General features: G+C 34.0%; 48 protein-coding genes and 2 pseudogenes (1 of these 50 running past the window's edge). 25 read left to right on the top strand and 25 right to left on the bottom strand.

Annotation, left to right across the window (positions count from 1 at the left end; all coding sequences use genetic code 11):
- Both ACQY44_RS02165 and ACQY44_RS02170 read left to right on the top strand, forming a co-directional pair.
- Positions 1–786, top strand: a 786-nt coding sequence (locus tag ACQY44_RS02165) for an aminotransferase class I/II-fold pyridoxal phosphate-dependent enzyme (RefSeq protein WP_428228788.1), incomplete at its 5' end; no start/stop codon positions are given.
- A 119-nt stretch (positions 787–905) separates the two neighbouring features.
- The gene (locus ACQY44_RS02170; protein WP_428228789.1) at positions 906–1,388 is read left to right on the top strand and encodes a hypothetical protein; all 483 of its coding nucleotides are present in this window, start codon (positions 906–908) and stop codon (positions 1,386–1,388) included.
- Between the two features lie 70 nt (positions 1,389–1,458).
- On the opposite strand, the gene ACQY44_RS02175 is transcribed toward ACQY44_RS02170, so the two are convergent.
- Entirely contained in the window at positions 1,459–2,577 is a 1,119-nt protein-coding gene (locus ACQY44_RS02175; protein ID WP_428228790.1) for a GTP cyclohydrolase, read from the bottom strand.
- 51 nt (positions 2,578–2,628) lie between these two features.
- Complete coding sequence (locus tag ACQY44_RS02180; RefSeq protein WP_428228791.1) at positions 2,629–3,606, bottom strand: transporter; 978 nt, start codon at positions 3,604–3,606, stop codon at positions 2,629–2,631.
- A gap of 123 nt (positions 3,607–3,729) precedes the next feature.
- On the opposite strand from ACQY44_RS02180, the gene ACQY44_RS02185 reads away from it, so the two are divergent.
- From ACQY44_RS02185 to ACQY44_RS02220, 8 genes are all read left to right on the top strand, one after another.
- A complete protein-coding gene (locus ACQY44_RS02185) occupies positions 3,730–4,014 on the top strand; it encodes a DUF4834 family protein (protein ID WP_428228792.1) in 285 nt (94 codons plus the stop codon).
- Between the two features lie 51 nt (positions 4,015–4,065).
- A complete protein-coding gene (locus ACQY44_RS02190; RefSeq protein WP_428228793.1) occupies positions 4,066–6,501 on the top strand; it encodes a YfhO family protein in 2,436 nt (811 codons plus the stop codon).
- Positions 6,502–6,574: 73 nt separating this feature from the next.
- Positions 6,575–6,742, top strand: coding sequence for a hypothetical protein (locus ACQY44_RS02195; protein WP_428228794.1), 168 nt, complete (start codon positions 6,575–6,577; stop codon positions 6,740–6,742).
- Complete coding sequence (locus ACQY44_RS02200; protein WP_428228795.1) at positions 6,739–7,212, top strand: DUF6036 family nucleotidyltransferase; 474 nt, start codon at positions 6,739–6,741, stop codon at positions 7,210–7,212. The genes ACQY44_RS02195 and ACQY44_RS02200 overlap by 4 nt, the downstream gene beginning before the upstream one ends.
- A gap of 75 nt (positions 7,213–7,287) precedes the next feature.
- On the top strand, positions 7,288–8,577 hold the full coding sequence (locus ACQY44_RS02205) for a glycosyltransferase family 4 protein (RefSeq protein ID WP_428228796.1): 1,290 nt from the start codon (positions 7,288–7,290) through the stop codon (positions 8,575–8,577).
- Between the two features lie 60 nt (positions 8,578–8,637).
- Positions 8,638–10,107, top strand: a complete 1,470-nt coding sequence (locus tag ACQY44_RS02210; protein ID WP_428228797.1) for a lipopolysaccharide biosynthesis protein — start codon at positions 8,638–8,640, stop codon at positions 10,105–10,107.
- Positions 10,108–10,202: 95 nt separating this feature from the next.
- Positions 10,203–11,855 (top strand): mechanosensitive ion channel family protein, encoded by a 1,653-nt coding sequence (locus tag ACQY44_RS02215; RefSeq protein ID WP_428228798.1) that lies wholly within the window; start codon positions 10,203–10,205, stop codon positions 11,853–11,855.
- Positions 11,856–12,095: 240 nt separating this feature from the next.
- On the top strand, positions 12,096–12,395 hold the full coding sequence (locus tag ACQY44_RS02220; protein ID WP_428228799.1) for a hypothetical protein: 300 nt from the start codon (positions 12,096–12,098) through the stop codon (positions 12,393–12,395).
- A gap of 139 nt (positions 12,396–12,534) precedes the next feature.
- Here the strand turns inward: ACQY44_RS02220 and uvrA are convergent, their stop codons facing one another.
- Positions 12,535–15,330, bottom strand: coding sequence for an excinuclease ABC subunit UvrA (uvrA, locus tag ACQY44_RS02225; protein ID WP_428228800.1), 2,796 nt, complete (start codon positions 15,328–15,330; stop codon positions 12,535–12,537).
- 366 nt (positions 15,331–15,696) lie between these two features.
- On the opposite strand from uvrA, the gene ACQY44_RS02230 reads away from it, so the two are divergent.
- From ACQY44_RS02230 to ACQY44_RS02270, 9 genes are all read left to right on the top strand, one after another.
- On the top strand, positions 15,697–18,498 hold the full coding sequence (locus ACQY44_RS02230; protein ID WP_428228801.1) for a triple tyrosine motif-containing protein: 2,802 nt from the start codon (positions 15,697–15,699) through the stop codon (positions 18,496–18,498).
- 241 nt (positions 18,499–18,739) lie between these two features.
- The gene (locus ACQY44_RS02235; RefSeq protein ID WP_428228802.1) at positions 18,740–21,802 is read left to right on the top strand and encodes a SusC/RagA family TonB-linked outer membrane protein; all 3,063 of its coding nucleotides are present in this window, start codon (positions 18,740–18,742) and stop codon (positions 21,800–21,802) included.
- A gap of 11 nt (positions 21,803–21,813) precedes the next feature.
- Positions 21,814–23,295, top strand: coding sequence for a RagB/SusD family nutrient uptake outer membrane protein (locus ACQY44_RS02240; protein WP_428228803.1), 1,482 nt, complete (start codon positions 21,814–21,816; stop codon positions 23,293–23,295).
- 12 nt (positions 23,296–23,307) lie between these two features.
- Positions 23,308–24,915 (top strand): hypothetical protein, encoded by a 1,608-nt coding sequence (locus tag ACQY44_RS02245; RefSeq protein WP_428228804.1) that lies wholly within the window; start codon positions 23,308–23,310, stop codon positions 24,913–24,915.
- Positions 24,916–24,929: 14 nt separating this feature from the next.
- Positions 24,930–26,591: a family 16 glycosylhydrolase gene (locus tag ACQY44_RS02250; RefSeq protein WP_428228805.1), complete on the top strand. Its 1,662-nt coding sequence runs from the start codon at positions 24,930–24,932 to the stop codon at positions 26,589–26,591.
- 83 nt (positions 26,592–26,674) lie between these two features.
- The gene (locus ACQY44_RS02255) at positions 26,675–27,433 is read left to right on the top strand and encodes a glycoside hydrolase family 16 protein (RefSeq protein ID WP_428228806.1); all 759 of its coding nucleotides are present in this window, start codon (positions 26,675–26,677) and stop codon (positions 27,431–27,433) included.
- Positions 27,434–27,752: 319 nt separating this feature from the next.
- Positions 27,753–28,337 carry an RNA polymerase sigma factor gene (locus ACQY44_RS02260; RefSeq protein ID WP_428228807.1) on the top strand — a complete coding sequence of 195 codons (585 nt, stop codon included), beginning with the start codon at positions 27,753–27,755 and terminating at the stop codon, positions 28,335–28,337.
- Between the two features lie 50 nt (positions 28,338–28,387).
- Complete coding sequence (locus ACQY44_RS02265; RefSeq protein ID WP_428228808.1) at positions 28,388–28,531, top strand: hypothetical protein; 144 nt, start codon at positions 28,388–28,390, stop codon at positions 28,529–28,531.
- 586 nt (positions 28,532–29,117) lie between these two features.
- Positions 29,118–30,182: a tetratricopeptide repeat protein gene (locus ACQY44_RS02270; protein WP_428228809.1), complete on the top strand. Its 1,065-nt coding sequence runs from the start codon at positions 29,118–29,120 to the stop codon at positions 30,180–30,182.
- Between the two features lie 15 nt (positions 30,183–30,197).
- Here ACQY44_RS02270 and ACQY44_RS02275 read toward each other — a convergent pair whose 3' ends face one another.
- A complete protein-coding gene (locus ACQY44_RS02275; protein WP_428228810.1) occupies positions 30,198–30,875 on the bottom strand; it encodes an endonuclease III domain-containing protein in 678 nt (225 codons plus the stop codon).
- A 295-nt stretch (positions 30,876–31,170) separates the two neighbouring features.
- Between ACQY44_RS02275 and bcp the strand changes: the two genes are divergently transcribed.
- Positions 31,171–31,623 (top strand): thioredoxin-dependent thiol peroxidase, encoded by a 453-nt coding sequence (gene bcp / locus ACQY44_RS02280; RefSeq protein WP_428228811.1) that lies wholly within the window; start codon positions 31,171–31,173, stop codon positions 31,621–31,623.
- A 273-nt stretch (positions 31,624–31,896) separates the two neighbouring features.
- On the opposite strand, the gene ACQY44_RS02285 is transcribed toward bcp, so the two are convergent.
- Positions 31,897–33,357 carry a TonB-dependent receptor gene (locus ACQY44_RS02285; protein WP_428228812.1) on the bottom strand — a complete coding sequence of 487 codons (1,461 nt, stop codon included), beginning with the start codon at positions 33,355–33,357 and terminating at the stop codon, positions 31,897–31,899.
- Positions 33,358–33,447: 90 nt separating this feature from the next.
- On the opposite strand from ACQY44_RS02285, the gene ACQY44_RS02290 reads away from it, so the two are divergent.
- From ACQY44_RS02290 to ACQY44_RS02300, 3 genes are read left to right on the top strand one after another with little or no spacing between them, the layout of a single operon-like run.
- Entirely contained in the window at positions 33,448–34,212 is a 765-nt protein-coding gene (locus ACQY44_RS02290; RefSeq protein WP_428228813.1) for an MBL fold metallo-hydrolase, read from the top strand.
- A 12-nt stretch (positions 34,213–34,224) separates the two neighbouring features.
- The gene (locus ACQY44_RS02295; RefSeq protein ID WP_428228814.1) at positions 34,225–34,728 is read left to right on the top strand and encodes a hypothetical protein; all 504 of its coding nucleotides are present in this window, start codon (positions 34,225–34,227) and stop codon (positions 34,726–34,728) included.
- 46 nt (positions 34,729–34,774) lie between these two features.
- On the top strand, positions 34,775–35,203 hold the full coding sequence (locus tag ACQY44_RS02300; protein ID WP_428228815.1) for a hypothetical protein: 429 nt from the start codon (positions 34,775–34,777) through the stop codon (positions 35,201–35,203).
- 50 nt (positions 35,204–35,253) lie between these two features.
- On the opposite strand, the gene ACQY44_RS02305 is transcribed toward ACQY44_RS02300, so the two are convergent.
- From ACQY44_RS02305 to ACQY44_RS02325, 5 genes are all read right to left on the bottom strand, one after another.
- Positions 35,254–35,847 carry a hypothetical protein gene (locus ACQY44_RS02305; protein ID WP_428228816.1) on the bottom strand — a complete coding sequence of 198 codons (594 nt, stop codon included), beginning with the start codon at positions 35,845–35,847 and terminating at the stop codon, positions 35,254–35,256.
- A 64-nt stretch (positions 35,848–35,911) separates the two neighbouring features.
- Positions 35,912–36,556, bottom strand: coding sequence for an alpha/beta hydrolase (locus tag ACQY44_RS02310; RefSeq protein WP_428228817.1), 645 nt, complete (start codon positions 36,554–36,556; stop codon positions 35,912–35,914).
- Between the two features lie 217 nt (positions 36,557–36,773).
- Positions 36,774–37,100: a hypothetical protein gene (locus ACQY44_RS02315; protein ID WP_394776715.1), complete on the bottom strand. Its 327-nt coding sequence runs from the start codon at positions 37,098–37,100 to the stop codon at positions 36,774–36,776.
- 5 nt (positions 37,101–37,105) lie between these two features.
- Positions 37,106–38,362, bottom strand: a complete 1,257-nt coding sequence (locus tag ACQY44_RS02320; protein WP_428228818.1) for a dihydroorotase — start codon at positions 38,360–38,362, stop codon at positions 37,106–37,108.
- A gap of 128 nt (positions 38,363–38,490) precedes the next feature.
- A complete protein-coding gene (locus ACQY44_RS02325) occupies positions 38,491–40,419 on the bottom strand; it encodes a BatA domain-containing protein (protein ID WP_428228819.1) in 1,929 nt (642 codons plus the stop codon).
- Positions 40,420–40,682: 263 nt separating this feature from the next.
- Between ACQY44_RS02325 and ACQY44_RS02330 the strand changes: the two genes are divergently transcribed.
- Positions 40,683–41,795: a lactonase family protein gene (locus tag ACQY44_RS02330; RefSeq protein ID WP_428228820.1), complete on the top strand. Its 1,113-nt coding sequence runs from the start codon at positions 40,683–40,685 to the stop codon at positions 41,793–41,795.
- 156 nt (positions 41,796–41,951) lie between these two features.
- Here ACQY44_RS02330 and ACQY44_RS02335 read toward each other — a convergent pair whose 3' ends face one another.
- From ACQY44_RS02335 to ACQY44_RS02380, 10 genes and pseudogenes are all read right to left on the bottom strand, one after another.
- The gene (locus tag ACQY44_RS02335; RefSeq protein WP_428228821.1) at positions 41,952–43,304 is read right to left on the bottom strand and encodes a DEAD/DEAH box helicase; all 1,353 of its coding nucleotides are present in this window, start codon (positions 43,302–43,304) and stop codon (positions 41,952–41,954) included.
- Positions 43,305–43,413: 109 nt separating this feature from the next.
- Positions 43,414–43,782, bottom strand: a complete 369-nt coding sequence (locus ACQY44_RS02340; protein WP_428228822.1) for a response regulator transcription factor — start codon at positions 43,780–43,782, stop codon at positions 43,414–43,416.
- 9 nt (positions 43,783–43,791) lie between these two features.
- Positions 43,792–45,300 (bottom strand): DUF4838 domain-containing protein, encoded by a 1,509-nt coding sequence (locus ACQY44_RS02345; RefSeq protein WP_428228823.1) that lies wholly within the window; start codon positions 45,298–45,300, stop codon positions 43,792–43,794.
- A complete protein-coding gene (locus ACQY44_RS02350) occupies positions 45,254–46,006 on the bottom strand; it encodes a DUF4838 domain-containing protein (protein WP_428228824.1) in 753 nt (250 codons plus the stop codon). The genes ACQY44_RS02345 and ACQY44_RS02350 overlap by 47 nt, the downstream gene beginning before the upstream one ends.
- A gap of 12 nt (positions 46,007–46,018) precedes the next feature.
- Positions 46,019–47,275: a YaiO family outer membrane beta-barrel protein gene (locus ACQY44_RS02355; protein ID WP_428228825.1), complete on the bottom strand. Its 1,257-nt coding sequence runs from the start codon at positions 47,273–47,275 to the stop codon at positions 46,019–46,021.
- Positions 47,276–47,282: 7 nt separating this feature from the next.
- Positions 47,283–48,719, bottom strand: coding sequence for a glycosyltransferase (locus ACQY44_RS02360; protein ID WP_428228826.1), 1,437 nt, complete (start codon positions 48,717–48,719; stop codon positions 47,283–47,285).
- On the bottom strand, positions 48,716–49,777 hold the full coding sequence (locus ACQY44_RS02365; protein ID WP_428228827.1) for a HEAT repeat domain-containing protein: 1,062 nt from the start codon (positions 49,775–49,777) through the stop codon (positions 48,716–48,718). Before ACQY44_RS02365 ends, ACQY44_RS02360 begins: the two co-directional genes overlap by 4 nt.
- 72 nt (positions 49,778–49,849) lie before the next feature.
- Positions 49,850–50,614 carry a TIGR02757 family protein gene (locus ACQY44_RS02370; RefSeq protein WP_428228828.1) on the bottom strand — a complete coding sequence of 255 codons (765 nt, stop codon included), beginning with the start codon at positions 50,612–50,614 and terminating at the stop codon, positions 49,850–49,852.
- Positions 50,615–50,723: 109 nt separating this feature from the next.
- A pseudogene (locus tag ACQY44_RS02375) lies at positions 50,724–51,170 on the bottom strand (ABC transporter ATP-binding protein); the annotation flags it as partial.
- A 219-nt stretch (positions 51,171–51,389) separates the two neighbouring features.
- Positions 51,390–51,602 (bottom strand): annotated as a pseudogene (locus tag ACQY44_RS02380) (ATP-binding cassette domain-containing protein); the annotation flags it as partial.
- Positions 51,603–52,016: 414 nt separating this feature from the next.
- Between ACQY44_RS02380 and ACQY44_RS02385 the strand changes: the two are divergent.
- On the top strand, positions 52,017–52,322 hold the full coding sequence (locus tag ACQY44_RS02385; protein WP_428228829.1) for a hypothetical protein: 306 nt from the start codon (positions 52,017–52,019) through the stop codon (positions 52,320–52,322).
- A gap of 56 nt (positions 52,323–52,378) precedes the next feature.
- On the opposite strand, the gene ACQY44_RS02390 is transcribed toward ACQY44_RS02385, so the two are convergent.
- The 5 genes from ACQY44_RS02390 to ACQY44_RS02410 form a co-directional block, all read right to left on the bottom strand.
- Positions 52,379–55,153, bottom strand: coding sequence for a T9SS type A sorting domain-containing protein (locus ACQY44_RS02390; protein WP_428228830.1), 2,775 nt, complete (start codon positions 55,151–55,153; stop codon positions 52,379–52,381).
- A 452-nt stretch (positions 55,154–55,605) separates the two neighbouring features.
- Positions 55,606–55,908 (bottom strand): DUF6787 family protein, encoded by a 303-nt coding sequence (locus tag ACQY44_RS02395; protein WP_428228831.1) that lies wholly within the window; start codon positions 55,906–55,908, stop codon positions 55,606–55,608.
- Between the two features lie 32 nt (positions 55,909–55,940).
- Positions 55,941–56,381 (bottom strand): DUF6146 family protein, encoded by a 441-nt coding sequence (locus ACQY44_RS02400; RefSeq protein WP_428228832.1) that lies wholly within the window; start codon positions 56,379–56,381, stop codon positions 55,941–55,943.
- Between the two features lie 197 nt (positions 56,382–56,578).
- Positions 56,579–57,142 (bottom strand): hypothetical protein, encoded by a 564-nt coding sequence (locus ACQY44_RS02405; RefSeq protein WP_428228833.1) that lies wholly within the window; start codon positions 57,140–57,142, stop codon positions 56,579–56,581.
- Between the two features lie 102 nt (positions 57,143–57,244).
- Positions 57,245–57,671, bottom strand: the 3' portion of a protein-coding gene (locus tag ACQY44_RS02410; RefSeq protein WP_194615445.1) for a D-2-hydroxyacid dehydrogenase. It continues 524 nt past the right edge of the window; the window shows 427 of its 951 coding nt (coding positions 525–951); its start codon lies off the right edge, out of view — the gene reads right to left on this strand; its stop codon occupies positions 57,245–57,247.

Below are 57,671 nucleotides of genomic sequence, written 5' to 3' on the forward strand. Positions count from 1 at the left end.
AATGATCTTGAAAGTATCGAAAAAAACCTGCAACGTGCTACTAAAATGGCAACTGAAACAGGCGGCGGAATTTTATTTATCACTGAAGGTGTTTTTGGAATGCGAGGACAACAAGGTAAATTAAAAGAAATTGTTGCCCTAAAAGAAAAATACAATTTCCGTTTATTAGTAGATGATGCACATGGTTTTGGTACTCTTGGTAAAACAGGAGCCGGAGCAGGTGAGGAGCAGGGAGTTCAGGACGGTATTGATGTTTACTTCTCTACTTTTGCAAAGTCAATGGCTAATATTGGAGCATTTTTAGCGGCTGATAAAGATATTATTGATTATTTAAAATACAATTTACGTTCTCAAATGTTTGCAAAAGCATTGCCAATGATTCAAACAATTGGTTCTTTGAAACGTTTAGAGTTATTGCGTAATCACCCGGAACTGAAAGACAAACTTTGGGAAAACGTAAATGCATTACAAAGTGGATTACGTTCCAGAAACTTCAATATTGGAGATACTAATACCTGTGTAACTCCGGTTTATCTTGAAGGTAGCGTTCCGGAAGCGATGGTAATGGTAAACGATTTAAGAGAAAACTATGGTATTTTCTTGTCGATTGTAATTTATCCTGTAATTCCAAAAGGAATTATTTTGTTAAGAATGATTCCAACAACTTCACATACTTTAGCTGATATTGATGAAACCCTGGTTGCATTTGAAGCAATTCGTGAAAAATTAGAAAACGGTACTTATAAAGAGATTGCGAGCAGAACTAAAGTAGATTTAGACGCTTAGTTTCTTCTGAATAAATTCCTAATATGGGAATTATGTAAAAAAATCCATTCGTTATGCGAATGGATTTTTTTTATTTCTATTAAATTTATCCTTGTAAACCAAAGTAAAAAAGAAAAATTATGAAAAAAGTATTAGCCATAACCGTAGTTGTTTTAGTTGTTTTTGTTTCTTGTAAAAAGACAGCACCTGCACCGGAAATTGTTCCAAGTGCTCCAAAAGCGGCTGAAATTGTTGAACCTTCAGGAGACCAGTGTTTTGCTTTTGCAAATGACAGCAGTAATGTCGAATTGAGTTTTAATGTTAATTCGCATCAGGAAGTAAACGGAAAACTAAGCTATAAGTTATATGGAAAAGATAAAAATGAAGGAACTTTGATTGGGAATATGAAAGGAGATACTCTGATTGGAGATTATACTTTTATGTCCGAAGGAGTCTCATCTATTAGGGAAGTTGCTTTTTTACAACGAGAAAATACTTTAATTGAAGGTTACGGAGATGTTGCAGAGGCAAATGGAAAAGTAATTTTTAAGGATAAAAAGAAATTGAAGTTTGATCCTAAAATGATGTTGACAAAAGTAGAATGTAAAGTTAAAGTAGAATAGTATTTAGATATAAAAAAAATCCAATTGCCGCGGCGATTGGATTTTTTTTATGTTAATAATGAAGACTTCCTTAAAGGTCCTTGCGATATGTTTTTCTCTGGCAGTGAATTTTTGGATCAAAGTTTTTCCATAATAGATGAATTGCAGTATTCTCTGCTAATTCAGGAGTTCTAATACAATTTTGAATTCCTTTTTCAGAGAAAGTTTTGAAATATTCATCAAAAATAATTGCTGTAACACCTTTGTTCTGATAATCCGGATGAACTCCGATTAGGTAAAAAACAACGTCTTTACTTTGTTTTCTGGCTTTTAATAAATGAATAAAACCAAACGGAAATAATTTACCTTTTGCTTTTTGCAATGCTTCAGAAAAACTGGGCATCACAATACTAAAAGCGACTAAATTATCCTCTTTATCGACTACAAACTTGATATATTCCGGATTGATAAAACTGATGTATTTTTTCTTGAAATAATCTTTTTGAACATCTGATATCGCGACAAACGACGCAAGATTTGCATAAGATTCATTAAACAAATCAAACATTTTGTCTACGTGAGGCATAATGTCTTTTGTCTTTGTGAAAGTTAAAGAGCGTAAATTATATCTTTTTTTGATGAGTTCCTGTGCTTTCAGGAAAAATTCAGGTTTAACATTCGAGAACGGAAAAATACTTTCGATATATTCTTTTTCTACCTCAAAACCTAATTGCTCAAAATGAGTTACATAATAGGGATTGTTGTACCAGGTAATCATGGTTCCCATTTGGTCGTAACCTTCTGTTAGTACACCAACTTTGTCCAAATTTGAAAATCCCATAGGGCCTTCAACATATTCAAGGTTGTTTTGTTTTCCTAACTCGTATACTTTTTCTAATAAAGCTTTTGTAACTTCGATATCATCAATTACATCAAACCATCCAAAACGAACTTTTCTTTTATGCTGGTTGTTTACTTCTGACCAATTTATAATAGCACTAATTCTGCCAACAATTTCATCGCCTTTATAAGCCAGATAGAAATAAGCTTCGGCATTGTCAAAAGCAGGATTTTTGGTTTTATCAAAAGATTCTAATTCATCTGCAATAATGGGTGGAACCCAATAGGGATTGTCTTTGTAAAGTGAGAACGGAAATTTGATATAGTTGGTTAATTCCTTTTTGGTTTTAGCTTCTTTAATTGTAATCATCAAGATTCTGTATGTAAATGTCCCTTTGTCGGGAGAAGTTGTTATTAATTATTATTCGTACTTGGCTTTACGTTTTCTTTCTTTTGCCTGATAATCGATTTCTCTTTGTTCTAACTCGTTATCTTTATTCTTTTTTGCTTTTTCACTCTTCTTGAACTCCATTTGTTTTTCTTTATAGCTTCCGTCATAACGCCATGAAACTCCAACTCCTCCGTATAATATTGAAGGGGTATTTTTGAAATTGGTACTTACTGAAGCATCAACCTGAAGATTAGAATTGATTAAATAAGCAGCTCCGCCGCGAACAATGGCATCGCTGTAAAAATCACTTTTATAACCTTGATTTTCAATAAAACCGGACCATTTATCATTAAATCCGTGTGTCAATGTCAAAACATAGCCATAACTTGGGTAATCTGTTCCAATATAGTCTGCGATGATATTAGTTACGAAAACCCATTTTCCTCCTCCAAATAAGTTTTGAGTAATCAAAGCAACTTTAGGAGAAATTGCGGATTGTGGAGAAAAATAATAAGGATTATCAGCACCAACAAAATTTGCCCCTGCAAAAATAGAAACTGCAGGAATTAATTCGTGCCAATTGAAACTACGATTGGCTTTGTAGCTGTAAATATTTGCTTCTTTTTTATAATTTTTATAAGGATCATAGATTAAATACTTAGCTCCTAAAACGGTTTGCCTGAAATTATTCTTTTTATAACTCGTGTAAGGAGTATTAAAATTTTCCATTTGATACTGCAAATCGACAATAAATTCTAATTGCTCTAAAAAAGCGCCGTATCGTAAAGTTAAATCTGTACCAAAACCACTGCCATCATAATCTAACAGATCATGTTTTTCTTTGATGCCGTATACACCAAGTTCCGCCTGAATGACTGATTTTCCAACTGCATACGCAGACATTGTTTCGCCTGGACGATTGGAGTTGATAATGTCAGTATATTGTGCGAAAAAAAATTGAGGAACAAAACAAAGGGCTGCAATAAAAAAGTTTTTATTTTTTAACATATTGTGTTTTTTGATTAAAAAGTAATAACGCATTTCAAATGTACTATATTTTATTATTTATTTAAGATTGATATTTTAATTTTAAAGAATGGATTTATTAATTTTGAAAAAAATTATACAATTATGCAAGAAGCATCTTTTTCAGGTTTAATAAAAGCTATATGTTATATGATAGCATTTTATTATATTTTTAAATTTTTAGCTAGAATCTTTTTGCCGGTATTGGTTAAAAAAGCAGTTGAAAAGGCAGGAGAGAATTTTCAGAAACAACAACAATATAGCCAAGGTAATTCATGGCAAAAAACACGTACGAATAATGATGAAATAATCATCGATACGGCCAATGCAAAAAAACCTCGTGAAACCAAAAAGGTTGGCGATTATGTTGATTACGAAGAAATAGATTAAGTTTGTATCCTAGATTTATAGGATTCATCATTTAACCCAAACCAGCCTAAATTGAAAATAGTAAGTAAGTTCTATCCGCATGCCCTCGTTATACTGGGCTTTATTGTCGTTTCTTTAGTTTATTTTTATCCTGTTTTACAAGGAAAACAAATTTTCCAATCGGATATTGCTCAATATACCGGAATGGCAAAAGAGCAAAATGATTTTAGAGCTACAGAACATTCTGAACCGTATTGGACAAATTCTGCGTTTGGTGGTATGCCAACTTATCAGCTGGGGGCTAATTATCCTAACGATTTTGTAGGTAAAATAGATGATGTCCTACGTTTTTTACCACGCCCTGCTGATTATCTGTTTTTATATTTCTTAGGTTTCTATGGACTTTTATTGGTTTTAAAAACAGATCCGTTAAAAGCTTTTATTGGGGCACTTGCCTTTGGTTTTTCTACTTATTTAATTATCATTCTTGGTGTTGGACATAATGCAAAAGCACATGCAATTGCTTATATGCCACTTGTTATTGCCGGATTCATACTGGTATTCCAGAAAAAATATATTTGGGGAGGTTTGCTCACCATGTTTGCGGTTGCGTTAGAAATTAACGCAAACCACTTTCAAATGACCTATTATTTATTGATTTTCTTATTGATACTTTCAGGTTATTTTGCTTTTAATTTCATCAAAGAAAAAGAATACAAACCACTTCTAACTGCTTTTGGTGTATTAGCTGTAGCCGGAATTTTTGCAATTGGAGCAAATGCGACTAATTTAATGGCAACCAGTGAGTACGCTAAATTTAGTACCAGAAGTAATAGCGAATTGACTTTTAATCCTGATGGATCTAAGAAGACGAATGAAAATGCTCTAAGCAGGGAGTATATTACAGAATACAGTTACGGAATTCCGGAAAGTTTTAACCTAATTGCCCCAAGACTTTTTGGAGGTTCGAATCATGAAAATGTTGGAACTGATAGCCGTATGTATGCATTTATGCTTGAGCAGGGAGTTCCATCAGAACAAGCACAGGACTTTGTATCCGGAATGCCAACTTATTGGGGAGATCAGCCTATTGTTGCAGCTCCTGCCTATATTGGGGTCGTGGTTTTCTTCTTAGGCGTTTTAGCATTATTTATAGACGATCGAAAAATAAAATATGTGTTTCTTTCGGGAGCATTGGTTTCTTTAGTACTTTCATGGGGAAAAAACTTCTCGTTATTAACAGACTTTTTTATCGATTACGTTCCAATGTACGATAAGTTCAGGGCAGTTTCATCTATTCAGGTTATTCTGGAATTGTGCTTTCCTGTACTGGCAGTTATGGGATTGCAATCGTTTTTTAAAGCTAAAGACGAACCAAAATTACAGCAAAAAGCTTTAGTGCAAACAGGTGTTTTTGGTTTGGGAATTATTGTGATTTTGGTATTTGCCAAAGGTATGTTTCATTTTACAGGAAGCAGCGATAATTATTTCTTGCAAACCTACGGACCAGCATTCGTTGACGCCTTAAAAGAGGACAGGAAAAGTTTGTACTCTGCGGATTTATTGCGTTCAGGCTTTTTTATTGTATTGACTTTTGGAATTTTATGGTTGTTTATCAAAAATAAACTGGCTCAAAATACCACCTTGATTATTGTTGGTCTTTTAATGATTTTCGATTTGTTTTTTGTGGATAAGAAATATGTTTCGGCTAAAGATTTTGTGAGTCCGGTTCAAATTGCAGCTCCATTTCAGGAAACACCTTCTGATGCTCAGATTTTAAAAGATACAACGCAGTACAGAGTATTTGAAGTAAATGGAAATATGTCTAGCGCCCGTGCCTCTTATTTTCACCATTCTTTAGGAGGATATCATGCAGCAAAACCTAGAAGAATTCAGCAATTGTTTGATTATCAGATTGCGAAGAATAATATGGAAGTTCTGGATATGTTAAATGTTAAATACATCATCCAAACGGATAAAGAAGGAAAAGAATTTCCAACTGTAAATCCCAATACAAATGGAAATGCGTGGTTTGTAAGTACCGTAAAATTGGTCAATAAGCCAGATGATGTGATGAAGGCTTTAGATCATTTGGATACTAAAAAAGTGGCTGTTTTTAATGTTCGTGAACATGAAGGCAAATTTAAAAATGCCCGTATGAAGAAACAATGGGATACAACAGGGACGATTAAAGTAGTAACGTACAAACCTAATTATATCAAATATAAATCTGATAATAAGAATGATGGTTTAGCTGTTTTTTCTGAGATATATTATAAAAATGGCTGGAATGCCTATGTTGATGGTAAGTTGACAGATCATTTTCCGGTTGACTATGTTTTAAGAGCAATGGAAGTTCCGGGTGGAGAACATACTATTGAGTTTAAATTTGAACCTCAGGTTGTAAAAACGGGAAGTATAGTTACTTTAATAAGCTCAATTATAATGTTGTTGCTTTTGATTGGTGGAATTTATTTCGAAAGGAAAAAGGTAAAAACAGAAAACTAAAACTCAAGGTTGTTTTAACTAAGGAATATCACATGATTTAGTATCTTTACTAATGTCTTTTAAAAACTGGACAATGAAAAAAAATGTGTTAAGTTTTGGTACTCCAAAAGAGTTAGAAGTTAGGAGGATAGCTGAAGTAAAATCACTTTCTTACGTGGAAAGATTAGAAAGATTAATGGCGATCATTGAAGTTTCTTATACACTGAAAACTGCTAAAGTAATTCAATCTAAAAAACGATGAATGAGCAAATAGTTGCTATTTGGAATAGTTTTTTTAAAAACAAAGTTAAGTACATAACTATTGGAGGATTTGCAGTAAACATATACGGATATAATAGAAGTACTGGCGATATTGATATCTACTTAGAGGATACCATTGAAAATCGGATTAATTTAAGAAAAGCTTTAAAATCAATTAATTTAGGTGATTTTGAAACTATTGAAACGATGCAATTTATCCCCGGTTGGACTGACTTTAGCTTAAACTACGGTTTGAGATTAGATATTATGACTGCTGTAAAAGGTTTAGAAGATAAATCTTTTTCTTCATTATTAGAAGATGCCACAATTGTAATGATAGGAGAAACTCCTGTTTATTTTATTGATTATGATAATTTAATAATTGCTAAAAAAGCTTCGAATAGGCCTAAAGATCTTATAGATATTGAAGAGCTCGACAAGATAAATAATGATAAAGATGATTTGAAATAAAATCATTTTAAAATGATTGTCATACTTATAATAACGCCTAAATTTGCCGCTTTTAAACAATAAACCCCATTTTTCTTGGAACAAAAAAAGCTTTTAATCATTACCTATTATTTTCCACCGGCTGGAGGTCCAGGCGTGCAGCGTTGGTTGAAATTTGTAAAGTACTTACCTGAATTTGGTATTCAGCCAATTGTTTACATTCCTGAAAATCCAACTTATCCAATAGTTGATGAAGGTTTAGTCAGTCAGATTTCTGATAAAGTAATTGTTTTGAAGAATAAAATTTGGGAACCTTATCAGCTGGCATCTGTTTTTTCGAAAAATAAAACCAAGAAAATTAGTTCCGGAATTTTTCCTCACAAGAAAAAACAGACTTTTTTAGACAAAACCTTTCTTTGGATTCGGGGAAATCTTTTTATTCCGGATGCCCGTGTTTTTTGGGTAAAACCTTCAGTAGCTTATTTGGAAAAATATATTAAGGAAAGTAATATAGATACGATTGTCACCTCGGGACCACCGCATAGTTTGCATTTAATTGGTTTAGAATTAAAAGAAAAATTAAATGTGAAATGGTTTGCAGATTTTCGCGATCCGTGGACAACAATTGGGTATCATAAAGCCTTGCGTTTATCAGACTATGCCGCTAAAAGACATAAAAGTTTAGAACATAAAGTGCTAAATACGGCTGATACGATTATTGTAACGAGTAAAACTACAAAAATCGAATTTCAGGCGATTACCAATAAACCTATTTCGGTTATTACAAATGGTTATGATATCGAAAACGTTGAAAAACAAACTTTGGATACCAAATTTACCCTGGCACATATTGGGTCCTTTTTGTCGGATAGAAATCCAGAATTCTTATGGGAATGTTTAGTGGAGTTGCTTCAGGAAATTCCGGATTTTAAGTCCCATTTAGAAATTAAATTAATAGGAGCTGTTAGTCAGGAAGTTTTAGATGCTATTGCTGAATTTGATTTGAATAATTATTTGAATCTTTTGGGTTATGTTTCGCATCACGAAGCCATTGCGCATCAAAAAAAATCCCAGGTTTTGCTTTTAATAGAGATTAATTCTGAAGATACTAAAAGCATCATCCCGGGTAAGTTATTCGAATATATGGTATCAAATCGCCCAATAATTGCTATTGGTCCTAATGGTTCCGATTTTGCGGATATCATAACAGAAACAAATACAGGTGTATTTTTTGATTATTCTGAAAAAGAGAAGTTAAAAAGCGTAATTTTGGCTTTTTATAATCAGTTTTTGGAAGGGAAATTACAAGCTAATGGTGTTGGTTTACAACAATATTCAAGAAAAAACCTGACCGGACAATTGGTGCAATTGATTAATGAATCTTAAGATTGCCATAATCTGAAATCAAATCCGATAGTTATCGGTACTAAAATCTAAAATCCAAAAATGGGTATTGTTTTAAATCAGTCTTTCAAAAATACAATTATTACTTATATAGGTTTCGCTATTGGAGCCATCAATACTCTTTATTTGTACCCAATTTATCTGGGGGCAACATATTACGCGTTAACAAATTATATTCTGTCTGCGGCAAATGTTATTATGCCGCTGTTTGCGATTGGAATGCAAAATACATTAGTCAAATTTTATTCCCAATATAAAACCGAGGAAGAAAGAGAACAGTTTTTATCTTTTACGGCTTTGTTCCCTATCCTGATGTGTATTCCGTTAGGTATTATCGGGATTTTCTTTTTTGACGATATTACAGCTTTTGTGACAAAGAAAAACCCTGTTGTAAAAGAGTTTATGTTTCTGATTCCGTTTATAGGAATCTGCATGGCCTATTTTGAAATTTTCTACGCATGGGCAAGAGTTCATATGCACTCTGTTTTTGGAAATTTTATAAAGGAGGTAGGCTTACGTTTGGTTTCTACTATCGCTTTGGTAGGTTTATATTTTAACTGGATGAACCTTATTCAGTTTGTATATTTTACGGCAGCTATCTATTTTGTGGCATTTTTGGTTACGATGTTTTATGCTTTTTATATCAAAAAACCAAAGTTTCAAATCAGTATTCCGGTGAATGTAAAAAGTGTAATGGAATATACTTTTTACATTATTCTCTCAGGAAGTGTAGCCAATTTACTTTTAGATGGTGATAAACTGATACTTAATCAATACATGAAGATTGAGAATATTGCTTATTATTCGGTGGCAACGTATATTGCTTTAGTGATTTCAGTTCCAAGTCGTGCGATGCATCAGATTGTATATCCAATTACAGCAAGGTTAATGCACGAAAACAAACATGATGAGCTCAATATTTTGTACAAAAAAACCTCAATAAATCTTCAAATTGTGGGGGGATTTGTCATGTTATGTATTTTTGTTAATATTAGTCAGCTCTATGAAATAGTTCCTGAAGATTACAGAGGTGGTATTCCCGTAGTTTTTATGATTGGTTTATCAAAGTATTTTGATCTTATCTTAGGTAATAATAATGCGATCATCTTCAATACAAAATACTACCGTACGGTATTGTTTTTGGGACTGGCATTAGTGGTTGCAACCTTTGTTTTAAATATAATTTTTATACCAATTTTTGGTATTAAGGGGTCTGCATTTGCTACATTATTATCCATTACTCTTTACAGCTTAGCCAAGTTAATGTTCGTGGTTAAGAAACTTGATTTATATCCGTTTACAAAACAAAATCTACATTCGTTAGCCGTTACGGGGGCTTTGTTTTTGATGTTTTATTTTTGGGAGTTTCCTGTTTATCCATTGATTGGGATTGCCTTAAAATCAATTTTAGTAACTATTCTGTACGTTTACTTAAACTACAGGTTTAATATTTCTCCGGATATCAATAAAGTGATTGATACCATTTTGAGAAAGATGAAAATTAAAATTTAGTACGATTTTATTGAGAAAACATAAAGTAATTTAGATTCTGATCTGTTTTGTTTTTATATTTGTTAGAAAGGATAACCACTTATTGCTAACAGAATATGAAAAAGAAATTAATTTGTTTTTTAGCGTTCTTCATTGTTTTGTTTTCTCAGACTACTTTAGCTCAAAATAACAATAAGCAAACAACAAAACCGGATCTTACCCAGACAAAATTAAAAGGATATCCTGTCAGTCCTTTTAAAGACACTCTTTTTTATGTTTACAATAAAGTAGGTTCTTTTTCTGCCGAAAGCAGGGCAAATGCCATTACCGAAAAAATCAGAAAACTTTATGAAGATTCTTTTTTTGTTGCAGATTCAATTGCTGTAGTCCCTTCAGATATTTCTCAGGATATCATGTATAAGAATGATTTTGTTATCATGTCTATTTTAGATATAGATGCAAAAGCAGAAAATCAGACAGCCAGTTATATTGCCGGGAGAAATTTAAATCGGATAAAAAGGGCCATTATTTATCAAAATGAAAATTATTCAATGCTTCCCAAAAGATTGGGGTATACAGCATTACTAATTTTGATTATTGGAATAGTGCTGTATTTTGTAGGTAAAGCTTTTAACAGGATAAAATTGCATATTCTAAAAAATAGCGATAAGTATTTTAAAGGTTTTAATTATAATAATATAAAAATCCTTTCCCCACAAAAGCAACAGTTTCTGGTAATGCGATTGTATAGCTTTGTAAAAGGGATTGTGCTGGTTTTAATCGTTTACCTTTCATTGCCTATATTATTCAGTATTTTTCCGGCAACTGAAGCTTATACCACTACTTTATTACGTTGGATTCTTGCTCCTGCAAAATTAGCTGTTATGGGTTTTGTGAGGTTCCTGCCAAGTTTGGTTACAATAATTGTTATCCTATTCATTTTTAAGTATACGATAAGAGTCATCAGATTCTTTTTTGATGAGATTAAAAAGGAAAATATAAAAATTGATGGGTTTTACAGTGATTGGGCTATGCCGACATTTAATATCATTAGATTTCTGTTGTTAGCCTTTATGGTGGTGATTATTTTTCCGTATTTACCCGGATCAGATTCTTCTATTTTTAAAGGAGTTTCCGTATTTGTTGGTGTTTTGTTTTCACTGGGTTCATCAAATGCTATTGCCAATATGGTTGCGGGACTGGTGATTACTTATATGCGCCCCTTTAAGATTGGTGATTTTATAAAGATAGGTGATGTAAGCGGAGAAGTGATCGAAAAAACGGCTTTGGTTACCCGAATCAGAACGCCAAAATTTGAAGATATTACAATCCCTAATGCAACTGTTCTGTCTAGTACATCAACAAATTATTCTTCCAATACAAAACATGTCAACAATGGTTTACTGATTCATACTACAGTTACAATTGGTTACGATGTTCCTTGGAAAGACATTCACAAAGCACTTATAGAAGCAGCATTAAAAACAGAAATGATTGAGCAAACACCAGGGCCTTTTGTTCTGCAAACCAGTCTGGATGATTTTTATGTATCTTATCAGATTAATGTTTACACGAAAGAACCCACAAAACAGCCTCTAATTTATTCTTCTTTACATCAGAATATTCAGGATTCGTTTAATGCTGCCGGAATCGAAATTATGTCTCCGCATTATAATGCACTAAGAGACGGAAATGCCACAACTATTCCCGAAAATTATTTGAAAAAAGATTACGAAGTACCTCCTTTTACTATTAAAAATAAAGAGTAACCAATTGAAAATGTGATATTAATCTTAAAAATTTAACAGTGCTTTGTTTTGAATTTAATTTTATAAAAATTAACTTTAGCTAAGAATTTAGCAACACTTTGCTTTTTAGGATAAAAAATATCTTACATAAGGCAATAAAAGTTGCTGTTATACTGTTTTTAAGATTGCAGTACTTTTTACTAAACCAGAATTCGTGAAATTATTGTAGTAGTATTTGGATTAATTTTTTAAAGAATGATTATGAAAAACAATGCACTCAGTCAGGAGCAGAGCTTACAAGTATTTTCTAATATGATATCAAACAAAGTTCATAACGGATTTACATTAGAAGAGAGAAATGATGAATTCCTTTTTGCAGTGCTGTCTAAAGGCGGAAAAGTAGTAAATCATGGCTTAAATTTCATTATTTTTTGCCTAACATTAGGATTGTGGTCATTTGCATGGCTTTATCTCACAATTGTGGCCTCGAAGCAAAAAAAAGTATTAGTTGCCATCGACGAAGATGGTTTCCCTTTTGAAGAAAGATGTTTAGTTGCCTAACAATTTAAATCAAAAAAGCCATAAATTAAAGTCTAATTTAATTTATGGCTTTTTTATACCTCAGAACCTCAGAACCTCAGAACCTCAGAACCTCAGAACCTCAGAACCTCAGAACCTCAGAACCTCAGAACCTTTCCTCTTACAATTTATCCTTCAAATAAATCCCGGTCACTGATTTCTTTTCTTTCACAATATCTTCTGGAGTTCCTGACGCTAATAAATAACCTCCGTTTTCTCCTCCTTCAGGTCCTAAATCAATAATCCAGTCCGCACATTTTATAAGGTCAAGATTGTGTTCGATTACGATAATCGAATGTCCTTTTGCTATTAAAGCATCAAAAGAAGCTAATAATTTTTTGATGTCATGAAAATGTAAACCCGTTGTAGGTTCATCAAAAACAAATAAAGCTTTGTCTTTTGTAGCGCCTTTTACTAAAAAGGAAGCCAATTTGATACGTTGTGCCTCACCACCCGAAAGCGTCGATGAAGATTGTCCTAATTGTACATATCCTAAACCAACATCTTGTAAAGGTTGTAGTTTCTGGGTAATTTTGGTTTGGTTGTTTTTATCGAAAAAGGCAATAGCATCATCGATCGTCATGGTCAGAATATCGTTGATGTTTTTATTATCAAAAGTAATTTCTAAAACTTCTTTCTTAAATCGTTTTCCGCCGCAAGTTTCACAAGGCAGAGATACATCGGCCATGAAGACCATCTCTACGTTTATTGAGCCTTCTCCTTTGCAAGTTTCGCAACGTCCGCCATCAACATTAAAAGAAAAATGTTTCGCCTGATATCCTCTTATTTTGGACAGTTTTTCTTTGGCATATAAATCACGGATTTCATCATAAGCCTTGATATACGTTACCGGATTTGATCTCGAACTTCTTCCGATTGGATTTTGATCGACATATTCAATATGTTTGATTTGCGAAAAAGAGCCTTTTATTTCGCTGAACTGACCCGCTTTTTCAGCTGCATTCTCCAGCTTTTTTTGCATTGCCGGAAACAAAATTTTCTTAATTAACGTACTTTTTCCACTTCCTGAAACTCCTGTAATTACAGTGAGAACATCCAGGGGAAAGGTAACATTAATATTTTTTAAATTATTTTCTCTGGCGCCAGTAATGTCAATATGATTTTTGAATTTTCGTCTCTTTTTAGGAACAGCAATTTCTAAGTCTCCATTCAGATATTTCGCCGTTAATGAATCTGATTTTAAGATTTCGTCATATGTTCCCTGAGCTACTAAATGACCACCAAAAGTTCCTGCTTCAGGACCAATATCAATAATCATATCAGCAGCTTTCATGATATCTTCATCGTGCTCTACGACAATCACAGTGTTTCCTAAATCACGCAGCGAAAGTAAAACTTTGATCAGTCGTTCTGAATCTTTTGGGTGTAAACCAATACTTGGTTCGTCGAGAATATACATTGATCCAACCAAACTACTTCCTAATGAGGTTGCGAGGTTGATACGCTGGGATTCTCCTCCTGAGAGGGTCGCAGAATTTCTGTTTAAAGTAAGGTAATCCAAACCAACTTCTGTCAGGAATGATAAACGGTTGTTGATTTCGACCATCAGACGTTTTGCAATTTGTTGCTCGTAAACATTTAAATCAATGTTTTTAAAGAAGGTTACCAAATGTTTAATCGGTAAATCGACTAAATCTGAAACCGTTTTACCATTGATTTTTACGTATGAAGCTTCTTCGCGTAAACGTTTTCCACGACAGGCGTGACATTTTGTTTTTCCACGATAACGGGATAACATCACACGGTTTTGTATCTTATAATTTTTTTCTTCGAGTTCTTTAAAGAAACCATTTAAACCCTGAAAATATTGATTTCCTTTCCATATTAGATCTTTCTGATCTTCTGAAAGTTCGAAAAAAGGCTTGTGAATCGGGAAATCAAATTTGTAGGCATGTTTCACCAATTCATCTTTGTACCAGCTCATGCTATCGCCTCTCCACGGATAAATCGCATTTTCAAAAACAGATAAAGAAGTATTAGGAATGACTAAATCAGCATCAATACCAATAATATTTCCATAACCTTCACAAACCGGGCATGCGCCGTATGGATTGTTGAAACTGAACAAATGAACGTTTGGTTCCAGAAAAGTAATACCGTCCAATTCAAAATTATTCGAATAGGTAAATCTTTTATCTGGGTTTAATTCCTGCAGGTAACAAATTCCTTTTCCTTCAAAGAAAGCTGTTTGTACCGCATCGGCCAAACGATTATAGAATTCTTCTTCGTCTTTGACCACAATTCTGTCAATGATCAGTAAAATATCTTTATTGTCAAATTGATGAAGATCCGTTGCTTGAAAATCATCCAGACGAATCATTTCATTATTAACCAAAATACGGGCAAAACCTTGTTGTAAAAGTACTTTTAGCTTATCTTCTAATTGTCTTCCTTCTTCTAAATGAATAGGTGCAAGCAATAGCCATTTGCTGTCTAATTCCAGTTTTTTTACATCGGTAACAACATCAGTAATCGTATTTTTTTTAACCTCCTGTCCTGAAATTGGCGAGTAGGTACGACCAATTCTAGCAAACAAAAGCTTGACATAATCGTAGATTTCGGTCGAAGTTCCTACTGTCGAACGTGCGTTGGTAGTATTCACCTTTTGCTCAATAGCAATTGCAGGTGCAATACCTTTTATGTATTCTACTTTTGGTTTGTCTAAACGTCCTAAGAACTGACGTGCGTATGAGGACAGACTCTCCACATAACGGCGTTGTCCTTCGGCATACAGCGTGTCAAAAGCCAAACTGGATTTACCTGATCCTGAAAGACCTGTGATGACTACAAGTTTGTTTCTGGGAATTGCTACATCTACATTTTTTAAATTATGTACCTGTGCTCCTTTAATTATAATATTATGTTTTGGGTCGAGTGTAGAAAGATCAATTTTCATAAAAAAAGTCAATTTTTACAAAAGTAATCAATTTTGAATTGAGTTTTGTTAATGCTATTGTTCCAAATTTTAACTAATTGCGTTAAAAGGATTGCCATAGATCACATGATTAAAATGATTTTTTTTGCCACAGATTAGAATGATTTTTAAAATGAATACTAATTTACTCCAGTTCAATTCGTGCTAATTTGTGGAATTCGTAGCAAAAAAAATCCGGCAATCGAATTATTTTTATCATTTGATCTGTGGCATATTTTTTAATCATCTGTTTTAAATGTTAAAAATAATTATAGAGACTAATCCTTTCAATAATAAAATAAGCTATTTTAGAACTGTTTTTATACTAAATTAATACCACGGCTAAAATTGAAAACTAAACTTTCTATTCTGCTTTTTTTGATGCGTTTTATCCTGTTTTCACAGGAGTTCCCACCCATTGTCAAATATTCTTCTGCGATTTATGGTGCGGGAAATCAGAGCTGGATGATTGCTCAGGACGATCAGAACTATATGTATTTTGCAAACAACGATGGTCTTTTAGAATATAATGGTACCAATTGGCAATTATATCCTACGCCAAACGAAACGATCATGCGATCTGTGAAAGTTATTGGAAACAAAATTTATACAGGCTGTTATATGAATTTTGGCTATTGGACAAGACAAACGAATGGCAAGCTAAAATACACTTCGCTTAGTGATACCATCAAAAATAAAATTTTAGACGATGAACAATTCTGGAATATTCTTAAATACGACCAGTGGATTTTGTTTCAGTCTTTAAACCGAATTTATATTTATGATACCAAAACGGGAAAATTTAAAATAATTGCACCCAGGAATGGGGTTGTCAAATCATTTGCCTCTAAGAATGCCATTTATTTTCAAACGATAAATGAAGGGCTTTTTGAAATCGAAAGCGGAAAAGCTAAATTAGTTTCTGATCATCCAATTCTTAAGAAGTTTACAGTTGTTAATATGTTTACTACAGAGGATGGTTTGCAGATTCAAACGCAACTGGACGGAATTTACAAATTAGCCGGAAACCATCTGACACGTTTTCCTACTGATGTTGATGCAGCATTAAAATCGGGTTTTGTTTACAGTAGTCAGTTGCTGCAGGACGGAAGTTTTGCTTTGGGAACAGTTTCTAATGGAATTTTTATTATATCAGAGAACGGGAAATTAAAATATCATATTTCGCAAAGTAAAGGTTTAAGTAACAATACTGCTTTGTCGCTTTTTGAGGATAGCGATGAGAATTTATGGGTCGGACTTGACAATGGTATCAATTGCATCAATATTCAGTCACCTGTGCATAGTTTTACAGATGATACCGGGGTTCTAGGAACGGTGTATGCGTCTGCTATTTTTAACGGTTTACTGTATGTTGGAACCAATCAGGGGTTGTTTTACAAACAAAATCAAAGTAATGCCGAGTTTAAATTTATCAACGGAACAAAAGGTCAGGTTTGGTCGCTTTTCGTTTATGATAATACACTTTTTTGCGGACATGATTCCGGTACTTTTATAATTAAGAATGATTCAGCCAGAAGTATATTTTCAGGTTCGGGAACCTGGAAATTTGAACCTGTTCCAAATTCTAAAAATCAGTTACTTCAGGGGAATTATTATGGAATTTCGGTTTTAGAAAAGGTAAACAATCAGTGGGTTTTTAAAAATAAAATAGAAGGGTTCAATTATTCTTCCCGTTATTTTGAAATTACCAATAGTTTTGATGTTTATGTAAGTCATGAATACAAAGGAATTTTTAGATTCAAGTTGGATAAATCATTATCAAAAATAAATGATTTTTATGCTTATAAATCCCCCGCTAAAGGAAAAAATGCAAGTTTAACGAAATTCAATAATCAAATATATTATGCTTACAAAGGAGGGATTTTTAAATTAAACCCAACAACCCAAAAGTTTGAAAAAGACAATTTACTGAGTTCTATTTTTGAAAAAGACGAATATACTTCAGGGAAACTGATCGTAGATAATTCTAATAAAATCTGGCTGTTCTCTAAAAATTACATTCATTATTTTTCTGCCAGTAAGCTGAGCAATCAATTAAAACAAAATATAATTCCGATACCGTCATCGTTAACCAATTCGATGCTGGGTTTTGAAAATATTACACAAATTTCAAAATCAACCTATTTAATAGGGACAACAGACGGCTATTATACGTTGAACATTGATGATTTGAGTTTTAAAAACTATACTGTTTTCATTACTGATATAACGATTAATAAACAAAACGAAATCCTGAAGAATGTTGCTATTGGTGATGAAGGAAGTTTTGATTCAAATGAAAACAATATCACCTTAAGCTATACTGTGCCGGAATACAATAAGTACATCAATTCCGAATACCAGTATTTATTAGAAGGCTTTCAGAACGATTGGAGTGATTGGAGTACAAAAGCAACAATTAATTTTAAAAATCTTTCACCGGGAAAATATACGTTTAAAGTAAGAGCAAAATACGCCAGTACTATTTTGCAAAATACAGCGACCTATACGTTCGTAATTTTAAAACCATGGTATTTAACCCATTTAGCCTGGTTTGTTTATTTTCTTTTAGTGATAGTCCTCGCTTATTTTGTAAATAAAGCCTATCTCAGTTATTATCATAAACAGAAAGAAAAACTGATTGAAGAAAATAATCTGTTATTAGAGATAAAAGAATTGGAAAACGAGCAACAGTTAATGAAACTTCGTAACGAACAACTCTCTCAGGATGTTGATAATAAAAACAGAGAGCTGGCAGTTTCGACGATGAGCTTAAACAGTAAAAATGAATTATTGGCTTTTATAAAGGAAGATTTAAAAAAGACGACTCAAAACGATAGTAATAATATAAAATCGGTCATCAGTACCATCAATAAAAATATTACCGAGGAAGACTCCTGGAATGTTTTTAAAGAAGCATTTGATAATGCAGACAAAGATTTTCTAAAGCGAATCAAACAAATTCATCCTTTACTTACTCCAAATGATTTACGTCTTTGCGCTTATTTACGCCTGAATCTCTCCTCAAAAGAAATTGCTCCGTTATTTAATATTTCGGTTCGAAGTGTAGAGATTAAAAGGTATCGTTTGCGTAAAAAAATGGATTTACGACACGAAATCGGTTTAGTAGAATATATTTTGGCTGTATAGTACCCCGTTAATTCTCTCAAAAAAACTATACATTACCTCAACATTAACTCTTTGTTGTGATTTTATCCGTTATATGTTAAAGAAATTAACATTCGTAATTTATAGTTAAATAAGGGTTGTTTTTGAGATATGTTAAATTTACTGGTATTTTTTTTATGATGTATGTTTTTTGTTGTGGTTATATTTATCGTTTTCCTAAGTGTATACGATAAATTTATCTTTCAATAAAAACTAACTAATTATGAAATCCAAATTATTACTAACCGTACTAATGCTGTTTACATCTTATGCGTTTTCGCAGTCCTTAGATGTAAGCGGAACAGTACTAGATGGCTCAGGATTATCACTGCCTGGCGTAAATGTAAAAGTTAAAACTTCGTCGCAAAGTACAACCACAGACTTCGACGGATCTTTTAAACTATCAGGAGTTCCTAAGGGAACTACAATTGTTTTCAGTTATATCGGTTTCCAGACACAGGAAGTTGTGGTTTCAGGAACTAAAATAACAGTTAAAATGAGCGACGATGCAAGATCTCTTGATGAAGTCGTAGTTATTGGTTACGGAACTCAAAAGAAGAGAGAAGTAACAGGAGCTGTTTCTACGGTTGACAGTAAAACGCTTGATCTTTTAAAACCAATAAAAGTAGAACAAGCCTTGCAGGGAACTGTTTCGGGTGTAAATGTTACTACACAATCCGGAGCTCCGGGTGCGGGATTGGATATTCGTATTCGTGGTGTGGCAACAAATGGTCAAAATGGTCCAACAGCAATTATTGATGGTTATGTTGGTGAATTAGGATTACTTAATCCAAATGATATTGAGACTATTACTGTTCTTAAAGATGCACAAGCGGCTATTTATGGAACTATTGGTGCAAACGGAATTATTTTGATTACCACTAAAATGGGTAAAAAAAATACCAAAACAAAAGTATCATTTAATAGCTATACCGGGTTTCAGGAAACATCTCGAAAATTACCAACCTTAAATGCTACAGAATATGCGCTTTTATTAAACGAAAGTTACGCTAATGGCGGCCAGGCGCTTCCTTATCCAAATGTAAGTGGTTTAGGAAAAGGTACAAACTGGCAGGATGAAATTTTTAAAAAAGGAGTTCCTATTATCAACAATGATTTAACCATTTCGGGCGGATCAGAAAAAATTACCTATTCTATAAGTGGTTCACATCTAGATCAGGAAGGAATTGTTGGCGGCGATAAATCTGGTTTTTTAAGAAATACGGCCAGAATAGGATTGACGGCTGATTTAAGTGATAAATTCAAATTAAAAACGAATGTTATCTATACTTATTTTAACCGAAAAACACTAAACGAGAATGGTCTAGGTTCTGTTTTGTTTAATGCTTTAAATGTGCCTGCAACGTTTGATGTATACGATGATAACGGCGATTTTACTAAAATCCCAACCACATTAGGAAACGAAATTATCAATCCGCTGGCTCAAATTGATAATACGTATAATGATTACAACTACAAAAAAATAAATGGAAATTTTGGTTTAGACTATAAGATCTTCAAAGGATTTGTATTATCAAGTTCAATAGGTTTTAATACTTCAAACAGTGAGTCAAAAACATTTGCAAAACAAATTTTATATTGGAATAATCCAAGTGACAAAGTATTTGATGTGGTAAGAAGCAGTGTAACTCAGGGAGCTGTAAATGACAACAATTATTCATTTGACCTTTTTGGAACTTATACAGCGAAAATTGCTGAAAATCATAACGTTGTAGGTACAGTTGGTACAACTATTTTTAAAGAATGGGGTAACGGCCTTACGGGAACAGGTTTTGATGTACCAAACAACTCCTGGGAGTATGCTGATATTTCTTTAACAAAAGGTTTGTCAAATACACTAAACAATACATCTTATGTATATGACCAAAGAAGACTTTCTTATTTTGGAAGAGTACAATATGATTATAAAGGAAAATATTTGCTTTCTGCAATGCTTAGACGTGATTCATCAACCAAATTCGGACCTGGCAATAAAGTAGCTTATTTTCCTTCTTTTACAGGAGGTTGGGTGATTTCTGATGAAGGTTTTTTTGGAGAATCAAAAACAGTAAATTTCTTAAAATTCAGAGCCAGTTATGGTACTTTAGGAAATGATCAAATCCCGAATTATGGTTATTTAGGACTTTTAACAGGAGAAGCTACTTACGTTTTTGATAAAACATTAGTTAACGGAACCGCTACAGGACAAGTGCCAAATCCTGATTTAAAATGGGAAGAAGCCAAAAAATTTGATGTTGGTTTTGATATGAGACTATTCAACGACAGGTTTTCTGTAGTTGCGGATTATTTTATAGATACCAGAAAAGATTTATTAATCCCGAATATTCCAGTTTCAGGAATTACTGGTACAGGTGCTCCGGGTGCAAGTTCTCCAACTTTAAATGCTGGTACAGTAAGAAATTCAGGATTGGAATTTGCGGTAGATTATAAAGCAAAATTTTCAGATAACTTCAATATGAGCGTAGGGTATAACGTAACGTTCATTAAAAACGAAGTATTAGAAGTAAATAACGGAACAAGAGTTGTAGAAGGCGGTGCTTTTGGAGTAGGGCAGCCATTTCCTGCAAGAATGGAAGAAGCTTTACCGGGTCAGAAAAAAATGCCTATCGGATATTTCTACGGATATAAAACAGACGGTATTTTTCAAAATCAGGCAGAAGTTGATGCTCATCCTTCTCAACTCGCTTTAGGTGCTGATGCAAAACCGGGTGATCTTCGTTTTGTAGACGTTAACGGAGACGGTGTAATAGATACAAAAGATAAAACCAATATTGGAGATCCGATTCCTAATGCTACAATGGGATTTAATTTACAATTGAATTATAAAAATTTAGATTTTGCTGTTTACACATTTGCTTCTGTCGGAAACGATATGGTACGTAATTATGAACGAACAAATCCTTACGCAAATCGATTAGATTATGTTCTGGACAGATGGACAGGAGAAGGAACGAGCACCACTGTGCCAAGAGTAACTACAAGTGCTACATCAAATAATAATTTTTCAGATTATTATGTAGAAGATGCTTCTTATTTCAGAATCCAAAATATTCAGCTGGGATATACACTTAATCCACAGATATCCCAAAAAGCCGGAATAACAAAATTAAGACTTTACACAGGAGTAAATAATTTATACACATTTACAAAATACAAAGGATTTGATCCCGGAGCTTCAAATGGGGCACCAATTGGAGGAGGAATTGATTACGGATTCTATCCTATCCCAAGAACTTATTTGTTGGGCTTAAACATTAATTTTTAATTTTAATTAAAATGAAAAAATATTTATTTACAATACTGCTGACGATAACATTAATTTCAACTGTAACAACTTCTTGTTCAGATGATTTTGTTGATCCTAAAGTGCCTTATTCTATAGATTCTGAAAATTATTTTAACTCTAAAGCAGATTACGATCAGGCATTAATTGCCGCTTATGATTTGCTTCAATCCTCTTATGTAAATGTTTTGTTAGGCGAAATTGCCTCAGATAACACATTGGCAGGAGGAGAAAGCCCGACAGACGTTATAGGTTTTCAGCAAATAGACGATATGATTCACACGCCTGTAAACAGTAATTTGAGAGATATCTGGAATTGGATGTTTGCAGGAGTTCAAAGAGCCAATTATATTCTTGAATTTAAAGATAAAACAGATTTTGAAGGAAAAACACAGCTTATAGCCGAAACACGTTTTCTTAGAGCATATTACCAATTTGAATTAGTAAAATGGTTTGGTGGTATACCGATGAAAGGCGATGCGAGGTTTAAAATTGGAGATGAAAAAACAATACCACGCTCATCAGTAGAACAAGTTTATGCCTCAATCGAAGCTGATTTAATTTTTGCGTCGGCTAATTTATCTTCAACAGCATCTCAAAAAGGAAGAGTAACAAAAGGGGCTGCTCAAGCATTATTGGGAAAAGCGTATTTATATCAAAATAAATTTGCTCAGGCAGCAACTTCTCTGGATGCTGTGATAAGTTCAGGGAAATATACTCTGGAAACAGATTATGATAAGATGTTTGAATTGGCTGGAGAAAACGGACCTGAATCTGTTTTTGAAGTACAATATACGGATGTAGAAGGAGCAGGTTTTGGTTGTTTGCAATGTAGTGAAGGGAACGTAGCAGTGGGTTTTAGCGGAATCAGGAATTATTCCGGACCACTTTTTTCTTCTGGATTTAGTTTTAACATTCCTACCAAAGAAAGTTTTGATTCTTTTGAAGTAGGGGACAAGCGTAAAAACGTTGCGATACTAGATATTGTGGCCTGGGCTGCAGCGAATACCGGGGTAACTTACGGAAAAGGAAATGAAGACACCGGTTATTTTAATAGAAAATACCTGCCAAGAAAAAGAAGTGCTGAAGCTCAGGGAGATTTGAACTTAACCAATCCAAACAACTACAGAGCGATTCGTTATGCAGATGTATTATTAATGGCGGCAGAAGCATACAGCCGTGGCGGAATTGATGATACAAAAGCAAGAAATTACCTGAATCAGGTTAGAAGACGTGCTTTTGGAGATCTTAATCATGATATCTCGGCTTCCGGACCGGCACTTACCGATTTTATCTTGGCAGAAAGAAGAGTAGAGCTTTTTGGAGAAGGACATCGTTTCTTTGATTTAGTAAGAACTGGAAAAGCAGCTGGAAAAATCCCGGGTTTTAAGGCAAACAAAAACGAGTTATTTCCATTACCAATCGAGGAAATTCAGTTTGCAAACGGAAACTGGCAGCAAAACCCTGGATATTAAAAAAACACTATTATGAAAAAATTACATTTTATTATAAGTCTTTTCGTTTTAACAATACTTCAAGGTTGTTCAAGCGATAACAGCAATATTGATTTGGAGGATTTAGGCGCACCTGCAAATATAGCCGCCTTGACCACTGTAACTCAGGATAACTCCGGGAAGGTGACTTTTATACCTACAGGAGAAGGCGTTACGCAATACAAAATAAATTACGGAGACGGATCTCCCGAATCAGATTATTTTTCTTCAGGAGCGACTATAACCCATACGTATAAAGAAGGCGTTTATAAGGCTAAGATTATTGCAATGGGAGTAAATGGAAAAACTACCGAAGTAACGAAGGATGTCGTTGTTTCGTTTAAATCTCCAGAAAATCTTGTGGTAGTAATTACCAATGATTTATCAGTTTCTAAAAAAATAACAGTTAAAGCAACGGCAGATTTTGCCTTGTTTTACGATGTTTATTTTGGAGAATCCGGAAAACCTGAGCCTGTTTCAGTTAACAATGGGGAATCAGTTTCATATACGTATAAAGAAGCTGGAGTTTATACCGTTCGTATCGTTTCAAAAAGTGCGGCAATTAAAACCATTGAACATACAGAGCAGATTACAGCAAAAGTAATAGTTAATCCAACTGCTTCAGCTCCAACACCGCCTAACCGAACAGACGGAAATGTAATTTCTGTTTACAGTTCAAAATATAAAGATGTTGCAGGCACTAATTTTAATCCAAATTGGGGACAATCTGGAGGTCTAACAGAATTTGAATTGGCCGGTGATAAAATGTTGAATTATACGAATTTAAATTATCAGGGAATTGCATTTGCAGATGGTGTAAAACTTGATGTTTCAGCAATGGATTATATTCACCTTGATGTTTGGACCGCAGATTTACAAAAACTGGCAATTTTTCTTATTAGCAGTACTAAAACAAATGGTGAAAGACCAGTGACAAAAGATCTGGTTGCCAACCAATGGACAAGTATTGATATTCCAATTTCTGCATTTACCAGTCAGGAAGGATTTACAGTAGCTGATATTTTTCAACTTAAATTGGTTGGAACCCCTGATGGTAAAAATATCTACCTTGACAATATCTACTTTTATAAACTACCGGCTGAATCAGTAGCATTGCCTCTTGATTTTGAATCTGCTAATTTAAGTTTTGCCTGGGGTGGATTTGGGAATGTAGAGGCTTCTGTAGTAACAAATCCTGATAAAACCGGAACTAATGTTTCTGACAAAGTGGTTAAGCTAAACAAAAAATCAGGAGCAGAAACTTGGGGAGGAGCAAGTTTAAATCTTGAAAGTACACCTGATTTTAGTAAAGGAACAAAAGTAAAAATAAATGTATGGTCTCCAAAAGTTGGAGCTGATATATTATACAAAATGGAAGTTTCGACCTCTCCAAAAAACGGAGATGGTAATCCTTCAGTCTTTATAGAAGTACATGCAACAACAACAATTGCCAATGCCTGGAACGTTTTAACATTTGATCTTACAAGCGCGGCAGATTTTAGTACCAGTAATAAATACGATAGGGTAATTTTATTTCCGGACTTTGGAAAAGGAGGAACAGGAGAAACGTACTACTTTGATGATATAAAACAATCCAACTAAAAATATAAGTAATCATGAGTAAAAAAATAATTAAAAATATAGTATTACTTTTTGCAATACTCTTAGCAATAAGTTGTCAGAAAGACGATTATGCTTTTGGTGATTTGTCAGCGCCAAGTAACGTCAAAGTTACCACTGAGATTATCGGAAAAACGACAGCTGCTCCAAACGGAGACGGATCAGGAATGGTAAAACTTGTTGCAACAGCAGACAATGCCATCTCTTATAAATATGTATTTAGCGATGGTTCGACGACGAATTCTCCAAGTGGTGTTTTTACCAAACGTTTTACCAAAACGGGAGTCAACAAATATACCGTTACAGTTATAGCAACAGGAAAAGCGGGTATTGCAACCAGCATTATTACTGAGGTAGAGGTAAGAAGTGACTTTAAAGATGATGAAGCGGTGGAACTCTTAACCGATGGAACTTCTAAAAAATGGTACTGGTCAGCTTCTGAGCCCGGACATTTAGGAGTAGGGCAAAACGACAGTGATGCTACTAAAAATTATTTTCCAAACTATTATTCAGCAGGAGCTTTTGAGAAAGCGGCATCTCCGGCAAGTAGTTGTTTGTATGACAATGTGCTGACATTTTCTAAAGAGGGTGACCAGTTGAAATTTGAATTAGACAATGGTGGTGCAACATTCTTTAATGCTTCTTTTGCAAGTGTAGCCGGAGGAAGCTCACCGGATGATGCTTGTTTGACTTATAATACTGCAGGAAAGAAAACAGTATTATTAAGCCCTTCAGAATCGTTTGTAATGGCCAATCCGGATCATGCAACACAAACCAGAGGAACAACAATGAATTTCTCTGATGGAGGATTTATGGGCTACTATATAGGTCAGAGCTCTTATGAGATTCTATCCATTACAGCCAATAGAATGGTGGTTAGGGCTGTTATGGGAGGAAATCCCGGACTAGCCTGGTATCATATATTTACAACTACAAAGCCTACTCAGACACCACCGGCAGAGTATACAAAATTAGTCTGGTCTGATGAGTTTAATACAGATGGAGCGCCTGATGTTACAAAATGGAATTACGATCTGGGAAGAGGAGACAGCGGTTGGGGAAATAATGAAGAACAAAACTATACCAACTCAGCAACAAACGTAATTGTTCAGGGCGGAAACTTAAAGATTACAGCTAAAAAAGAAGCTTCAGGAGGTGCTAATTATTCATCAGCCCGACTCAAGACCGATGGTAAATTTAAATTTACGTACGGTAAAATCGAGATAAAAGCCAAACTACCAACTGGTGTAGGAACATGGCCCGCAATTTGGATGTTAGGCTCAAATTATGCAACTAAGCCCTGGCCAGCGTGTGGTGAAATCGATATTATGGAGCATGTAGGTAAAAATCAGAATGTTATTCTAAGTACGCTTCATTATCCCGGTCATTCAGGCGGAAATGGTAATACAGGTTCTAAAACAATACCAAACGTTTCAACAGAATTTCATGTCTACAAAGCGGTTTGGAGTCCAGCATCAGTAACAACATTTGTCGATGATGTTCAGATTCACTCCGTTCCTAATGATGGTACTTTACCTTTTAATAGTGATTTTTTCTTAATACTAAATGTAGCTATGGGAGGCAACTTAGGCGGCAATATTGATGCTGCTTTTACACAATCTTCGATGGAGGTCGATTACGTAAGGGTATATCAATAGATTGTAAATTAATTAGTAAGAATGAAGTGAGAAGGTCAGTTAAGGCTGGCCTTCTTATTTTTTTGTAATTTTAAAAAGAGACAATGAAAAAAGTAATTGCACTATTAATGCTTTCGGGTTTTTGCTTTGCGCAAGAAGCAAAAAGAAAATTAGTTTGGGAGGAAAATTTTAATAAAAAAGAGGTGAATGAAGCCGTTTGGAATTTCGAAATCGGTGATGGATGCCCGGATTTGTGTGGCTATGGAAACAACGAAAGACAGATTTACACCAAAACAAATCACGAAATCAAAGATGGGAATTTAATTATAGAAGCCAGAAAAGAAGGAAATAAATACACTTCTACCAAAATCACCACTAAGGGAAAAAAAGAGTTTAAATACGGGCGAATCGAAGCCAGGGCGAAACTACCTGTCGGGCATGGTTTATGGCCAGCATTCTGGATGTTGGGTGCTAATATTGATGCCGTAAAGTGGCCAAAGACAGGAGAAATAGATATTCTGGAATATATTGGCAGAGATCCTCACATGGTTTATACCACTTTGCACACACAAGACAGCCACGGAAATACAATTAATACAAAAAGAACCCCATTTCCTGCTATAGAAGAAGGATATCATATATATGCAATTGAGTGGACGAAAGATAAAATAGATTTTTTCGTAGATAAAACACTAGTGTATACCTTTAGTCCGGAAGTTAAAAATGAGGATACCTGGCCTTTTGATAAGCCATTTTATATTATCGTCAATTTGGCCATAGGAGGAAATTTTGGAGGGCCTGAAGTAGATGATAGTATACTTCCCCAAAAATATTATATAGACTATGTTCGCGTTTATGAATAGCAGAGTAGCTTAAAAAGGAGTGGATAAATCAGGTGTAAATAGATTAATTGTTTGATTTTTAGTTGTTTATATCTGATTTTTTTTGTTAAAATTAAAGTTGATTTTAGTGACCTGCAGCGTGAATTTAAGTCTATGCTGCAAAAATTAACGATTTATTGTTAATTATTCTTCATTTTGTTTGCTTTTTAAAATATTAATTTGTTAAATTTGGTCAGAATATTAACATAACCATATAACCCAAAAAAGACGCCTATACAGTAAAACTACTTTTATAAAAATTACTCCAAATTTTTAAACAGAAACTAAAAAAAGTAGTACTATGGCTGATCTGCATATTCCAGACGCTCTATTGGTTAAAAATTATGTCGAAGGCAATGAAAATGCGCTTGCGACACTAATAAAGAGACATGAGTCTAAGATATATGGATTCATATATTCGAAGATTGCTGATAGAGATATTTCAAATGATATTTTTCAAGATACTTTTATTAAGGTCATTAAAACCTTAAAAAGTAATTCCTATAATGAAGAAGGTAAATTTCTTCCCTGGGTAATGCGTATTTCGCACAACTTAATTGTAGATCATTTTCGCAAAACCAAAAAAATGCCAATGTACAGAGAAACCGAAGAATTTTCGATTTTTTCTGTCATGTCTGACGATTCTTTGACTATCGAGAACAAAATGATTTTCGATCAGGTCGAAATAGACCTCAAAAAGATAATTGAAGAGCTTCCGTCAGATCAAAAAGAAGTTTTGGTGATGCGTATGTATCAGGACATGAGTTTTAAGGAAATATCTGAACTTACGGGGGTTAGCATCAACACAGCATTAGGAAGAATGCGTTATGCGCTAATGAATTTAAGAAAAATAATTGACAAACATCAAATTATTTTAACCAACTAATACTATTTGTAGTAATAGTCCGTTATACTATAATAAAACATTTTGATGGTATGGCGAAAATTTACTCTAAAAAGGCATTAGCTTCTAAAGATTTAAAACCTAAAAAAGAAGTGATTTCTTTTTTACTTCATTATTCACAAGCATTAACAGTTGTGAAAATTGAAGATAAAAGTTTTGAAATTATAGCTAATTAAACAGCCCACTATATTTGTCGGATGTTTATTTCGAAAGAAAAACCAAATGGTCGTTTTGGTTGAAAGCTCACTATCTGTATGCAAATACAGGTAGTGAGTTTTTTTTACTCCTTAATTTTATGTTTGTTTTGGCGGACTCACAATACATTTACATTGGTTTTACAATTAATTGGTATAAAGGTTTATAAAAATGGTTTTGTTAAAATTCAGTATTTTAACTTAATATCAAATATTTATTTTATATTTAGCTTTATTTTAGTTAAAAATCGGTTTTTTATTTAATGAAATTGCAATATTGAAGCAATTTATGTATTAAAAACCTTTCAATATATCGAAAAATTCAATTATTAGTAATATCAAAAAAGGAGTCTAACCAAAACCAAATCATCTATGACGAAAAATTACCCTAACCTTGTTTTGTTTGTTGTTGTCTTTAATATCTCATAAAGATCATTAAAACAGAAGAATTGTTTGTGAAATAATAATGGAGTTAAAAGTAAAAGCTTTAATCTCCCGAATTCAATATTTACAACCAATTCTCATAAGTAGTACCCTTAATCTATTTAACAATCAAACTTAACTCAAAATGAAAAAGAGCCCTAAGATCTTATTATTGCTACTATTGATCAATATTAGCGCATTTGCCCAAAAAGAGGAAATAAAAGAAGCGCAATCGTATTATAGTAAAGGAAAAACACAAGAAGCATTAGTGATTTTAAAGAAAATAGAATATCTCATCGTAAATGCCCCAGTTGAGGTAAAGTCTGATTTCTATTTTACAAAAGGAAATGTGTACAAAGATTTAGCAACCAAAAATATAGATGCTGCAGCTAATTTCGCCTTAGCAGTAGGAGCTTATCAGGATGTCCTGCTATATGAAAATGATTCTCAAATTTACAAGTACGCTTTCAAAGCAAGTTTAGCGTTGAAAGAAATGAAATCTAAACTCGTAGATGGAGCTTACAACGATTATAAAGCAGAAAAATACAAAGAAAGTGCAGATAAAAGTTACGAAGTTTACCTCTTTGATAAAAAAGATGTCGCAAACTTGTTCAATGCAGCTTCTGCTTCTTTATCCGGTAAAGAGTATAAATCAGCCATTAAATATTTCGAGGAACTTAAAAGGCTAAACTATACCGGGGAAGTAGTTATTTTTTATGCAACCAATAAAAAAACAAAACAAGAAGAAGCATTTATTTCAATGAGTGCCAGAGAAGCAAGTATTCAGGAAGGACTTTATGAAAAACCAAGAAATGTAAATCCACCATCAAAAAAAGAAGAAATCCTGACTTCTTTAGCTTTCTCTTATATGGAAACTAACGATTATTGTAGCGCAGAAAAATATTATGAAGATGCATTACAAGTCAATCAAAATTGTATGACGTGTTATATCAATCTGGCCTATGTTAAGATACAGTTCAAAAAAGAATTACTGGATCTTATGGCTACGTTAGGCAACAGTACTAAAGAAATGCAACAATATGATAAATTAGATGCTCAAAAAGATGAAATTGTAAAAAGCGCCATTCCATATCTTAAAAAGGCGCTCACAATCGAGCCCAAAAACGAAAGTGCTACAAAATCACTTCTGGGTATCTACAGATCGCTAAATATGACAAACGAATACAATATGCTTAAAAGCAGTATGTAAAAAAGAAGAGAGAAGCTACTTAATGATTTTTTTAGTAGCTTCTTCTTTTTTAGTTGCTTTCTCTATCAGCGATTTTTTTCCAATAGTCCTCGTTATAATGTCTTTCTCTAAGCTCCAGCCCCTTGCAGGTGAATATTCACGTCCGTACCAAATGATTTGCAAGTGCAGATCATTCCACAATTCTCTCGGAAATAATCGTTTCGCATCTTTCTCCGTCTGTACCACGTTTTTTCCGTTCGAAAGATTCCATCTTAACATCAGTCTGTGAATATGCGTGTCAACCGGAAAAGCCGGCACACCAAAAGCCTGAGACATTACGACACTCGCCGTTTTGTGTCCCACAGCAGGCAATTCTTCAAGAGCTTCAAAACTCTGCGGTACTTTCCCGTCGTATTTATCAATCAAAATATGCGATAAACCATGAATTCCTTTTGATTTCATTGGCGATAATCCACACGGGCGAATAATTTCCTTGATTTCTTCAACCGACATTTTAATCATATCATACGGATTATCAGCTTTGGCAAAAAGTATAGGCGTAATCTGGTTCACACGTACATCAGTACATTGTGCGGAAAGTAAAACCGCAATCAACAAGGTATAAGGATCCTTATGATCTAATGGAATAGGTATCGTAGGGTAGAGTTCTTTTAACGTATTTATAACAAATTGTACGCGAGCTTCTTTATTCATTTCCGTATTTTTAATCCCGTAAAAATAGTATAATTTTCATGATGTGCCTAATCCAGCTTTCCGTTACAACCTCATTGTGGCAATAACATTTTTAAGCATTTGCAAGAGCTTCCTTCGGTCGCTTTGCCAATGCAAAAAATGTAAATTACCACAACTCCGGGGTTTTACTTCAATCCGGGGCATGATAAGTAGGAATTGTAAATGATAAAATGTAACTTCAAATTATACTTTTATTGCTGTGTGCCATTGTAAAATCTAGTAATTTAAGAAGTCTAACAATCTAAAATCGAAATAAATGATAACATTACAAAAAGGAGATAAAGCTCCAAATTTCTCAGGAACAGACCAAGACGGAAAAACACATAAACTGGCAGATTACGCCGGAAAAAAATTAGTGGTTTTCTTTTATCCAAAAGCAAGTACTCCAGGCTGTACAGCAGAGGCTTGTGATCTAAGAGATAATTTTGAGCGTTTTAAAGCCAATAATTACGAACTTCTGGGTGTAAGTGCCGACAGTCAGAAAGCACAGCTAAAATTCAAAGACAAATATGAATTCCCTTTTCCTTTATTAGCAGATGAAGACAAATCTGTAATCAATGCGTTTGGTGTTTGGGGACCTAAAAAATTCATGGGAAAAGAATATGACGGAATCCACAGAACAACTTTCGTAATAGATGAAAACGGAATAATTGATGAGGTGATTTCTCAGGTAAAAACAAAAGAACACGCAGCACAGATTTTGAAATAAGTTTTTGTTTCAGCTTATATTACAATCCTAAGTGGGATTTTACCGCAAAGGACGCTAAGTTTTTTATATAGATTACATTTATAATACGCAAAGTTCGCAAAGCTTAATCAACACAAGCTTTGCGAACTTTGCTTTTACAAAAACTTTAGATGTACAAAAAAACTTAGTGTCCTTTGCGGTAAAATTTTTATTCGTTCAGAACCTGAAACAAAAGAAACCTGAAACAAAAAAAAGTCCCAAAAAGAAAACTTTCTTTTTAGGACTTTTTTGATATTAGTTATTCTGTTCCAGTTCTTTCTGTGGATGATACCCAAAAAGATGGTGCTCTTTTATTATTTCGGCAATACCGGAAGGAAGCATTGGTTCCCAGCCTGGTTTCCCCTGATTGATCATTTTTAAAACCTCACGAGAGAATACCTCAAGATTATGCGGATCGTAATCAGCAATGTCCACTACTTTTCCGTTGAATTTAAAGAATTTGTACAATTCTTTCATTCTAGGATGTACCTTTAAGTTGTTTGAATTCATCAATACACCATTATCGTCCAGCATTGGATACAAGAAGACTTTCATATCTCTGTAGAATAATTTTCCAAAAGCTTCGAGAATTCCACCACTTAAATGACGGTAATATTTCTCATCAAAAATATCTACCAGGTTGTTGACCCCCATTGCCAATCCCATTCTCGCTTTGGTATAATTAGCAAAATATTCAACCACTTTATAATATTCCTGAAAGTTCGAAATCATTACAGTCTGACCTAACGAACAAAGCAATTCGGCTCTGTCCATAAAATCGCGTTCATCAATTTCACCATCAGAACGCAAATTCGAAAGCGTGATTTCAAAAATAACCAGTGTATTATCTTTCTCCACCTTATTTTCTTCAAGAAACATTTTAAGTGATTTCTCGTACATGTCCATGTTTACTTTCGTAACCGGACGAAAACTTCCTCTAAGTGCAAGAAGGTTCTTTTTGTATAAAATGGCAGCAGGCAGAATGTTTTTTCCTTCAGGGTTAAACATTACGGCATCAGTCATTCCGTTTTTAACCAATTGCAAACTAATCAAACGATTGTCAACATCAGCAAAACGAGGTCCTGAGAAGTTAATAGTGTCAATTTCGAGTTGGTCTTTGTCTAAGTGATCGTATAGGTAACGAAGTAATCGTTTCGGATCGTTGTACTTATAAAAAGCACCGTAAATTAAGTTTACCCCTAAAATTCCCAGTGTTTCTTGTTGTAGTCTGGCATCAGTTTCTTTAAAGCGAATGTGAAGAATAATTTCGTTATAAGCTTCGTCAGGTTCTATTTGGTATCTGATTCCAACCCAACCGTGACCTTTAAATTGTTTGGCAAAATCTATTGTTGCAACTGTGTTGGCATAACTAAAGAAGAGTTTGGTAGGATGTTTCTCTCTGCTTAATCGTTCTTCAATTATTTGTCCCTCAAGCGTCAGCATTTTCTTTAATCGCTCTTCGGTAACATAACGTCCGTCACTTTCAATTCCATAAACGGCATCACTGAAATCTTTGTCGTAGGCAGACATTGCTTTTGCAATTGTTCCCGATGAACCTCCGGATCTGAAAAAGTGCCTCACGGTTTCTTGTCCAGCGCCAATTTCAGCAAATGTTCCGTAAATATTCTCGTTTAAATTAATGCGTAACGCTTTGTCTTTTATGGAAGGAATCTGTTCGATGACCTTGTCACCTTTGAGTTTTATTTCTGTACCCATTTTATTTTAAATAGATTTGTTACAAAGTTAGCAAATTAGGCTTCTAATGAAAGAGAAATAATCCTATTTTTGTAAAAAAAATAAGTTCAATTGAAGGTATATTTTTTAGGTACTGGTACTTCCCAAGGCATTCCGATAATCGGAGTCGATCATCCTGTTTGTAAAAGCACTGATGCTAAGGACAAAAGGCTTCGCGTATCCATCTGGATTACGTGGGGCGGGCATTCATATGTAATAGATTGTGGTCCTGATTTCAGGCAGCAAATGCTTTCTTGTGGCTGCAGGCATCTTGATGCCATTTTGTTTACACACGAACATGCAGATCACACAGCGGGATTAGATGATATTCGCCCGTTTAATTTCAGACAAGGAGAAATTCCCGTTTATGCACATCAGCGTGTGATTGATAATCTAAAACGTCGTTTTGATTATGTTTTCGAAACTGTAAACAAATATCCCGGTGCGCCAAGTGTTAAAACAATAGAGGTAGTAAATGACGAACCTTTTGCCATTGGAGATAAAACAGCTATTCCCGTGAATGTTATGCACGGCGATTTGCAGGTTTTTGGTTATCGCATTGATGATTTTGCCTACCTGACCGATGTTAAAACGATTCACGAAACGGAAGTTGAAAAATTAAAAAATCTTAAAGTTCTAGTGGTAAATGCTTTGCGTGTAGAACCTCACGATACACATTTTAATTTGCAGGAAGCACTGGATTTTATCAATTTAGTAAAACCGGAAGTAGCTTATTTAACGCATATTAGCCACGTTTTAGGCTTTCATGAAGAAGTACAAAAACAGCTTCCTGAAAATGTTTTTCTGGCTTACGATAATTTAGAAATTACAATTTAATTATACCACAAAATGAAAAAATCCTTAATGCTTTATCTTTTTATCCTTGCAATATTAATGAATGTTTTTACTTATATGTTTTACAGCAGAGAAGTGAAATTCGGGCAGGAACGATATGATAGAACTACTAAGAAACTGAGAGATAGTATTGATTTAGTAAAAACTGAATTAGCTGATGCCAATTATTTTTCTTTGGAACATAATGAAAATGCACAAAATTATTTTGACAACAGCGCTTCCGGTGGAAAAGTAATTTTATACGAAAAATTGATTCCGGTTGTAACAGAGAAGTTATTGGATTTCAATGCAAATCCAAACGGGAATCCTTATACAGGTCAGGATAAAATAGGACCAAACAAGTTTATCATCAATAAAGTAAAGATTTTAAACCACAGATGGATCATTGCAGATTATAGTAATGGCGAATTATGGGGAGAAGTCTTGTTAAAATATTTTGTTGATAATGATGATAATATTACTTTTGAGGTAAATCAAAGCTGGTTATATCAAAAATAGTATTCAGGATGCTATTTTTTATTACCACTTTTAAAAAATAGGATGTATGAAAAAGATGTTTTTATTTTCGATTATTATTGGTCTTTCGTTTTCTTGCGCTAAGAAAGTTTCGGAAGAAAATAAAACTCCTAAGCAACAAGAAGCTAAGCCAGTTGTAGTAGGAGGAGATTCAGATGTCCATGGTTGCAAAGCTTCTGCAGGATATACCTGGTCAAGCCTTAAAAAAGAATGTGTGCGTCTTTTCGAAGTGGGCACCAAATTAACTCATACTGAAGACGGAAAAACATATTCGACAGTTGCCTACGTTATTTTTGACGGAAATAAAGCCGAACTTTTTCTCGATACTCAAAAAGAACCCATTCTTTTAGAAAGAAAAACTGAAGGTGATTCCTGGAGTAAGGATGATTATCAATTGATTCCCTGGAAAGGCTATGTGTTGAAAAAGGACGGAAAAATTATTTATACAGGTGAATAAAGTTTACAGTAGACAGTCGCAGTTTTCAGTTGGAAAGCTGCGACTTTTTTTTATTGCTTATTAAAAAAATCTTTAATCATTGTTGAACTCTCACCAGGATTTCTCAGTGACACAAATTCACCATTTTCATCGATAGTAAAATGTCCTTTAAAAGCTTCAGGCATTGTGTTATATTGATCATTTACCTGATTCAAAGTTTCTTTAAAGCAATTGTAATTGTATTTTTCGACCAAATAAGGCAAAGCGTTTTGCCCTCTTAAAAGTTCATATTCCTGATAATTATAAGGAGTACTTTCTTGTCTTTTTTGCAATGTCAGATTGAATTTCTGCAATAGTTTTTCTATTTCTTTTTCGCTTACAAATTGTGAAAGTCCACGCAGCGCATAGATTTTCATGTCGAGATATCTTTCCTTTTTATAAGCATTATCAAAGAAATCCTTCAATTGAGGGAAATCAAAATTGTATAATAGTCTCAAAATCTTATTTCTAAGATCAAGTTGTTTTGTCACAGAATAAATCCTTGTTAAGTGAACGAAATTATTCTTATCGATACTGTTTTTGTCTAAAGAAAACAGCGCATTTCTAAAGTCTTTATTGCTGTCCTTTATTTTTTCGTCAGTTAATATACTTAGAAAATTACTCATTGTTAAAATTTAAAATGACTGAAAACTGAGCCCGAGACAGAGACTGAAAACTGTGACTAAAAAATTACTCCGCCAGCCAGTTTTTAAAATCAAAGAAATTTTGCGGGGCCACTCCATGACCCACGGGATATTCTTTATACGTAACCGGAATGTTTAGTTTTTCTAAAATTGCAGGCGTTTTTCTTGCCCAGTCAATCGGGATTACCTGATCTACGGTTCCGTGAGAAGCAAATATTTTAAGGTTTTTAAAGTCGTTTTTCTCGTAACCTTCTTTGATGATTTCTTCGTTAAAATAACCACTCATAGCGACAACTCTCTGAATTTTTTCAGGATAAGAAAGTGCAACAGAATAGCTCAAAATAGAACCCTGACTGAAACCAACCAAAGTAACGTTATTGGCATCAATAGGATAATTAGCAACCAGTTCATCTACAAAAGTAGCGATTAGATCACGTGAAGTTTTGGCTTGTTCGTTATCTGAAAATTTATTCTGATCTGCGTCAAAATTTATCGCATACCACGCATAAGCGCCATATTGTAAATCATAAGGAGCACGAGCAGAAATGATGTAATAGCGATCCGGAAGTTCAGTAGCAAACGAAAACAAATCAGCTTCGTTGCTGCCATATCCGTGTAATAAAAGTAAAACCGGATTTTTATCTAAGATTACTTTTGGTTCTTGTATTTTATATTCTAAAGATAGATTCATTTTTAATTGTGAATTGTAAGTTGTGAATTGTAAATTTTCTACTTTGACAAAGCTTGTTGAGATTATAATAAATCTGTTTTTATCTGCGTTTTTACCTGCAAATCAGCGTCATCTGTGTTCCGAATTTTTACGCTGATAAAACAGATTCGCTAAAGCGAAAACACGGATTATGGCGGATTTTTTTTGGAATTTGGAATTTTAAAAATTTGAAATTTCTCTAACCTATCGATTTAAACCATTTTTGAAAAAGACCTCCAACCAACGGAATTGGTCTTGTTTGTCCCTGAATTGCGCTAAAAATCCCATACGTCCATAATATTGAAATACAGATCCACATAGGGAAAGTAATCATAAAGCTGTCGAAATTGCTGATAATGGCTCCAAAGGAAATAAAAGCAAGCGATAATCCTAAAGCCTGGCGAATATGAAAAGAAGCGAAACTATTTTTATTTTCAGAGTTCATAGACATCGCAATTAAAACACCAATAATTAAAATATAACTGGTAATGGCGATTGATTTTCCCTCTTCGATTGAATTATTCATTGTAATTATTTAGTGATAACAAGTTGGTTTTGATTTAAGATTCCGTAAACGGTACCTTTAATTTCTGTTCCTAAAAAAGCAGAATTTTTAGATTTCGAAAGAATATTGGCTTTCGTAAAAGTGGATCCCCCTTCTGGAGTAAAAAAAGTAAAGTTAGCTTTGGCACCTTCAGCAATCGAATTATTTTCAATTCCGAAAATAGCTTTTCCTAAAGTTAGTTTTTCAACAATAGTTTCAAGAGGTAAAACAGTTAATAAAGCTCCAAAGGCACTTTCTAAGCCAATTGTTCCGTTTTTAGCGGTATCAAATTCCATTTTTTTGAACTCGATATCAATTGGGTTATGATCTGAAGTAATCAGGTCTATTGTTCCGTCTTTTACTCCGTTTACTAATGCTTCTCTGTCAGCTTCAGTTCTTAACGGCGGAGTAACTTTAAAACGGGTATCAAAACCTTCTAATTTTTCATCGGTTAAAACTAAATGATGTACAGCAACACTACAAGTTACCTGCAATCCTTTTATTTTAGCTTCTCTTATTAGTTCAACCGATTTTGCAGTGGAAATTGTCGGAATATGAAGTTTTCCTCCTGTATATTCTAATAAAAATAAATTTCTTGCTATTTGTAATTCTTCTGCTAAATTCGGGATTCCTTTTAAACCTAATTTGGTCGAAACAATTCCTTCATTGGCGACACCATTTCCTTTGATATTAGGGTCTTGAGAGTAAGTAATAACCAATCCATTAAAATCCTGAACATATTGCAGGGCGATTTTTAAAAGATTAGCATTGTCTATACTTTTGTTGTAATCTCCAAAAGCTATGGCTCCGGATTTTTTCATATCAAACAATTCGGCCATATCTTTTCCTTCACTGGCTTTTGTTAAAGCACCAATAGGGAAAAGTTCTGTCGCAAAACCATTCGCTTTATTTTTTACAAAATTGACCTGTGACTGATTGTCGATAACAGGGAAGGAGTTGGGTTGTAAAGCAATTGCGGTAAAACCACTTTTTGCAGCAACATTCAGTCCGTTTGCAATGGTTTCTCTGTCTTCATAGCCCGGTTCTCCAAAAGAAACACTGCTGTCGAACCAACCTTGAGAAAGATGTAAGTTTTCAAATTTAACTTCGGTGGTATCTTCAATATCAAGAATCGAAGTTTCTATTTTTTCTATTAAACCATCTGCAATTAAAAGATCAACGGTCTGATTATGAAACGGACTTTTTGAATCGATAATTTTGGCGCTTCTGATGATTATTTTCATATGTAGATATTTATTTATTCAAACATAAAATGTTTTATTTCTACCATTAAGATATTAAGTTAAATTAAGAAGGCTTAACGCTTTATGATCTTAATCTCTTAATGGTTCAGAAAAAATAAACTTAAAGTTTATTTTACGAATTTTATAATTGCCATTTCTAATGCTAAAAATAACAGTGCAAAGATAACAAACCATTTCCAAATTTGGCTGTCAGTTCTTTCAGTTTGTAGCGTATTAAAAATGGTCGAAATCGTATCAGCAGTTTTAAAATCTGAAATTATGTTTGTGTTTACCTGGTTCAAATCGCTTTCGGTTCGTTTATAATTGAAACTCAGATTTTCGACCCATTCTTTTTTATCAAAAATGCTGTAATTTCCGGCTGTTTCAGGGAAATCATTGAAAGTTAGTTTTACTTTGCTATTCAATATTTGCTGAATTGGGATAAAAGAATCTTCAGTTCCTTTTACTTCCAGAATAGCATCTTTAGTTAGTAAAACATCTACAAAATAAGGTTGATTACTACCAATTGTTAAGGCATTAACTCCCGTTTTCTGATTGTTCTGCCCTATTTTATAAAACAACGGAACAATTAGCGGCGATTGCTGAAAGTTTGAATTTGCTGCATTAATTGGTGCTGAAAAAACAGTAATTCCAGAAACCGGATTCTGAATTGCAGTTACAAATACACTTTGATCTTCATACGATAGAACCGCCGGATATGGACTCGAAATATCAAATGAAGTAGCTGTTTTTGGATATTGAAAATTCGTAATTTTATTTTCGAAAACGCCTGAAAACAAAGGATGGTCAAAGTTGATTTTGGTAATTAACTTGCTTTTGCTGTCAAGATTTTTAAACTGAATTTTCCCAAAATTAGCGAGAAATGAATTTAGATTAGAAACGGAACTTTTTTCAGAAGGAATTACCACTAAATTCCCGCCTTTAGAAACAAATGCTTTTAAGGTCGTTTGCAAAGCTTGAGGAACTTCAACTAATTCATTTAAAATAATGGTATTCTGTTTGTCTAAACTATTATAATCTAAACTGCTAATGGAGTAATTGTTGTAATTGAATTCGGCTGAAGTATAAATTCGCGACAAGAAATTACTTTTTTCAGGCTCACCAATACTGATAACATTCGTTTTTTTAGCTTTAGAAATACTAAAATAAAGCGTGTTATCATACGTCAGCCCGTTGTCTTCAATAGTTACATAGCCATGAAAGGCTTCTTTTGGAATCGTAAAATTGACTTTCTTTTTCTTCGTGTCAAACTTGATAATGGTTTTGGCAATCAGCTTATTTTGATTGTATAAAGCCATAGAAACGGGTTTGAAATCTTCGCCATAAGCCGATAAATTAACGCTTATTTCGTAGAAATTTTCTAAAGTCTGATGGATGAAAACGCTGTCAATTGCAACATTGTTTTTTTGCTCGGCCGCAGGAATAATGAAGTATGGTTTATCTTCTGTATCAATGTCTTTTACATCTTTTTCGGCTAATCCAACAGCATCAGTAATGATAACGATATCTTTTTTATGAGCTGATTTATGCGCTTTGATCTTCGCCATTATAGACAAAAGTTCAAAAGGAGTGGCACTGTATTTTAGATTTTGCAAAGCACCTTTAGATGACTTGATATCCGTATTCCAGTAGTTTTCAGTGTTGGTTAATAATGAAAACTGCACAGTTTCAGGAGTATTTTCTAATAATTCCTGTACAGCGCGTTTTAGTAATTCGCCCTTTTTGCCTTTGGCTTGCATACTAAAAGAATTATCGAGAATAATATACATTTCGTTAGTAGCATTTTTACTGTCCTTTGCTTCAAAAAAAGGCTGGGCAAAAGCCAAAATGATACAAGTCAGCAATAGTAAACGCGTCGCTAATAAGAGTCTCTTTTTTATTTTAGAACTCTTTCGGGTTTGAATCGAAAGCTCTTTTAAGAAACGAACGTTCGTAAAATAAGAAGTTTTAAAACGTCGTAATTGAAATAAATGAACCAAAATTGGCACAATCAATAAAAACAGAAAGTATAGAATTTCGGGATGTTTAAAATGCATTCTGGCTTAGATTTATTTCACTACGTTTTGTAGATGCTGGTCAAAAATACAAATTTTTAGTCAAACCGTATAAGTAATATAATTTCATTTAATTTTTACTTAAATCAGCCTCTGCTCATCCTCTCTTATATTGCTTATATGGTATGAAAATTACGAAAGGCAGTCTGAATAATGTAACTTTTGTAAATTCTTTTGTAACAAAAAATGAGTTTCCGAATGATATTATTGAGTATTTTAGCCTATTCAAAAAACAATTAAAAACTATGAAAAGATTATATATAGTTCTTTTTTCTGCTTTCGCTTTTACGACTTCGCAGGCTCAGAATAAATTCAATTTATTGATAGGTACCTATACCAATACTTGCGAGAGTAAAGGAATTTACGTTTATGAGTTTGACGCGACTTCGGGCGATTTTAAATTAAAGAATTCTACGGAAAAGGTAGTGAGTCCAAGTTATTTGTCGGTTTCTGCAAATAATAAATTTGTTTATGCTGTAAATGAAAACGGAACACAGAGTGCTGTAACGGCCTTAACGTATGATTCAGCAACAGGTAAACTGAAAGTATTGAATACAAACTCCTCTCTGGGAGCTGATCCCTGTCACTTAATTAATGATGATAAAAACGTAATTGTTGCTAATTATTCTGGTGGAAGCATTGCTGTATTTAAGAAAAATGCTGATGGAAGTATAACCGAAGGGCAACAATTAATTCAACATGAAGGAAAAGGACCAAATGCTGCACGTCAGGAAAAAGCACATGTGCACCAGGTTGTTTTTTCTCCGGACAAAAAGTTTGTTTTATCAAATGATTTGGGGCAGGACAAAGTTTTTATTTACAAATACAATCCGGGTTCCAGCCATGAAATCCTTACTCTAAAAAGAACTGTTGATGTAAAAAAAGGAAGTGGGCCAAGACATTTAACCTTTAGCAAAGACGGTAAATTTGTATATTTAGTTCAGGAATTAGATGCGACCCTTACTACTTTTAGTTATGATAAATCCGGTAATTTAAAACTGCTTGCCGAAACCAGTATTTTGCCAAAAGGATTTACGGGAGGCACAGGTGCTGCTGCAATTAAAATTTCGCCTGACGGGAAGTTTTTATATGTAACAGATCGTGTTGATGCGAACTCAATTTCAGTTTATCAAATTCTGAAAGACGGAAAAATTAAATTTGTAGAGCAGGAAAGCACTTTAGGAAAAGGCCCAAGAGATTTTGCTATTGATCCAACAGGGAATTATCTTTTGGTAGGTCATCAATATACAAATGATATCATTATTTTCAAAAGAGATAAAATCACAGGAAAGCTTACAAATACGGGGAAAAAAATCGAATTGTGTTCACCGGTTGGATTGGTTTTTACGAAAATATAGTAGGGAAGGTTCAAAGGTTAAGAGTAACAAAGGGACAAAGGTTTAAAAATGAAAAGGCTCAAAGAAGTAAAATTAACTTTTACTTCTTTGAGCCTTTTTTGTATACTTTTACTTTGAACCTCTGTTCCTTTGAATCTTTGTCCCTAAGAGAAAAAACTATTTATTCTTATCTTTTCTCTTCTTGTCTCTCGTTTTCAACATATTTCTGTTGACAGATCCGTGGGTTTTCTTTTTGGTTTTAGAAGGTCCTCCAAGGTTGACTTTTTTATTCTTTTTATCTTTTTCATGAAAAGCACCATCACCTGTTAGTTTTTGTTTTTTCATTAAAAACTTAATCGGTTGTTTGTCTTTTTCAGGTTCGATTAATTTAGAGGATATTTCAACTTCTTCAGGAAAATCGGCTATGGCAAGTTCCTGATTCATTAACACTTCCACTTCTACTTTAAATTCTTCTTCACGAGGCGTGATAAAACTAATTGCAGTTCCTGTTGCATCTGCACGACCTGTACGACCAATTCTGTGCATGTACAATTCAGGAAATTCAGGAAGTTCAAAGTTGATTACGTGAGAGATATTCGAAATGTCCAAACCTCTCGCCATAATATCAGTAGTAATCAATCCGCGAAGATTTCCTTCCTGGAATTCAGCCATGGTACTCAAACGATAATTCTGAGATTTATTCGAGTGGATTACGCCAAACTGACCTTCAAAATCTTCTTCGATTCTGGTATGAAGCATATCCGAAATCTTTTTATTATTCACAAAAACCAAAACACGTTCCATGCTTTCGTTAGTTTCTAATAAATGTTTTAGCAGGTTTACTTTTGTATTAAAATTAGGAACATTATACGTGATTTGCGTAATGTTTTCAAGCGGAGTTCCTGAAGCAGCAAGTGTAACTTCTTCCGGGAAATCAAAAAAGTCATTCAAAACAGCATCTACTTCATCTGTCATAGTTGCAGAGAAAAGAATGTTTTGACGTTTGGTTTTCATCATGGCCAAAAGCGCTGTCAATTGCGTACGGAAGCCCAAATTCAGCATTTCGTCAAACTCATCAATAACTAACTTTTGTGTTTCATCAAAACGAATTACAGCATCAAGGGCTAAATCCATTGTACGACCAGGTGTTCCTACTAAAATATCAACTCCTTCGTAAACGGCTTTTTTCTGTGTATTGATATTCACCCCACCAAAAATACCAAGTGTACTAACCGACATATATTTGGTTAATTTCTCGACTTCTTCTACAACCTGAACAACTAATTCACGTGTTGGAACCAGAATTACAATTTTGGGCGTATTGGTTGGTGTAAATTTGTATAATTTTAGAAGAGGTAATAAGTAGGCAAATGTTTTACCGGTACCGGTTTGCGCAATTCCCATCATATCGCGGCCAGACATAATCACAGCAAAGGATTTTTCCTGAATAGGAGTAGGCGTAACAAAGCCTAATTCGTCGATTGCTTTTTGTACTGATTTTGGAAGATTGAATTTTTCGAAAGTGCTCATTTGCATTAAATTTTGTGCAAATATAGCTATAAATAGCTGAAAATTGGTATTTCTTAGAAATTACGATAGTTTGGGGCATTCGTATTTCTCAAAAAAGGACTTTTAATTGTTATAAAAATCTTTTTATTCGCAATAAAAGTTCGTTTGGATTGAAGGGTTTGGCAATAAAATCATCAACACCCAATTCAAAAGCTTCTTCTACCGTATTTTCTTCTTCGCCAAGTGCAGAAAGTGCAACGACACGAATATTTTTAAAATTTTGTTTAATATGGCTAATGATCTCTAATCCTGATTTTAGCGGTATAATAATGTTAGTAATCACTAAATCAGGCATAATGGTTGGGATTCTCTCTATCGCATTAATACCGTCTTTGGCAATGCTTATTTTGTAGCCTTCTCTTTTAAGGATAAATTTCAAAATTTCAATTGTCATATCGTCATGGTCAATGATCATGATTTTTTTGTCACTAGTGTTCATCTTCTGCTTTCATTTTTTATATAATTCTATTTCGTCCAGCATTACCATTGGTTTTTTGTTTTTTCGTTTCCTCCAGATTGGTATTGCTGTTTGGTTTTCTACAATGATTTTAATTTTGGCAAAACTACTAAAGGTTTGATCTCCAATCTCCCATGATTTTGTTGTAATTTCTGAGTCTTCTGTTAAATTGTCACAATTTTTTTCTTGTAGCAGGAACCACTTCTGATCTTTAAAGCCGTATACCTTTATTTTTTTTGGTGTAAAGATCCAATGTCTCTGATCGTTTAGGAAGTTTAATTGTAAGGTATTAAAATCAAGATTATTGGTTTCGATTTCGATTTCAGGATTGTTTTCATACCAGCCAATCCAGTTGATGTTGAAATCTTTGTATCCCCGGTTGCCATCCACTAAACCATAACTTCCTTTGCCTTTAAATTCATCTGAGGGTGACGTAATGAAGTTAACTTTTAAATCTTCTCCTAAATGAGTCGTTGTATTTTTACAAATTTCAAGCCATTCTTTATAGTAATTATCCGGAGAAAGTCCTCCTTCGCTTAATTCATAAATTCCGAACTGATTACAGGATTGGGTAAATTTCAGCACTCGTTCTGTTAAACCTTCTTTTACTTCTTTTTCTCCGTTATAATTTACGATAAACATTCCATGTTGGTTTTTTCCGTAAAATTTGGCTTGTTCAAAATACACGTATTCTAAAGCTAATCGCAATTTCTGAATTCGGGAATTTAAAATAGGATCATTTTCAACAGTAGTTCCTGCTTGCTCTAAGAATTGATCGTATTGATCCATTGCTTCAGGAGTTAAAAAAGTATTTCGGGCTTCAACCGGGCCGGAGTAAATGTCCAGATAGGCGTTACTTTTCTTCTGATAAGCTTCTAATAGATTTAGGTATTTACCAACAAATGGTGCAGCTTTACCATAAAAGCCCCGTAAGAAATCGGCGGTTGTAGCTTCGATATTTATAGAAGTATCCCACATTAATTTGGCTAAAAGATACTGTCGTAATTCTGAAAAATCTCCCGGAATATCTGAATATCCCTGAACGAATAATCCTTTTACCTTATTCTTTTTAAAGAACTTATAGTTGCCCTGAAAAGATTCAAAATTGGGAAAAGGGGACATATAATTTGAAAACTGAACGGTATAATCCCATAAAAATAAATGAGGTGAGGTAATGCTCCAGTTTTCTAATGTTTTTACAAATGAAGAAGCATTTTCGGGAGTAATTACTTTTCCCCGATTCAATTCTATCGGACAGAAAATAGTATAAATATTAGGTGCTATCTTTAGATTAACCGGAGGTTTAAAGGTATGAAGATAGGCGAGTGTCGTAATTTTTGTTTTAGGAAAATGGGATGCAATTTTATTCAAAAAATAATAAAAGGAACCTTGCGGACCACCATGTTTTTTATTCAAAGCCCTGCATTGGGTACATTCGCAATATACGACATCATCATTCTGACTCACTGAATAAAACTGAGCATTGGGTGTTTTCCGCAATAATTTTAGCCATTTTTTTCTCGACCAAGGCTACAACGGTATCATTAGACATACATAATGATTCTGTATTTCGTTCTCCTTCGTATAAGGCAAAAAGTTTTGGATTGGCTTTAAAATATTCTTTAGCAGGAACGAGAACGCTAAAAGAATGTCCCCAGATACCAAAATCATCAACCTGCCAGTCGAGTTTGTGCCAGTCTCTAAAATCCTCATCATAACAATCCGGATAAAACAGCGCTCTGTAATCAAATGAAGGTTGATGTATCTTACGGGTATTTTTGGCAAAAATAAGTTGTGTGACTTTTGGAATATAAGTTTCTGTAGCGGTAAATTTTCGAAATTCCCAAATTTCCAATAAGGTATAAACGGCATAACGCAGGTATTTTTGATTGGGAGCAATGAGATAAATTGATTTTGAATCACTTTTGATGATGAATTCATTCTCTTTTAATTTTTCAGTAGCCGATATTGTTAAAATTATTTCGGATGTATTGCTTTCTTTTTTGCCTTCAGCTGCAATTTCAAAAGGTTTAGCAAAAGCCTTATCCAGATATGTTTTCAGAATTTTAGCTGCAGCCTGAGTATTTTCAGAATTGGTTATGATTTTATTTTTATCGGATATTATGATTTCAGATTGTGCCATCATGTTGAAGCTAAATAGGAAAAAAAAGAAAAGTTGAAAATAAAGAGGATGCTTTTTTTTCATATTGTTTAAAATTTATATTGTAGTAAAAAGGCAAAAATCAAGCTCGTTTTGATATTTGTGTGACGTATATTCCTGTTGGTTATTGGTGATAAGAAACCCAAAAATATAATGGTTTTGTATTAATTTATAAAATCCGGCACTTATTCGATAAGAGCTTAAAGATATTCTGGCATCGTATTCAGCAGCTGTTGTACGATCATCAGGAGAGGTGCCGTAACCCGCAATTAAGGTGATATAGTCGTATTTTGTTTTGTAGTAATATCGGGATGTCAGAGTAAACGACGGGCTGTCTTTTTGAATATAAGATCTAAAATTGACCCAATAAGAACCAAAGTATTTCCCGAGCCCAATATTTAGTGTTTTTAAATCACTATTGTCTTGCATTGCAATATAACGAACTCCCAAATCAGCTTCCCAGCCTTTACTGAAATTATGAAAATAAGAATATCCTAATCTCCATTCAGGAAAGGCGCTATCTTTACTGTAGGCAACATCAATATAGGAATAATTATTTTTTTTGGCAAAGAGATACGATTCAACTTCAAACTGAAGCCCGCTGGCTTGTACTAAATCAGATGAAAATCTTTTGGCATAACTTACTCTTCCTATTAAACTTCCCCAGGTGCGTTGTCTTATATAATCAGCACTTGCCAGATGCCAGGGACCTACGCCATCGCGGTTAATTGTTGTGATATTATAATAAGCACCAACTCTGTCGCTATTTGTTTTGGAATATAACTCAAAAAGACGTTGTTCTATGTCTGCATCATGCGGAAATTTAGCTCTAATAGATTTTAGATATTTAGCCTCATTTTGGGTGTCGTTTTGTAGTGAATAAACCGCAATTCGTTTCAGTCTGAAAGTTTTGTTATCAGGATATAATTCAATTGCTTTATTCGTTAGTTCTAATGCTTCATCGTAATTTTTATCTTCTAAATCTAAATTGATAAGGTACAGGAAAGCATCTTCGTACCTCGGGTTTTTATCAATTACATAATTATAATAATATCGGGCACTGTCTTTTACTTTTATTAAATCATAATTTCGACCCAATTCTAAATGAAAATCGAGATAATCCGGTGCTAGTTTTTTTCCTAATAAGGCTCTTTGTATATTGAGCTTGTAGTTCGGACGTGTGCTTTTCATGTCTTTAACTACAACATTCAACAGACTATCTGTATCTGTTTTTTGCGCTCTTACAGTTTGATTTGAAAATAAAAACAAGCAAACAAGCATAATGATTATATGTAAAGTTTTAATGTTCTTCATCTTCAAATTATTTTTTAGTTGGAGTTGCGTATCCTTTTCGAACCATTACGCCCCAATTTTGTTCTTTTTTTCTAAAGAAAAGCCAGTATCCTTTTAATGACGCATAAACTGTTATCGGATGATACACAAAAGGTTCGATAGCGGCCATACCGATCAGAATCATTAGCTCTTTATAATTGGCATAACTTTTATACAAAATCTCATCAATCAAGATGGATATTATGGTAATGGAGAGATAAAATAAATACACTAAAAGACTTATAATTAATAGGTATTGATAATCTATAGTGCCAAATACCAGACTTGCAATTAAGGTTAAGACACCAATGCATTCAATAATGGGAACTAAAAATTCAAAGCTAAAAAAGAAAGGTAAAACCAGGAAAGCTGTTCTTCCATATTTGGGATTTAAAAACATTTTTCGATGTAAATACAGTGTTTGTACCAATCCCCGGGCCCAACGAATGCGTTGTCTTAAAAAAACTTCTTTGGTACTGGGAACTTCTGTCCAGCAAAGTGATTCAGGGATATATTTGATTAAGAACTTTTCTTTATTATCGTGCATGTATCTTCTCATTCGGGTCACCAACTCCATATCTTCTCCTAAGGATTGATGCCAATATCCGCCTGCTTTTATCACAATATCTTTGTCGAACATTCCGAGGCCTCCGGAAACAAGAAGTAAACCATTTATTTGACTCCAGGCCATTCTTCCAAACAAAAAAGAACGTACATATTCTAATTCCTGAAAACGGGGATACCATTCTTTAGGATAATGTACTTTAAACAAAAAGCCTTCTTTTATATTGCATGAATTTGAGATTCTGATTCCGGCACCGCACGCAATTACCCGGGTTTCATTTTCCATGAATGGTTTTGCCAGTTTTAGAATGGTATCTCTTTTTAAAATACAATCAACATCTGTGCATAGAAACAACGGATATTGGGAGGAATTGATACCTGCATTTGAGGCATCAGCTTTACTTTTCCCGTTTACTTTATCTACAATAAGCAATTTTGAGTAAACAGGATTTGTTGATTTGTAATGTCCCCGAACAGGTTGTGTTACAATTTTTTCCTGATAATAAAAATCGATCTTAACCAAATCGAATTCGGTTATTAGTTTTTCCAAAGTGTCATCAGTGCTTCCGTCATTTATAATAATGATTTCGTATTTTGGGTATGTTAATGAAAGTAATGATTTTACATTGTACACAATATTTACGCCTTCGTTAAAAGCCGGGGCGACAATCGAAACACCCAATATATGATTAGAACGAAGCAGTACTTCTTCTTCCAGGTATTTTTGATATTTGAGATGTTTTATAATGGCCCAATAAGATAGTATCGACAGAAAGATATAAAACAAAATATAACCTACAGAAAAATAGGCCACAAAATGATCATAACTACGAATGATATGTGGCAGAAAATCGTAAATCATAGCTGTAATTCTCTAATGTGATTAATCATATTTTGAGTATCGGAATCTTGTGTTCCTAATACATTTAAGCCGGCAGGATCTAATGTGTTTAAGCAACAGACCATTTCTAGTTTGATGTCTTTTACTTCTTCATTTTTAATTTTATAGTTTAAGTAAGTAATTGTTTTTTCAGAACCTATCGCAGCAAGTGCTTGTAAAATTTCCAGCTGAATTTCGATTGTTTCGGTTTCAATTAATGCTAATAATTTATCTTCAGCCTCAAAGAGATAAAGGTCCCGAATAGCAATAATGACATCTATTCTTAAATTCTTATCTTCGTGATGTAGTAATTGAATTATTTCGGCTGATTTATTTCTATAGTTATAAAAAACCATTGTCATTACCGCCAGTTTTAGAATCGTTGGATTGTCAGATTGTATCCAAAGATCGATGTCAGGCGGAATTGGAATTTTTTCTGAATGCAAGACATCCATTACTTTTATGGTCGTAATGATAGATACTCTAACGGGGATTTTATCAATAGAGGACCAATCGCCTTTTGATAAAGCTAAATAAGCAATATTGGCATTTGACCTGATAATTTTGTCAGGATGCAACAAGTATTTTTTTATCAGTGAAATTCCGGGTTTGTATTTTAATGCCTGAAAATGATAAATTCCTTCGCGTTTTTTATATTTTCTGAAATCCCGGATTAAACTTGCAGAATAATGATTGAGATCCAGTTGTTTGTAAATTAAAAGGATGTTCTTGGCTGTTTTTCCTTTTAAGTTACTTTTCATCCGAATCATATCCTCAATGAGCATATTTTTACACCAGGTTTTATGTATGGGGATCTCTGATCTGAACTTTGCAATTTTGTATTTTAAAGTATTTTTATCAGGTCTTGAAAGTGTTATCTCTGTGAGAAAAATTTCGGACTTACGAATAATAGAGTGTCTGTAAGGCAGCGTATATTGATAATGGATTCTTTTTAGTATCAGTGCGAGGGCTAAAGACAAACTCGTAAGCGCAAATATTGGGATGGCGTAATGTTTTATATAATCTATAAAATGCTCCATATTATACAGCTTTATAGGGTAATATTACGAAAAAAAAAGCAATAAAGCTAATGTAAACAGCAAGTGTTGTGGTTAAAATCCTTCAAAAACACCCAGTCCAAATAAGGCAAAATCATATTTTACAGGATCCTGAGAATCCATCTTTCTAAGTTTAAGATCCAACTCGGTCAACGCTTTTCCATCATTTTGTTTTCGGGTAAGAATCCCCAATTTTCGGGCTACATTTCCGGAATGCACATCAAGCGGACAAGACAATGCGGCAGGTGAAATAGTTTTCCAGATGCCTAAATCAACCCCTTTTGTGTCCTGACGAACCATCCATCGCAAATACATGTTGATTCGTTTTGCTGCCGAATTGTTTAAAGGATCTGAGATGTGTTTTTGAGTTCGGGGTAAATGATCGATTTCGAAGAATATTTTTTTAAACTCGTGAATGCTTTTTTGTAAACTATCTTTTTCCTGATGTTTCGCAAAAACAGTTTCTAATCCACCATGATTGGTGTAAATATGCTGCAATCCTTTTATGAAACCACCAAAATCTTTTCCGTTAAAGGTTCTGTGAACAAAATTTTCTAGACGTGCCAAATCATCCTCAGTATAAGACATAACGAAATCATAAGGGGTATTACCCATTAATTCCATCATTTGATGGGAGTTCCTGATAATCATTTTACGGTTTCCCCAGGCAATTGTAGCACTTAGAAAACCAGCGATTTCAATGTCTTGTTTTTGGGAAAATAAATGCGGAATTTGTACAGGATCACTATCAATAAAATCCTGATTGTTATACTGAATGACTTTTTCGTCGAGGAATTCTTTGAGTTCTTTTTGAGTCATGATTAAAATGAAAGTTCTTGTTATTCGGGTGTCTAGCCCTGATGGAAGCGGCATCCTTTTTCCGGCTCCTTTAGCCGGGAAAAGATATAGCGGACAGCAGGATCAGCTTCTAATTACTAATCAGACCATCGACCATAACCAATTTTCTATCAGCCATATTAGCCAATTCTTCGTTATGCGTTACAATAACAAATGTTTGCCCAAACTCGTCACGAAGCTGAAAGAATAACTGATGTAGATTTTCAGCAGAATGGGTGTCTAAGTTTCCTGAAGGTTCATCGGCAAAAATAACGTCGGGTTTGTTGATTAAGGCGCGCGCCACTGCCACACGTTGCTGTTCTCCTCCGGAAAGTTCGTTTGGTTTATGATTGATTCTGTGTGATAAACCTAAATATTCTAAAATTCTTTTGGCCTCTTTTTCCGTTTCGGCTTTTGGCTTATTGGCCATAAAAGCGGGTATGCAAACATTTTCTAAAGCTGTAAATTCAGGTAATAATTGATGAAACTGAAAGATAAAACCAAGATTTAGATTTCGAAAATTGGATAATACCTTGTCTTGTTTGCTTTTCTTTTTAAAATAGCGGTTCATATAAATTAGTACTGCCAAAATAGGCAGCAATAAAATTGCAATGGTGCTATATCTGGTAACATCATCGATTATGACTGGTTTGAAGAAAAAATAAAAATTGATCAGACATAGGAGATAAATAAAACCACTTCTGTAAACCCATTTAAAGACTTTTTCTGGTTTCGAATTATCATTTTCTACGTCCTGTAATTTCAGGACATTTTCGCCGTTAATAGTCAGAGATGATTCGGTATTTATTTCAGGTTTATCCAGTGTCCCCAAAATTTGTAAAAGTGTTGTTTTTCCTGCACCGGAAGCCCCAACAATTGAAACAATTTCTCCTTTTTTGATGTGCAAATCGACTCCCTTTAAAACTTCTAATTTATCGTAGAACTTATGTATATTTTTTGCGTGGATCATTTTGAAACTGTTTCTACAAAGAAACAAAGATTCTGCCGATATAAAAATGTCATCTAACAGAATTTTAAGAACAAATAAAAAAAGCAATGAAAATAGCAGTTTTAAAAATGAATGAAGTTTTTTTTCTTTAATGGAGCGGTTGAAATACAATTAGGGGCCACGGATTTGGTTTATTAAACGGAGTTACGTGGTTTTTTTTTATAGCAAACTTCTCAATTTTTAAATTTTTGCAATAGGTCAAAGATTGAAAAATCTTAATACTGTTTTAATCTTTCTAATCCTTGGGTAATCAGACTGTTTTAATAAATGGCAGGAAAATTGATTAGATGGGAATTAAGAAATAAATTTATAATTTGAAATAAGTTTATTGGATCAATTGTTTATAAATTCGAATAATATCTAATTGAAGTGAAAATGCAGGAAATGAAAATAATAAACGAAGATAATAGAACCAGAAAACTCCTTTTAGGATTGCTTCTGGATGCAATTGGAATGATTTCATTTACAATTCCGTGGATTGGAGAATTTTCAGATGTAGTCTGGGCACCGATTGCAGCCCTAATCATGACCAGAATGTATAAAGGCAGAGTAGGAAGAGTAGCTGGTATTTTGACTTTTGTAGAGGAAATATTGCCTTTTACAGATGTGATTCCATCGTTTACACTTACATGGATTTATACCTATTATTTTCAAAGAAGTCGTGAAGAGGAAATTAATTAATTTTTGATAAAAAGACCAATGGCAACGTTCCTTGTTGCCATTGGTTTATACTTACTTTATTGTACTATAATCTTTTTAAGGTGTAAGACTTTCTTTGTGTCAGGATTAGAGACTTTTAATATAAAAACTCCTTTTGATTGCAAGTGTATACTTTCCTGGGTTTTACCACTAATATTCTTTTTTAAGATTTCTTTACCTAAAACATCATAAACTTTAAGTTCGGCTTTTTCTTCGTTGTTATCCATTAACACTGAAAAATAACCGTTATTAGGAACTGGCCAGACTTTGAAGCTTGCATCAGTTTCTTTATTCTCTGTTATAGATAAGTTAGGGATAATGCCGCTAAGGATATTGATTTTACGTGTCATTGTGGCACCTTCGGCATCTGTAGCGGTAAAATTAAAAGAACATAAACCGCTTGCTGTTGGGGTAAAGTCTACATTTTCAGAAGTCAGTACTGCATTTCCGTTTACGACATTTGATAGAGTGTAAGTAACTCCGTTGGTAAAACCTCTCGAAAGTTTTTGAATATTTATACTTACTTTATTTCCTGTTGAAGCATCATAATGAGGTTGCGACATCCATTGTAAATAGTGGTCAAGATTAGTATAACCGTCCAGATCGATATCGGCATTGGCATCTGAAAAATCATTAAGGCCGGAATTTACGTTTGTTCCTGTACTATTTTCCCACCAGTTTGGTAAACCGTCCTGATCCGTATCCCAATTCGCATCCCTACTGATTACAGGGTAAGTTTCGAAACCACCCACATCAGATTCATTATCAGGAAATCCGGGTTTATTGGTCACGCTTCCTTTTATAGAATATGTTCCGTTTAGGGTTTCAGTAATGATTCTTTCGTCGTGCTCATCAAATTGCGGCTGTGTACATCCAACATCAGAAAGTACAATTTTGTAGGCATTTTTAGCAGATTGTGTTGTTACATAAGAAGGGAAAAAGGGAGTGTTTACAAAGTTTTCGAATGTAACTGTTATTCCGGACGCTTTTCTTCCGGCGGCCTGATTACTTTCGTCAAAATACCCCGGCATCACATTTCCGCTAAAAAAGCATTGTTGCATTCCCGTTCCTGCTCCTTCGTTTTGCTGATTGAAAGCCACAAATATTTTAGAACCGGCACCGGGTTTGTAATAATTGTTTACAAAATTTACCTCTTTAGTTCCGCCATCAGTGGTTCTTGATCCCCAATTGTAAACTACGTTGTTGGTAATATCCATTTTTCCCGAATAAGCACCGCTTCCGTCTAATCCGCCGCCTAAGCTCCAGTTACGTCCATAACAATGCGCTAAAAGATTATGATGAAAACTTCCAATATCTCCGCCAATAGTAGCAGCATAACCATGCTCTGTTCCGGCGGGATAGTTTTGATGTCCGGCAGCATTTAAAGCTTCTGAGATCAGTGTTTTTTGAAGCGTAATATTTTTTCCGGAACGCGAACTAAACGATTCGTCGATCGTCCAGCTAATAGAACAATGATCGATAATACTGTAATCAGCTCCCGTTAAACCCATTCCGTCGTAAGTAGGGCCACCGCCAACACGTACACGAAGATTTTGAACGACGGCATCATTTCCGGTGACGCCAAAAGGAGCAGAACGAATACAAATACCTTTTCCCGGAGCAGTTTGCCCTGCTACTGTTACATAAGGCTGACTTAAAACCAAACGTGAATTAAGCTGAATAATTCCGGAAGTATTAAAAACAATGGTTCTTGGACCTATATCATTTGTTACGGCATCACGAAAGCTTCCCGGACCGCTGTCGTTTAAATTGGTTACAGCTACTACTTTTCCTCCTCTTCCGCCACGGGCAAAACGCCCGTACCCTTCGGCCCCAGGGAAAGCAAGCTGAGCAGGGCGAAAACGCCATATATTTCCCTTTTCTATTGCATTGCCGGCTAATACTTCATCAACGCGCCAATAATAAGTGGTTCCGGTATATAATCCGTTTATTTGATAAGATGTATTTGCTTTCATTTGATTTCCTTTAAATTCCGGCGATGTTGTGGTGGCAGATTCTACTGCTGCGGCATCGGTTCCAAAATAGATATTATGGGATAATGCATTTGTAGCTGTAGTCCATGTAAGTAATTTGCCTCCTGATGTCAACTCTACATGCTCATCATTGTGCTTAGGAAAGGGATTTGTTGCCTGATGAAAGATATTAGGCGTATTTAATTCAAAACCGTTTAGTACAAAGTTTTTTATATTTTCAGTGCCGGATGTTTCGGCTGCAAATAATAAAACAACATCAGTATTTTCAACTGCCTGAAACTTTAAATAGGTAGATTTAGCCTCTGCATTTGTTGTAGCCCTGATACTCGAAATTAAATTGTCGACGACTAAATTGCCATTGATAGAAATATCAATTGGACTAAAACTATTTCCAACAGGACTGTCTACAGCATTAAAAAAGGCCAGTAAAGTGTGCTCCCCGGTAGCTAATCCTTTTATTTTAAGTTCTATTTTTGCACCAAGATTTGCTGTAGTGCCTTTTACGGTAAGTCCGTCGCAAACTAATCTGGCATAATAAGGAGCTTGTATTCCGGCTTTGTACCAATTGGTTCCTAATGCATCTCCATTATCTCCCACGCGCGTTACGGTAAAGGTAACTCCGTTTTCAGAATAAGTGCTGGTGTTGCCCGAAGCGATTACCCAGGCAGTATAATCGGGATCGTTTACTTCGGCTTTGGGTCTTCCGGATTGATCAAAATCAATTTTTACTACTGGATTTTGAGCAAAAATGGTCGTGACTGACATTGTAAGACATGCTAATGCCATTACAAGATGTAATTTCATAGAATTGTTTGACATTTTAATACTTTTTGGTTGGTTAGTTAGTTAAGTGAGATCTGAATTTCTCTATCATAAAACTTCAGTTTAGTAAACGAAAAACAAGTTGCCCAAAAAAGAGTTACTTTATTCAGTTTAAAATTAACTTTATGATTATGAGTGTTGTAAAGATTGAGAATACTCTAAATAAAACTATCCTGCACCATCCTGTAAAAAAAGAGGATTTAATATTAAAATGAGTTTTAAATATTTTTATGTGTAATTATTATCTTAATTTTTTATGTTTTTAATTTTAAATTAATAAAAGAATTAATTAGTAGGTTTGTTGAAGGTGCTTGCAATTGGGGCGAATTAATCCAATGGATTTAAGAATTGAACTTGTTTCTTTTGATGACAAACAGAGAATATGAAGAGGTATAAAAAGAGAGTATATATGCTTTGAACTAAAATTAAGATGTTGTTTTTATAAAGAATTAATCTTTAAACAAAAATCCCAATCCCATATTTTTAAGCATTTTCTTTTCGAAATTCCAGAAGAAACGGAATTGTCCAAAAAGAGTTCCAATTGCAACCAGTAAAACTTGATAAATAGGGAAAATAATCAATAGTCGAATTAAAGTAAACCAACCACCAAAATCTTGTTTTGTGATGCCTAATAAAACACAAAAGGGTTTAGATAACCATGCAGATGCCGATCCGGTGATGGCAAAAACAATAAATATAATTATGGCTTGTAGATTTGAGGTAATTCCCCAACGTTTCTTTAATCTATTCATTTTTACTTGCAATAATTACAAATATAAGAACATTATCTTATAGGAACATAGCCTGCGAGCTTTTGTTTGTATGTATTTTGAAAATAAATCATATAATTGTAAATCAAATAATTTACTTCATATCCGTAATGAATGTCAGGGCGATAATCGATTGTCATTTCATATAAATTCGGACTATAACGCTGAGGCTGCAAAACGCGGTTGTTCCATTCTGTAACATATAAATAATTCTTGTTTTCCAGATAAGACAAGGAATAATAATTTCGGGGAAGTGCTGTTGACGCCAGCCAGCTACTAAAACCATTGTCAATAATAATAACTTCATATTCTAAAGAATCATTTGCAATCCTTACCGTGTCGTTAATGGCTACTTTTGGGGTAGGTACAGCATTTGGTGCTATACTATTTTTGGAAGCAGTAGAGCAGGCTATAATCGTTAGCAAAAGAATTACTATGCAGAAATATTTTTTCATAACTTTTAGTTTCACGCCTAAATTTACAAATAAATGGGAGAAGAATTTTTTTATTTAACTTTTGTATAAGAGGTTCTAAGTTGCTAAGATTCTGAGTCGCTAAGTTTTTTTAGTTTCTGTTGATAAAAGCAAAAAGCTGCTTACTTGTGGTAAACAGCTTTTAATTACTTTATATTTTGCTTAGTTGCTTAGAAACTTTACTTACTTCCAAATAATTTCCCAATAAATCCTGCTATTCCGCCTTTGCTTTTGGTAACGACAAGAACATCGGCAACATCGACTTTTCCGTCGTTATTTTGGTCCAGGCCAAATTGCATTCCGTATTTATTGATGGTTTCCATAATGCCGGAAGCTTGTCCGCTGTTGCCCGTAATAGAACTGATAATATCTGAAATCTGAAAACTACTGTCATTAGGATCTTTGGCTTTATTGACTAAAGAATTTAGAACTTGCGGAATTATCCCAGAAGCCACATTGGATGAATCTGCACTGCTTAATCCAAATTTTTCGCCAAGATTTCCTGATAGTTGCTGAGTCAATTGTTGCACAACAGGATTTGAACTGTCAATAGGAGTGCTTCCGTTAAATAATCCGGCTAATTGCTCTCCATTACCTTCTGAAACTAATTTTTGCAATCCGGCAAAGATAGAACTGCTAGCTTCGTTAATCACGCCATCATTATGCTCATTTGGAACGGCGCTATTGTTTACAACGGTGTTGCCTGCATATTGCTGTACTAATTGTGTTAATTGTTCAAACATAATTTAAAGAATTTAGATTAGAATTCAAATTTAATCAAAAAAAGAAAGGGATTTATTAAACAATGTTAATAAATCCCTTCTAAACGATTTAATTATAATTAATTAGCTCAATAAAGTAATAATTTGTGAAGCCAATTCAGTACCAATTCTATCTTGTGCTTCTCCCGTTGCAGCTCCAATATGTGGAGTCAGTGAGATTTTAGTGTGCATTAAAATTGCCATTTCCGGTTTTGGTTCGCTTTCGAAAACATCTAATCCTGCAAAAGCAACTTTTCCGGAATCTAACGCTTTTACTAAGGCTACTTCATCAATAACACCACCACGAGCACAGTTTACGATACCAACACCATCTTTCATGATGGCAAGTTCTTTTTCTCCAATGATGTAACCATCCTGAGCAGGAACGTGTAGTGTAATGAAATCAGCTTCTTTGAATAAAGACTCTAATGATTGAGAAACAATGGTAGTAGTGATGGACTGACCATCAAAAAACTCAACCTTAACATCTACAGACGGAATAAAACTATCT

Origin of the sequence: Flavobacterium sp., assembly GCF_965277525.1 — a bacterium.
In the GTDB taxonomy this organism is placed as follows: domain Bacteria; phylum Bacteroidota; class Bacteroidia; order Flavobacteriales; family Flavobacteriaceae; genus Flavobacterium.

What these genes read in the sequence shown, in the direction of transcription:
- ACQY44_RS02170 (WP_428228789.1), top strand. Translation starts at nt 906, where the DNA reads ATGAAAAAAGTATTAGCCATAACCGTAGTTGTTTTAGTTGTTTTTGTT.
- ACQY44_RS02175 (WP_428228790.1), bottom strand. Translation starts at nt 2,577, where the DNA reads ATGATTACAATTAAAGAAGCTAAAACCAAAAAGGAATTAACCAACTAT.
- ACQY44_RS02180 (WP_428228791.1), bottom strand. Translation starts at nt 3,606, where the DNA reads ATGTTAAAAAATAAAAACTTTTTTATTGCAGCCCTTTGTTTTGTTCCT.
- ACQY44_RS02185 (WP_428228792.1), top strand. Translation starts at nt 3,730, where the DNA reads ATGCAAGAAGCATCTTTTTCAGGTTTAATAAAAGCTATATGTTATATG.
- ACQY44_RS02195 (WP_428228794.1), top strand. Translation starts at nt 6,575, where the DNA reads ATGAAAAAAAATGTGTTAAGTTTTGGTACTCCAAAAGAGTTAGAAGTT.
- ACQY44_RS02200 (WP_428228795.1), top strand. Translation starts at nt 6,739, where the DNA reads ATGAATGAGCAAATAGTTGCTATTTGGAATAGTTTTTTTAAAAACAAA.
- ACQY44_RS02210 (WP_428228797.1), top strand. Translation starts at nt 8,638, where the DNA reads ATGGGTATTGTTTTAAATCAGTCTTTCAAAAATACAATTATTACTTAT.
- ACQY44_RS02215 (WP_428228798.1), top strand. Translation starts at nt 10,203, where the DNA reads ATGAAAAAGAAATTAATTTGTTTTTTAGCGTTCTTCATTGTTTTGTTT.
- ACQY44_RS02220 (WP_428228799.1), top strand. Translation starts at nt 12,096, where the DNA reads ATGAAAAACAATGCACTCAGTCAGGAGCAGAGCTTACAAGTATTTTCT.
- uvrA (WP_428228800.1), bottom strand. Translation starts at nt 15,330, where the DNA reads ATGAAAATTGATCTTTCTACACTCGACCCAAAACATAATATTATAATT.
- ACQY44_RS02235 (WP_428228802.1), top strand. Translation starts at nt 18,740, where the DNA reads ATGAAATCCAAATTATTACTAACCGTACTAATGCTGTTTACATCTTAT.
- ACQY44_RS02240 (WP_428228803.1), top strand. Translation starts at nt 21,814, where the DNA reads ATGAAAAAATATTTATTTACAATACTGCTGACGATAACATTAATTTCA.
- ACQY44_RS02245 (WP_428228804.1), top strand. Translation starts at nt 23,308, where the DNA reads ATGAAAAAATTACATTTTATTATAAGTCTTTTCGTTTTAACAATACTT.
- ACQY44_RS02250 (WP_428228805.1), top strand. Translation starts at nt 24,930, where the DNA reads ATGAGTAAAAAAATAATTAAAAATATAGTATTACTTTTTGCAATACTC.
- ACQY44_RS02255 (WP_428228806.1), top strand. Translation starts at nt 26,675, where the DNA reads ATGAAAAAAGTAATTGCACTATTAATGCTTTCGGGTTTTTGCTTTGCG.
- ACQY44_RS02260 (WP_428228807.1), top strand. Translation starts at nt 27,753, where the DNA reads ATGGCTGATCTGCATATTCCAGACGCTCTATTGGTTAAAAATTATGTC.
- ACQY44_RS02265 (WP_428228808.1), top strand. Translation starts at nt 28,388, where the DNA reads ATGGCGAAAATTTACTCTAAAAAGGCATTAGCTTCTAAAGATTTAAAA.
- ACQY44_RS02270 (WP_428228809.1), top strand. Translation starts at nt 29,118, where the DNA reads ATGAAAAAGAGCCCTAAGATCTTATTATTGCTACTATTGATCAATATT.
- ACQY44_RS02275 (WP_428228810.1), bottom strand. Translation starts at nt 30,875, where the DNA reads ATGAATAAAGAAGCTCGCGTACAATTTGTTATAAATACGTTAAAAGAA.
- bcp (WP_428228811.1), top strand. Translation starts at nt 31,171, where the DNA reads ATGATAACATTACAAAAAGGAGATAAAGCTCCAAATTTCTCAGGAACA.
- ACQY44_RS02285 (WP_428228812.1), bottom strand. Translation starts at nt 33,357, where the DNA reads ATGGGTACAGAAATAAAACTCAAAGGTGACAAGGTCATCGAACAGATT.
- ACQY44_RS02295 (WP_428228814.1), top strand. Translation starts at nt 34,225, where the DNA reads ATGAAAAAATCCTTAATGCTTTATCTTTTTATCCTTGCAATATTAATG.
- ACQY44_RS02300 (WP_428228815.1), top strand. Translation starts at nt 34,775, where the DNA reads ATGAAAAAGATGTTTTTATTTTCGATTATTATTGGTCTTTCGTTTTCT.
- ACQY44_RS02305 (WP_428228816.1), bottom strand. Translation starts at nt 35,847, where the DNA reads ATGAGTAATTTTCTAAGTATATTAACTGACGAAAAAATAAAGGACAGC.
- ACQY44_RS02310 (WP_428228817.1), bottom strand. Translation starts at nt 36,556, where the DNA reads ATGAATCTATCTTTAGAATATAAAATACAAGAACCAAAAGTAATCTTA.
- ACQY44_RS02315 (WP_394776715.1), bottom strand. Translation starts at nt 37,100, where the DNA reads ATGAATAATTCAATCGAAGAGGGAAAATCAATCGCCATTACCAGTTAT.
- ACQY44_RS02320 (WP_428228818.1), bottom strand. Translation starts at nt 38,362, where the DNA reads ATGAAAATAATCATCAGAAGCGCCAAAATTATCGATTCAAAAAGTCCG.
- ACQY44_RS02325 (WP_428228819.1), bottom strand. Translation starts at nt 40,419, where the DNA reads ATGCATTTTAAACATCCCGAAATTCTATACTTTCTGTTTTTATTGATT.
- ACQY44_RS02330 (WP_428228820.1), top strand. Translation starts at nt 40,683, where the DNA reads ATGAAAAGATTATATATAGTTCTTTTTTCTGCTTTCGCTTTTACGACT.
- ACQY44_RS02335 (WP_428228821.1), bottom strand. Translation starts at nt 43,304, where the DNA reads ATGAGCACTTTCGAAAAATTCAATCTTCCAAAATCAGTACAAAAAGCA.
- ACQY44_RS02340 (WP_428228822.1), bottom strand. Translation starts at nt 43,782, where the DNA reads ATGAACACTAGTGACAAAAAAATCATGATCATTGACCATGACGATATG.
- ACQY44_RS02350 (WP_428228824.1), bottom strand. Translation starts at nt 46,006, where the DNA reads ATGAAAAAAAAGCATCCTCTTTATTTTCAACTTTTCTTTTTTTTCCTA.
- ACQY44_RS02355 (WP_428228825.1), bottom strand. Translation starts at nt 47,275, where the DNA reads ATGAAGAACATTAAAACTTTACATATAATCATTATGCTTGTTTGCTTG.
- ACQY44_RS02360 (WP_428228826.1), bottom strand. Translation starts at nt 48,719, where the DNA reads ATGATTTACGATTTTCTGCCACATATCATTCGTAGTTATGATCATTTT.
- ACQY44_RS02365 (WP_428228827.1), bottom strand. Translation starts at nt 49,777, where the DNA reads ATGGAGCATTTTATAGATTATATAAAACATTACGCCATCCCAATATTT.
- ACQY44_RS02370 (WP_428228828.1), bottom strand. Translation starts at nt 50,614, where the DNA reads ATGACTCAAAAAGAACTCAAAGAATTCCTCGACGAAAAAGTCATTCAG.
- ACQY44_RS02385 (WP_428228829.1), top strand. Translation starts at nt 52,017, where the DNA reads ATGCAGGAAATGAAAATAATAAACGAAGATAATAGAACCAGAAAACTC.
- ACQY44_RS02390 (WP_428228830.1), bottom strand. Translation starts at nt 55,153, where the DNA reads ATGTCAAACAATTCTATGAAATTACATCTTGTAATGGCATTAGCATGT.
- ACQY44_RS02395 (WP_428228831.1), bottom strand. Translation starts at nt 55,908, where the DNA reads ATGAATAGATTAAAGAAACGTTGGGGAATTACCTCAAATCTACAAGCC.
- ACQY44_RS02400 (WP_428228832.1), bottom strand. Translation starts at nt 56,381, where the DNA reads ATGAAAAAATATTTCTGCATAGTAATTCTTTTGCTAACGATTATAGCC.
- ACQY44_RS02405 (WP_428228833.1), bottom strand. Translation starts at nt 57,142, where the DNA reads ATGTTTGAACAATTAACACAATTAGTACAGCAATATGCAGGCAACACC.